The following is a 57,671-nucleotide window of genomic DNA, read 5'->3' on the forward strand; positions in this document are numbered from 1 at the left end:
TTACCTGTCCTGCGGGTGGATAGTGTTGAAGGGTTATTACAAGTTGTTCCTTTTGTGGATTTTGGGGTTGCTTGGAATGATGATGATAATCCAATTGCGACCCCTGCACCAAATACTTTAGTGGGAGTGGGACTCGGTTTGCAATGGCTTATGGGGGATAATTTTACGGCTCGTTTTGATTGGGGAATTCCTGTGACTAATATTGAGACACAGGGTGGACGATCTCCAGATGAGGGGTTTTATTTCACAATAAATTACAGTTTTTTTTAATCCCAGCTTAAGAGAAGATTAGACCCAGTAACAGGTAGTCCAAAAATCACTGAAACTACCTCTACAGAACGGTTTCGTTATTTTTTCCAGAGGGAAGTTCAGTAATATCTTCCATGAAATGCTATCGTACAAATAAATCTTGTAAAAGATATAATTATACTATGAAATCTATTGGTATTCTAGAAGCATCTCGTTTACTCGAAATTAGTCGTCAACGCATACAACAATTAATTTACGCCAATCGCGTCAAAGGAGCTTATAAAACGAAGAAAGGTTGGCAAATACCTCTTTATGGAGATATGCCTCGGATTATCAGGGGCAAAAGGGGATCTCAAGGGAGATGGAGAGTTAAACGTCGCGTTAAACCGACGATTATTCATGTCAATAAACACATCATTGGGGCTAATCACCACAAGGAAGTCAAAGATCCGGTGATTGTTGTCAGGAAAGGCTCAAAAGTGACCTATTGTTCTCAAGTGTATTTTGAAGGAAGATGTCAAATTGTCTATCGACCAGAGAATAAGAATCTTAATGGTGGGGCGAAGGTCTGGATGGAAGTTGATGCGACAACTAAGATTTTTATGGAGTCACCAATATCCCAAAACGGTTGCTCCGGTTAATTATTAGACATCTCCACGCATCCCAGATTTCACCTTGATGATACAAGGGTTTGAGGTTAAGTTCGGTCGATGTCTATTATATCTACTTTTTTCCTCTGTAATTCGCTATATGGACATATATTATGTCTATAATCGACATAATATCAATTTTAGGAGAGCAAGGGATGATCTGGAGAATTGCCCAAGCTAAGCAGAGATTCTCGGAGATGATTAAGGCCGCAACCAAAGAACCCCAACTTATCTACAATCGAGAGCAACTGGTAGTAGCTGTTATCGAAGCTGAAATGTTTCAGGAGTTCCTGGCTTGGCGCGATCGCAAAGAAAAAGCTTCCCTCGCCGATGCTTTTAGGGAACTGCACCAGCTAATGGCTGAGGAAAATTACATCCTGGAAATTCCTTCTCGTCAAGATCGTCCTCACCATTTTGTTGATGTCCTCAATGACCTTTCTGTGTGACACCAACCTCATCAGTGAACTAGCACGACCTCAGCCAAACCCTGGAGTTTTAGTCTGGGCGACAGCAGTTTCCTCGATCTCGTTGAGTGTGGTTACTGTTGAGGAAATTTCCTATGGACTCTCGGCGAAACCTAACTTCAGAATTCAGACCTGGTTTGAAGGATTTATTGAGCAATATTGTCAACTTTTGCCAATTACGCCTGAGATTGCCCTGCGTTCTGGCGAATTGCGGGGGCAACTGCGAGGGAAAGGCAAAACTCACACCCAAGCAGATATGATGATTGCTGCCACTGCTCAAATTCACCAACTTACTTTAGTAACGCGCAATATTCGAAATTTTGATAGCTGCGGGATTCCACTACTCAATCCCTTTACCTGAATAGCAGCAATTCTTACGATCAATTCTGGACTTGTGAGCAATTTTCCAATACAATATTAGAATTTATTTTAAAGAAAAGAAAAATATGACTTCTTTAGCCGATCCTGGTAAGCTTGGAGAATACAAACCTAAGCGAATTATTTATGCTGCTCCTGAGTTAGATTTTTTGAATACGAATGATTTACAAGACCATTGTGTTTTTGATAATCCAATACCAGGATACGAAACCCGTAGAATAGACTTCTGCGAGGTTGTCAATTTTGACTATTCAACTGATTGGAAATTCTCTAAAAAAGAGACACCTATCAACGGAATTTTTTGTTTACCCGAAGGTGATGGACCCTTTCCTTTGGCAGTAATAGTTCATGGAAATTCTAACTATAAATTTAATTCGGCACCAGGATTTCTTTACCTTTGTGACTTACTCGCTTATCACGGTATAATTGCTGCCTCTATTGATGTTAGCTTCATTAGCATAAGAAATAACATAACAATTGGTCAGAATGGTAAAGTTTTGGGTCGAGCAATTACTGTCTTAGAACATCTCAAACAGTTTCGACTATGGAATCAAAAGGATGGACATCCCTTACAAAATAAAGTAGATCTAGAAAGATGTATGATTGTAGGTCATTCTCGTGGTGGAGAAGCGGTTGGACACGCAAGTGTGCTTAATCACCAGCAGTCTCCAATTCAGTTTTATAAAGGAAAGTCCCCTTTAGCTATAGACGGTTCAAACGGAGGATTAGGTCCATACAATTTTGGTATTCAAGCGGTAGTAGCTCTAGCTCCCACTGACCAATCCTACCGTTTCCCAAAATTAGAGACTATACTTTCTGATAATTACCTTGTCATTCAAGGAAGTCGGGATCAAGACGTTAAGCCTTTTGAGGGACAGTTAATCTATGATCGTAGCCATCCTCTTGGTTCTAATGATAGCACTCCTTCTGGAATTAAATCCCTACTTTGGATTCATAAGGCTAACCATAACTATTTCAATTCAGTATGGGAACCAGAGCCTAACAATATTGGAGGAATAATATCTCCAGATGACCAAAGAAAGATCGCAGCAACCTATATATCTGCCTTTGCTCAAGCAACGTTGCTGGAGAAAAAAGAATATCTCCAACTTCTCCAGAATTACCAATATGGAATAATAAATGAGTGGCTGCCAAAAGAAATTACTTATGTATCACAATACCAAAGCCACAAAAGATTAGTGATTCAGGACTTTGAAGAATCTGGTATACAACCGACAATTTCCTGCTCAAATAAAGGCTCAATAATAGCGGAGAAAATTATTGTTCAAGTACAACAATTCTTGCGATTCACATCAGATAAACAAAAAGATCCAAGCTATCATTTATATCAAGATACTAAGGGAATAAGAATAGATTGGACAGAGTTTGGAGGTAAGTATGTTTTGAAATTTGATGATTATTTAGATGCCAAAGAGTACGATTTTCTAGCTTTTCGTGTTGGTCAATCCTTTGAATCAAACAATACTCCCGATCAAAAACAAGACTTCACCTTAATGATACATGATACAACTCAGTCAATTTCCTTGCCTGTTTCTTACCTTCAATCGATTCCCTATCCTGACGTGTTTGAAAATGAAAATAATAATCCCGTGACTGTTTTACAAACTGTTTTTCTTCCTATTAATCAGTTATCTTGGCAAGGAATTAATATTAGTCAAGTAACTTCTTTGGAATTTGTCTTTAACATTACTTCTTCGGGAACAGTATATATTGATGATATTCAATTAACAAATTTGGTGTGACATAAGCTGTTGTGCATTTAAACCGCTTATTTTGAACTTTGGTACAGACGTTAAAACCCCCTCTCCGGCGCTCCCTTTGCTCCGGCGCTCCCATGCAGTCACAACAGGTCAATTAAATGCGTGACAGCTTACTCCCGACGCTGACCAAAGCGTTACAGCGCGGACTTCTTAAAGCCCGATAAGGGTATTTAAGATTTCCTTCCTAAATTTAAAATTAAGCTGTTCAGTCTTAATATTTATTTTTGTAAATCGAGATTGACAATTTGCAAAAAAACAGTCATTATATTTCTTTGTCACAAGATATATCTGGAGATAATCAATGAAGCGTAAACTATTAGCAGTAATTGGGTTGACAATAATTTTCACTCTTGTGTTTAACCTGATGACGGTAAACATTTCTTCAAATAGTGCTTCTGCTGATCAGCTAAATAAAAATCAAATAGAATCTAGCGTCAGCAGTTCTGATATCAATCAGTGGGCTCAACCTTTTTTAAATAAACTAAAACAAGAAGGCTTTAATTTCACCAAAGAAACACAGATAATTCTAAAAAGAGATGGTAAATTTTCTGTTATTTGTGGTGGAAGAACCTGCCCCTCTACCATCAAAAACGAAGCAATAACGATTTGTACCTTAAATCTTAGCCGACCTTGCCTACAAGGAGAATGTCAATACATTTGTCCTGGCTAACAGTAATAATTGATTAGTTTTCAAAATAAACGATGATTAATTCTTCGACAATTCGTTTATGAATAAACTAGGTTACAGAATTTTGATTGGCATCGAGCTTCTTATCTGTCTTCTAGCTAAGCCGAATCTCAGCAAAGCACAGAGTCAGTCTCAGATAGTTGAGGATGGAACATTATCTACCCAGGTTGATTCTCCAAATCAGAAAAACTTTACGATTACTGGCGGGAGACAAGTTGGAGGCAATCTTTTCCATAGTTTTAAGGAATTTTCTGTTCCCATAGAGGGGGAAGCAATTTTTAATAATGCTTCAAATGTCAACAATATTTTCAGTCGGGTAACAGGAAATTCTGTTTCTAGGATTGATGGATTGATTCAAGCCAATGGTATTGCTAACTTCTTCCTAATTAATCCTAATGGCATCATGTTAGGTCCTAATGCAAAGCTAGATATTGGTGGTTCTTTTATTGCTAGTACCGCCGAGGAAATTCAATTTGCTGATGGAACAATATTTAGTGCAACTAACAGTCAAGTAGAACCTCTGCTGAGTATTAGTTTGCCAATAGGGTTACAATTTAGAGGGACAGCAAACAGAATTGAAAATCAAGCATTTGGTAGTGTTGAAAACAGTGTCGCTAACTTTCAAGTAAAGCCTGGTAAGACTTTAGCACTTGTCGGTGGTGACATTTTGTTTACAAACAATGGTTCACTCATTGCAAGAGGGGGGAGGATAGAGTTAGGAAGTGTTGCTCCCGATAGTTTTGTAAGTCTGACTCCGATTTCTACAGGTTGGGTATTAGGCTATGAGACTGTTCAAAATTTTCAAGATATTCAACTAACTGGACAAACCTATATCTCAGTTTCCAATGGTAGTCTAGCACCTAATAGTGGTGATATTCGACTTCAAGGAAGACAAATTGTTATAACAGATCAATCAAACATTATTTCTTTGAACCGAGGGAGCATTCCCAGTGGAAGTATCGAAATCAAAGCTTCTGACTTTGTGGAAGTTAGTAATGGAAGTAATATTTCTACTCAGGTTCTTTCTACTGGGATTGGGGGTGATATCAAAATTCAAACAAATCGGCTAATTATTAATAATAAATCAACCATTGGTACATTAACTACAAATGCTGGAAAAGGAGGCAGTTTAAGCGTAGAAGCCACTGAATCTTTAGAAGTCGATGGCAATGGAGCGTTTAGCCAATTACTGACTCAGAGTCAAAGTAGTGGAGATGCAGGAGATTTGCAGGCAAAAACGGCTAGATTAATTCTCCGTGATGGGGGACAATTATCAAGTAGTGCTTTTAGTTCAGGAAAGGCTGGAACTCTTCATGTTATTGATTCTGAATCCATAGAAGCAAGTGGTAAAGGAATATTTTCTGGGCTAACTTTTCATAGTGGACTATTTTCTTCCACTGCGGGGAAAGGCAATGGAGGGAGCGTAATTGTTAATACCAATCGCTTGATGGTTACTGATGGGGCAAGCATATCTGTTGCTGCTCTTGAAGGAAGTACACGACAAGCAGGACAATTAGATATTAACGCATCTGAATCTGTGTTTCTTAATGGTGCAGATAGTTCTTTGTTGGCAACGAGTGAGAGTCGTAAACCTGCGGGAAATTTAACCATTAATACTCCATTATTGACGCTTCAAGGGGGAGCTAAAATATCCGCTTCAAGTCCCTTAAGTCAAGGCGGAAATATTAATCTGCAAGGCTTAAATTCTTTACAGGTTACTAACGGTAGTGAAATTTCTGCTACTACAGTAGATGGTAAAGCAGGAAACTTAGAAATTAATCTTGGTCAGACTCCGGTTAATAATGTACAACTCAACAATGGTCGTCTCACTGTAGAAGCTACTGGAACAGGAGACTCAGGCAACCTTACTGTTAACGCTAGAACCTTGAATTTGGAAAATAACGCCCAAATTTCGGCTTCTACTATTTCTGGACTTGGAGGAGATGTTAGCCTCCAGAATGTAGAAACATTACAGGTTACTAACGGTAGTGAAATTTCTGCTACCACAGTAGATGGTCAAGCAGGAAACTTAGAAATTAATCTTGGTCAGACTCCGGTTAATAATGTACAACTCAACAATGGTCGTCTCACTGTAGAAGCTACTGGAACAGGAGACTCAGGCAACCTTACTGTTAACGCAAGAACCTTGAATTTGGAAAATAACGCCCAAATTTCGGCTTCTACTATTTCTGGACTTGGAGGAGATGTTAACCTCCAAGGTTTAGACATTCTACAAATCAGCAACAGTAACATTACCACTTCCACCCAAACAGGAAAAGCTGGAAACGTCAGTCTCAATACCAACCAAAAACCAGTAAATTCAGTCCAAATCACAGATAATAGTCGTTTAGCAGCTCAAGCTTCTCAACCAGGGGGCGAAGCTGGAAGTGTTAGTGTCAATGCCAGAGACTTAACCGTTAATAATGGCTCATCCATTTCTGCTTCTAATATTTCAGGAAAAATTGGGGGGGATGTCAACCTCCAGAATGTAGAAACATTGCAGGTAAATGGGGGTGAAATCTCTGCTACTACAGTAAATGGTCAAGCAGGGAACTTAGAAATTAATCTTGGTCAGACTCCGGTTAATAATGTACAACTCAACAATGGTCGTCTCACTGTAGAAGCTACTGGAACCGGAGACTCAGGCAACCTTACTGTTAACGCTAGAACCTTAAATCTGGAAAATAACGCTCAAATTTCCGCTTCTACTATTTCTGGAGTTGGGGGAGATGTTAACCTCCGAGGTTTAGACACTCTACAGGTAAACAATAGTAATATTTCTGCCTCAACTCGGAGTGGACGGGCTGGCAACTTAACCGTTAAAGCCGCCCAATTAGTCCAACTAAGCGGTACTGGTGGTTTATCAGTAGAAGCTACCGAAGGCGGTACAGCCGGAAACTTAACTGTAGAAACGAGACAAATGAGCGTTACCGATGGAGCAAAAGTCAGCGTTAGCAGTCCTCAAGGTCAGGCCGGCAATTTAACTATCAAGGCTAATACCCTATCCCTAAACCGAGGGTTTATCACCGCCGAAACGGGAAAAAGTCAAGGAGAAGGGGGTGCAAATATCAGCCTCAAGATATCAGATTTATTGAGAATAGAGAATGAAAGCCTAATCTCTGCAACAGCTAATGGTTTAGCCAATGGCGGTAATATTGATATTGATACCTCTGACAGTTAGCTGAATGCTTAAATTTTCGCTCTACTGGAGGATAATTAAGGATTATTATCGACAAACGCTTAATTAAATTCTGATAACCTCCTTGGGGTGATTGATTGAGATATCTTTTCTTGAGAATCCCGTAACGATATTTAATCAGTTGAGTTGTTTTCTCCGAAGATAAGCCATTATGATCTTCCTCTGGACGACGCTTCAACCATGTAACGACGCTATGGCTATGGTGTTCTCTGGGATAATTTGGATTCAGGCCAGTTGGGCACAACTGCTCGAACTTGATAGTAAAATTAACCATGATTTCTCTCCCGTCAACTATGTTAGTTTGCTGCTTGATGAATCAATATAAATGGTTCTACCGGACTTACTATGCTAAACTAACAATTAATAAAAGGCTAAAGCCTTATCCTATAAAAACGAAGTCCACCTTCGTGGACTGCCATTATAGGTTGCGTAGGCAACCTTTGTTTGTATAGCTTTATGAACGAGTTAAGGTCTCTTATTTGTAATAATTTAGCATAACTTGTCCGGTAGAACCATATAAATAGATAGTTAACAAACACTTTATTGGAGGAAAAAAGTATTCATCTCTGTTATTCTTCCCTTAAACTCTCAAGCAAACAATGGGAAAAAGTCAGGTATTTTTTTAGTAAAAAATCAGGTTCAAACTTACCTAACATCAAAAAAGTCGGATTTTATCAGGTGAAGGAGCAAAAAACACCTGATTTTTTCCCATTGTACCCTTGATGATTTGCCAGCATGATAGACGGTATAAACAAAGTTTGCTTCAACAATAAGGAGTTTATTTCCCATGACACGCAAACATATAGTGTTGAAATTTAATGATGGTATTACTGATACTACATCGCAAGTAGTTAGCGAAGTAAAAATTCTGCAACAAGTTCTCAAAGATTGGGGAGTTTTAGACCCCAACGAATCAATAGATGGAAAGTTTGGCAACAAAACCCTTGAAGCCGTCAAGCTTTTTCAAGACAAAAAATCTCTACAAAAAGATGGCATCGTTGGTCAAAATACCTGGGCTGCACTCTTGAAAGTATCTCCATCAGAAATAGAGATTATTCCTCGTTCCACATCAAGTGGTTCAGGAAAGCCCACCAATGGAGTCGGTAGTATTAGTTCTACTTTTCGACCGAGTAATCGTCCCAATCATCGCGGAATCGATATTGCTGTACCCTCTGGAACTCCTATTTTTGCAGTTGCTAATGGAACAGTTGTCGGGATCGAAACTCGTTGTAAAGTTGGGGATACCAACTGCGGTGGAGGTCATGGCAATTTTGTTTATATCAAACATTCAGGACAAGATTTTCAGGAAACACGGTCTGCTCATCTGACGAGTGTTTCAGTAAGCCCTGGACAGACGGTTACTAAAGGACAACAAATTGGAACTGCAGGAAATACGGGAAACTCCACAGGGCCTCACTTACATTTTGAAATCCTAGCTAACGGAACTCATGTTAATCCGTTAAATCATATCAATCCAATTGTGTGATTTTTCCAGAATAAGATTGGCTAAGTTTTGAATAGACTAAAGGGGAAAAAGTTTCCTATATTCTGGAACTCAAGTTTGATTTATTCGCTAAAAAAACACCAGAAATTTTCCCTTTGTAATCTTCATCATTTGTCAGCATGATCGATGACATTAAGAAAGTTTTGCTCAACTAACAATAAGGAGTTTATTTCCCATGACACGCAAACATATAGTGTTGAAATTTAATGATGGTATTACTGATACGACACCAGCAGTCGTTAGCGAAGTAAAAATTCTGCAACAAGTTCTCAAAGATTGGGGAGTTTTAGACCCCAACGAATCAATAGATGGGAAGTTTGGCAATAAAACTTTAGAAGCCGTCAAGCTTTTTCAAGACAAAAAATCCCTACAACAAGATGGCATTGTTGGTCAAAATACTTGGGCTGCACTCTTGAAAGTATCTCCATCAGAAATAGAGATTATTCCTCGCTCTAACCCAGTACAAGGAAATTCACCATTTTCAGGAAATAAAAGGCTAATTCACAATGAATTGATAAGTCATGGATTTTCTATTGTACAATGTGCAGCAATTCTGGGTTGTGTACAACAAGAGTCTAGCTTTGATCCAAGCATACAGGAAGGTCCACCACCTAAAGGGTTAGGATTATTTCAATGGAGTTTTGACCGACGAAATAAAGTACCTGCATTGACGAATAATGATGCTACTGATATTCACAATCAAGTCAATCTTTTTGTTCACGAATTAGAGACTACAGAAAAAGAAGCTGGAAAAATTTTACGTTCTGCCACAACCCTGGAGCAAGCAATGAAAGGAATGGACAAGTTTGAACGGCCGGGTGTGGAAGGAAATCGCCGAAAGTTCGCACAACAAATCCTAAACGAACTTACATAGTCATCAGTAAGCGTTGACATCCACCCGCGCCGTAGAACGGGGGGGATTCCCAAACCTCACGATGCGCGGTTTCTGCTTCAATGCACCCGCCTTCACAGATTTTTTCTGTTCGGGTCTTATGGTCGCTCCACAGACAAGTCAGCGCGGTCTTGGGGGTTTCCCCCATGAGCGACTGACGCTGACACCGCAAGCCCTGCGGCCAAAATATTGCGACTGGCGTTGATATCTCGGTCATGGATCATCCCACAATTTCCACAGCGTTTACTACTAGGAAAATAACGGTCAATCTTAATTAATTCTTTCTCGTACCATTGGCATTTATACTCTAATTGCCTAAAAAATTCTCCCCAACTAGCATCACTAATTGAACGAGTTAACTTACGGTTTTTCACCATGTTTCTAACAGCTAAGTCTTCAACAACAATTAAGTCGTTTTCTTGAACTAATTTAGTTGTTAGTTTATGCAAAAAATCGGTACGAGCATCTTTAATAAGAGCATGGATTCTAGCTACTTGAAGACGTGCTTTATTTCGGTTATTTGAGCCGTTGGTTTTCCAACTCAAAGCCTTTTGAGCTTTCTTCAACTTCTAATGTTGTAATAGATCTAGAGATTGCTTCGGGGGTATTTTCCTCTTTGTACTTAGATTAACCCTTCGATTGCCCCCTCGCAATGACAGTTAAAGCACTAATTTAGCTGTGTCAGTCCACTACAAATCATAATCTTTACTTATCAGTATAGGTATGGGAGAGCAATATGAAATCAACATTCCCTTTAACGGCAATTCTTATTATTTTAAGTGTTCCGACTTTTTCCTTCAAGTCAGAATCAGCACCCCCTCCAACTCGTGTAGGACAGTGTAGTAATACTTCAGTTTCTAAAGTTAGGACAAGATTAGAAGATGGAGTGACGGGTAAACCCATTTTGGGTTCAGGAACATCAATCGAATTTACTAATGGCATTTATCTAGTTTCTTATGATACGATTCCTCAAGCTGAATCTTCTAAACCTAGAGATCCAGTAAAATTGTGTTTAGTTTCAATTCCCAAAAATTGCCCTCCTGGTGACAATCGAGGAAAAGTTTATACTGTAACTAACCTCAGAACAAAAAAAACATTTACTCTTCCCGATTCTCAACATAGTTGTGGCGGGGCTTAGTGCAATCTTGATCGATTCCCTGATATAACCAGACTTTTTCTTACATTTTGAATATACAACCTGATTTTTAGAGAAAAAATACCTGACTTTTTCCCATTGTACCCTTAATAATTTGCGAGCATAATGGATTATATAAAGAAAGTTTTACTGAAATATAGGTTCCCTAAAGGGATTGAAAACTTTGTATAATAATGGCTAAATCCATCACTACGAACTTTTCTATTGTGACTTTAATTATGACCACCTACTAACAAGGGAGAGTATTGAGACAGAAAATGCGAAGAAAAAAACAACTTATACTCAAGCCGAGATTGATGAATCTTATCAAAAAACTGTACGGAAGACGATCGCTTATTCTCTTAGTCCTACTATTTCTCATTTCCCTAGTAGTTCCCCTTTTTGTTGCTCAAGTTTCTGTCTCAACTCCTATTGTTCAAACTCAACAAGATGCCTTACAGTTGATACAACAAGGCAGAACATTATATCAAGCTAAACAGTTTGTGGAAGCCGCAACTATTTGGCAACAAGCGGCTGATGTTTTTGCGACGCGAGGTGATAAACTAAATCAGGCAATGGCTTTGAGTAATCTGTCCTTAACTTATCAACAACTGGGACAATGGAATGAGGCAAAAATAGCTATCTCTCAAAGTATTTCTATTTTACAAACCTTGGAAAATACGCCCATACAACAGGGTATATTTGCTGCTATTTTAGATATTAAAGGACAGTTACAATTAGTATTAGGAGAGTCAGCTAATGCCCTAAATATTTGGCAACAAGCGACTAAAACTTATGAAAAAATTGGTAATAATAAGGGAGTAATTCAAAGCAAGATTAACCAAGCTCAAGCTATGCAAAAATTAGGACTTTATCCGAGAGCTTGCAAAACTTTATTAGAAACTTTAGAAATAGATAGTCAAGACTGTCAAATATCAGAAAAAGAACTAGAACAATTCCCAGAAAATATATCTATCTCTTTACAAATACTAGGATTACGCAGCTTAGGTAATGTTTTACGAGTAACGGGACAAACGAAACAATCCCAAATCGTTTTATTAAAAAGTTGGCAATTAGCACAAACTATAGAAGACCCGGAAAACTTAGCAGAGATCGCTCTCAGTTTAGGTAATACAACACGAGTTTTAGGAAATCAAATTATTGCTAGGAATAAAAAACAGTTATCCGTTGATTCCCTACCATCAGCAAATTGTATTACATCAGAAAATTATCAGACAAATAAACAATTTTATCAACAAGCGATCGCCTGCTATCATCAAGCCGAATTAGGAACTTTATCTATTACTAAAATACAAGCACAGCTAAATTTATTGAGTCTTTTTATACAACTGAAAGAATGGAATCAAGTACCGATTTTTGTGAACAAAATTAAATCTGAATTGACTGACTTGCCCTCTAGTCGAATGGCTATTACGGCTCAACTAAAATTAGCACAAAATTTAATGTGTATTCAATCTACACTAAACCCCAATAAAAATCAACTCGTAACCCCCATTTTACAGTCTTGTCCGATTTTTCAAAAAACAACTAAAATCGTCAATTTAAAGGAACTTCAGTCATTACAAATTCCATCTTGGCAAGCTATTAATCAACTAATAGAAACAGCAATAAACCAAGCTCAAAATTTGGGAGATAAACAAGCTCAAGCAAATTCTCTTGGTTATTTGGGCGCAACCTATCAAGAGAGAGGAAACTTTACTAAAGCGCAACAGTTGACAGAACAAGCTTTACAACAAATCTCTGCCTTTAATAATCCCGAACTAACTTATTTGTGGCAATGGCAACTGGGACGATTATATCAACTTCAAGGAAAAACTAAAGAAGCGATCGCCTCTTACACCTTAGCGGTAGATATGCTTGAATCTCTACGACGAGATTTAGTTGTCGCCAATGCAGACATTCAATTTAACTTCCGTGATAGTGTAGAACCTGTCTATCGGGAATTGGTAGATCAACTATTACAACCCTCTCCTAACCAACCAGGAGAAATCAGTCAAGAAAAGCTCAAAAAAGCCCGTGATGTCATTGAATCACTCCAATTAGCCGAACTTAATAACTTCTTTCGGGAAGCTTGTATTGATGCTCAAGCCCAACAAATTGATCAAGTTGATCCTCAAGCAGCAGTTATCTATTCTATTGTGTTACCAAAACGTCTCGCTGTTATCTTATCCCTCCCAGGAAAGCCCTTAAGCTACTATCAAACGACTTTGACAGAAGATACCGTGTTGGTCAATGAGCCGACAAATAATGCTGTATCAGGGGAAGTTGAGCGGATTTTTGATGATATGTTTGCCAACTTAAATCCCTACATTTCTAATATTGATCCTTTGCGTCCCCATCAGCAATTGTACGATTGGTTAATTCGTCCCTTGGAAGCAGAATTAGCACAAAATAAGATCAAAACCCTGGTATTTGTCCTTGATGGTGTGCTGCGGGGTGTCCCAATGGCAGCCTTGCATGATGGTCAACAATATTTAATAGAAAAGTATAATGTTGCCCTGACACCTGGGTTACAATTGCTCACTGCGCGATCGCTTTCTCGACAACAGTTGAAAATTCTAGCGGGTGGTATAGCTGAGGCGCGTCAAGGGTTTTCTGCGTTACCTGGGGTTAAAGAAGAAGTCAAAGAAATTTCTCAATTAGTTTCCACAGAAGTCCTTTTAGATCAAGATTTTACTAGCGATCGCCTTCAAAAAGAAATTGAGACAACTACGTTTCGGGTGGTTCACTTGGCGACCCATGGTCAATTTTCCTCCCAAGTTGAAGATACTTTTTTATTGACTTGGGATGAACGTATTAATGTGAAAAATTTAGACCAATTATTAAAAGAAAGGGAGGGACAAAAACAAAGTCCCATTGAATTGTTGATTTTAAGTGCCTGTCAAACCGCGACGGGGGATAAACGAGCAGTTTTAGGGTTAGCAGGGGTGGCGGTGCGTTCAGGGGCGCGTAGTACCTTGGCCACACTTTGGTCAGTACAAGATCAGTCTACGGTCGATTTAATGTCCCAATTCTATAAAACTTTGAACCAGTCAGGGGTTAGTAAAGCAGAAGCACTACGTCAAGCACAACTTTCTTTATTGCATTCTGCGCAATACCAACATCCTTTTTACTGGGCTTCCTTTGTTTTAGTGGGCAATTGGCTTTGATAGGACTTTGCACCCAACTCAACAAGAATTGTTAAAAATGTAGTTGTCATACAAATTAATGACTTTAAATGCATCGAAAACAATTATGTTAGATAAACCCACCCCTAGACCCACACTACCACCTCTTAACTCACTTAAAAAAGTTTACTTTATTCTAGTTTCAGCAAACTTTTGAACAGCTTTGGGAGCAAAACCAGCAACTAAAAAACTATAGGTTAGTTGAATACCAACTTCTTTTATGTCTGGCTTAAATAGAGTAATTCCACCAAAGGTTATAGCAGAGATTAGAGCAATAAAACTCATCAATCGCATAGAAGAATTATTCCCATTATCTTCTTGCCAAAATCCTACTGAATTATCTTGATTTTTAGTTGCCATAGCAGTATTTTCTGAGGCAGTCGTAGTTACAGATGACATGATTAAAATTCTCCTTTTGGTAAATCTAGTGAAGGTTGAATTGATGAGAAATAGCAAACGATAGCTAGTTGTTGAATCAAATCTTTTAATTCAAGATCTGATTTAATTTTGTGTACCTACTTATAGTGTAGAAACAATACCGATAACAGTATTAACTGCCTTAATAACTTCTGTCACTGTATTCAGTAATTTTCTCAAATTCTGAATATCATTAATTGCTTCATCTAATTTATTAATTGAGGCTTTAATTTCCGCTCCTGGTAGGGTAATTAACTCAAAATTTTTCGTGAGTAATTTAACATTCAATACAGCTAATTCGTTGTCTAACTTTTGTATTTCATTTTGACCTTCAATGTGTGCATTTAGAGTAATTGTTTTGGCACTAAATTCATCATTATTCTTTTTATCAAGCTTTTCTTTTCTATTTTTAAGCTCATTTTTTATCGAAATTAATTCTTTTTTAGTCATTGTTATACTAGCCATTTTTTTCTCCTTAAGATTACTGACAAAAAATATTAAACTATCAATTTTACTTTAATTCCTGTTCCATTTTCTGGAGTAATGGTTCTATCTCCTTGCGATAATTAAGGGCAATTTTTTGCACTTGAGCCAGTTCTTTAAGAGTTAGGGGGGTATCCAAGGAATTTCTTTGATGTACGGAATTAATAGCTGTTGAATTAGACTCTTTTGCTTTCAGATAGATATTGCAGTATTCTTCAGATGGAGGTTCTGAATCACCTAAAAATACATCTTTAAGCTTGGTGTGAGCTTGAGCCGTTTTGTTGATGATAGCGATATAAGATTCAGCAGCATTGCGTCTTTTGACAAAGTTTTGCAGAACTTCACTAGACTCTCTTTCTAACTCCATGAAATCTCTCGAAGTTCCTAGTTGGCGTAATTGAGTGATATAAAAATCATAGTAAGATTTAGCTCTATCTTCCTCATCATTAAGAACACCATTGATATAGCCATCTCTGAAAGCATTCTCTAAACCTTTTGTATAGGTTTGTAGGGGTTTATCTGTGCAGATAATAGCTTCTCTTAGGGTTCCTTTTCTCTCTTGACTCACTACCCAACCAAAGATTAAATTAGCAATTTGAGTTCCTGTATTCACTGCTCCTTGGGGTAAGGTTACGTTGCCATTAGCACTAGGAATTGAGAACTTATTTAATGCATTTTTGATATTATTAAACTCGTCATCAAATTTAACAATATCATCAACAGCTAGCTTGCCGATAGATGTCCCATAGTCTGTCACGATCTTATTGGCATTTTTGGCTTCTCCTACTGCTGGTTTATTCAGTGTTTGACAATTAGCCAGTGCGTTATCTCTTTGTGTGGTTCCTTGACTACTAGCAACGGAAAAATAGGAAAGCTTGCGGATACAAGAATTGTAAATATCTTCCGCTAATTTATCCGTGTTATTTTCAAAATCAGCAGCCATCAAACCAAAACTTTGTGCTGATTGAATGGCTGGATCTGTGCCACAACTACTAATCATTATTGACGAAGTAACTGCTACCCCAAATAATGTATATCTCCTCTTTAGTCTCATTTTATTTATCTCACTATTGATGAAAGATTTTTTATTTTTTCAGCATTTTTGAGTTTTACCATAAACACTCCTCAAACCGTTGCTATTCATTTTGCTCTTAAACTTTGAAGCAGACAAGGGGAAAAAGTCAGGTATTCTTGAGTTAAAAAATCAGGTTTAAGCTTCAGGGAATCAAAAAAAAGTCAGGTTTTATCAGGTAGGAATTGAAAAAAAGTCGGAAAAAATCAGGTCTTTCCGTAATTAGCACTTAAGGGGCAATTACTTAAGTAGAATTTAAGTAAGCTTAAGAACCCATCTATACTTTTGAAAAATAATGACCATGCTAAATAATCAACGGTTACTCAATCTAATCACCGTAGGGATGTTACTTCTAGGCACTGCACCCACCATTGCCCAACCCACGAGAAACCCTTCTAGCACACAGAATAGGATACTTACCAGATTCTTATTCAAACCGCCACCACAAGACCCGAAACCAGAGCAAACAAGGGGCGCAGGATCGCGTCATGATGGGCAATGTGCAGGAGATGCAACCCCAACCAATCTGGCTAAAATTTCATCAGAGAGGTCATATATGGTTCCTCTGGCTCCTACTACTAACACTGGGTTAACCATAGCAGAACGCCCAACCTTTTTTGTCTATTTACCAGAAACCTCTGCTAAGCAAGTGGTGTTAAGTATTAGGGAAGAAGGTATAACCCATCTCTCTCAAACCTTTTTCCCCATAACAGGTGAGTCTGGTATTATTAGTTTTCGGCCTTCTTCTGACTCCCCTCCCCTAGAAGTAGGGAAAACCTATCAGTGGATAGTGGTGTTAGTGTGTGGGCAAAGACCAAGCCCTAATGATCCGGCGATCGCTTCTTGGGTGCGTCGTGTTGCCTTATCTGGCCAGATAAAACAGGGGTCAGCTTTGGAGCAAGCTGCTTGGTATGGGGAGCGGGGTATTTGGTATGATGCGTTGACTTTTCTGGTTCAAGCAAGGCGATCTCGACCCGGTGCGCAACCTAATAATCAAGACTTGACGGATATTTGGATACAGTTTTTGGAGTCAGGAGGACTGAAGGCGATCGCAACGGAGTCCCTTCGATTTTAGAACGATATCTCAAACCCTGATTATGACCTTACAGTGCTTAACTCCTAATATCTTTGTTTTGAGCAAATTTCCAACACTTTACAACTAGGAGAAAATCCCCTTAATATTATTAATATTTTCGTTATTTTTGTTTTCAACAATCATAACCTTGATATTATAGAATCCGGTTTTTTGCTTTCGTTGGCAACTTCTAACCAGCCTAGTATGGCATCTCGAAGGTTATTGATGACTTCATCCATACTGTCTCCTTCCGTTACGCAACCGGGGAGCGCAGAAACTTCCGCCCAGTAACCTCCTTCTTCGGCGGGATGAATAATAGCGTTGATTTTCATTGTTTTCTCGACTTAGCTTGTTTTGTCTGCATCAATTTTAACAGAGTGCGAGCAATTCTCTAACTAATTTTAAATAAATTTTAGTCCGCTAATTTCTGCTCAATAAATGCTTGATTTTCTCGACTTTCTGACTGTTTGAGGTATTCAATAGCAATACGTCCAGTAGTTAGATCTTTTTGATAAGTTTCTAATAGCAAGGATAAAGTAAGTCTAAAATGAAGTCTATCTCTTTGCTTATTAGTGATAACAAATAAGACAACTGTCGCCCCCGAAAGTGCCAAAAATGACGGGACAAAAGGTAGCCACCAACCCAACATAAAAGCTAAATAACATCCTGCCAAAAGTCCACTACTGGCAACCAACAAACTAAACGAGATCGCCCTAATAAATTTAAACTGCCAGCTTATTACTGTCCCGACAAAAGCGATCGCGGTTATCCATAGCCATTCGAGGGGATCAGACCAAACACGAAGTAGAGGTCGTCCATCAATAGCAGAACTAATTATTTGACTGGCAATATTAGCATGGAGGACTATCCCAGGCATTCTCTCAGGAGAACGGAATAGTCTGCTACTGTAAGGCGTATAAAATAAATCATTAATGCTTTCGGCTGTCGTGCCAATGAATACCAGGCGATCGCGTAAACTGTCGGGAGGTATTTTGTTTTCTAACAGTTCCCTCAGAGAAAAAGTCGAAAAATTATCCTGATTGCCCCGAAAATTGAGCAAAATCTGATATCCTCCCGATTGGGTGTGGACATATCCCCCGTCATTACCTGTAAACCGCTTAAAGATAGCTTTTCCCAAGCGCACTCCCTGGACTGGCAGCCCCTCACTGTCAAGGGGTTTTAGGGTGATTCCTTCAGCTTCAAGATAGTGCAGTGCCATTTTTACCGCTAAACTGTAGCGCACCTTATTATCAGAAAGAATAACAGATAACAGGGCCCGACGTACCTTTCCATCCCCGTCTACCACCAGATCAGCAAACCCTACTTGTCCCAGTTTACTTAACACAGGAGAAGCTGCAACTGGGTTCTCTATTACTTTCTCAATGCCAAATAAGTTAGGAGTTGATTGAAGTATTTTTACTAATTCCCTATGTCCAGGGTTTTTGGCTTTAATATTGGTAACGGGTAAATCTCGATAGAGATCCAGTCCAATGGCTTGAGGATTTTGGGCTTTAATGTTGGCAATAGCTTGAGCTAAAATACCATCAGGAATCGGCCACTGTCCTATTTGACTCAAATCTGTCTCGTCGATAGTAACAATAGCTATGCGAGTATCTGGGGTTTCAGGCGATCGCCAACGAAAGAACAGATCAAGCTGGTTCCATTCTAATCCTTGTAATATTCCGCAGAAGCGCAACAGCAGGATAGATGCAGTGACAGCTAAGGCAGTTAGGGGCATCCATCCCCACCAAATTCGCCGTTTTAGGACTTCTTGTGTAGCTTTCAACCTAGCTAAAGCCAGCAGGTGACTAGCTTGTTCAGTAGCTTCGAGTAATTTTTGTGTCTGTTGCTTAGCTAAATCTTGACTAGCGACTAAAAATTGATAGTCCCCATCACTGAGGCTTTTACCTAAGGCCCAAGTTAACGCATCTTGCAACTCTAAACCCTGTAATAAAGAGGACTCATCTTGACCACCTGAAGCCATCCAAGCGGCGATCGCCCGAAAATAGGGGCGCAACTTCTCTAAGTTCCTGTCAACCCATTTTTTATCAAAAACAGTTTTATAAATAGGATTATAAACTTTGATTTGTCCTTGATCTTCTACTACTAACCCTGACAATCGCAATTCCATTTGTTCGGGACTGCCATCGGCGCGAATCTCTCTTTGTTGTAAGATTTTTTGATACAGTCCTAACAGTTGTACTGCCTTTTGTTCATTGCGCAGAATTCTATCTCGAATAGTTCTTAAATGTTCTGGTTCATCTTGGGCTTCCCAATTTTTTACAATACGAGATTGTATTACTTGCTTGATCAATTCTGTATTTTCCTGATTTTCTTTCCCTATATTTTGCTGGTTATTGTTTATATTATGCGGTTGAGTTTCTAGATTATTAAAATTTGGTGTCAGAGGGAGATTTTCAGCCCTAATAATCAACTGACACAGTTTTTGTGTCAGAAAGGGTTGCCCACCTGTCCAGTCTAATATTTCTTTGATAACTGTTTCAGGATGATCAATTTTACCTTCTAATCCATCAATTAATGATTGAACTTCGTCAAATTGAAACCCTTGCAGTTGAATGGCCTTACCAATATTAAATGGAGTTTGGATTTTGTCTTGAATTAAATCTGAAGGCGTTGCTACTCCCAACAAAGCGAAGGTGAGGCGTTTATAGTCAAAATGGGTGTCACGTTGCTCATAAAAATAACGAATTAGTCCAAAAAAATCATCAAGAGAGAAATTATGGCTAAGAACCCGATCAATTTCATCTACGAAAATAACAATATTTTCTTTAATTTCAACTAATAGTATCTCCTCAATAAATAAGCTTAAACATTGTACAGGAGAAAGTAAATCTCGCCGTTCCCGCCACCAAATTCGCCATTTAATTTTTGAGGTAAGTTGACAACTACTAACCAGAGATTGAACAATTCCTGCATACCATTTTTCTGGGGTTACATCCTGTTTTCCCATTCCCGTTAAGTCAATAAAAACGCAGACTGTCCCTTCCGCTTGCAACTTTTGCATGGTTCGCACCCGTAAGCTAGATTTACCCATTTGTCGGGAGTTGAGGACATAACAAAATTGACCAGATTTTAAAGCTTGATAGAAGTCTACATCAGCTTGTCGCGTCACATAGCTAGGCGCGTCACCGTCGAGACTCCCTCCGACTTGATATTGATAGTTTGACTTGGTATTAGTCATGAATACTGGTGTTAATTTTTCACAGATGAGGCACAGCCAGGAACTATTGATAACTAGGTGGACTAAATTAAACAGTTCGCGCTCAAGAACAATAAAATTAAACCGACAAAACACGGCAAAAATACTCACGATACAAATGACAGCGAGGCATTACCTGATTATCATGTTGCCGCACTAATCCCATACTATGCAACTTATAAATCTGCATCGAATCTAATTCTACTGGTTCTGATGACGCGACAACAGTTTGCAACGCTTGAGCTAGTTTCGGTGCTTGTTGCAAAATCTCCAAATGTCGCCGCAGATGGTTACTATAAATTCCGGCTTCTGTTGCTGCATCTCGCAATAGCTGTTCTAGAGTCATTTTCCCAGAACTTACCTCATACAGGGCCAACCGCACTAAATAGGGATGTCCCCCCACCATACCCATTAACGCCTCTATCTGGGACTCATTCCAACTCAGTCCATGAACGTTTGCCAAAGAAAGCACATGCTTTGAATCAAATTCGAGCAACTCTACGGGAACCCCTGCATTAAACGGCGATTGATTCATGTCTAGGGGGATATAACATTCTGTTGAGTGTGCCATTACTAACCGCAGTTGCTTCCATTGTGGAGAAATCTTCCCCTTTTCATGCCAACTTCGTAACATCCCCAAAAAGTCTTCAATAACTTCAGTATGGGGAAAAATCAAATCCACCTCATCTAATGCTAAGACCAAGGGACAATCTATGGCTGGTAATAAATACTCCTCAAAATATACTGTACAATTATCATTACTCCCCAAAATCTCTGTATCCCAATAATCTCCCAGTTTATTTTCTAATTTTAATTGCCGACCCACCATCAAACACAGCCAACGCAGAAATTTATCTAAATTTGTCACAATAGACCGCTCAACACTGCTCAAATTCAAGTACACTGTTCTGTAATTCAGAGACTGGCAATGATTGAGGATCTGAGTTATCAATGAAGTTTTGCCCATCAACTTGGGGGCTTTAATCCGAATCAGAGAACCTAGCTTAACAATTGCATCATAACACAGAGACTCAATCCCATTTCGCTCCACATAGAAGCTCGAATCTGGAGGAACTGACCCCTCTGGAAAAAGAATCTCTTTGACTGACTCCAAATCAGCCTGTAGAAGTTTTTGTCCCGTTGATGCTCTCTTGAGAGGTTCCCGAAGATTTTTTTTACTGACCTTTTCTGCCAATATATCTGACAGCTTTTTCCATAGCTTATTACCCACATCTTTATTGAGGTAGTCAACAGTATAGCCAGCCAGTTGTGCCATTTCCTCGTAAGTTTTTCCCTCCCAAGACCCCTGAAGCACTATCATCTCAACATCGCTCAGGTATTTTCCTGTCTTTTGCAAAGCAAGTCGCTCGGCCAACTGTTTTGCCTCTGTCCAACTGAATTCAGAGTCGAAGTTCATCAGATCCTAGCTTCCTTTGCTTTCTCAGTCGTTTTGTTCACTACCTTATTTATATCAGGCTAACTGCTAGACTATCATAAATAGACAAATAAACGACTAAAGTAGGGTGGGCAATGCCCACCTGATAATATTTAAAGGTTATCAAAATTTTTTATACTTTAGGACTTAGGCAGGATCTGTCAGGATAAAATCCTGAAAATTATGTTTAAAATAATCTAACAGAACTGATTTAACAATCGGGACACTAACTGAATTTCCCAATTGTTTATAAGCAGAATCATCATCAGGATGTAATCTAAAATCATCATTAAAACCTTGTAATCTTGCACATTCTCTAGGAGTAATTTTTCGAGGTTTGTTATTAGTAACAATACCTAAACGATGAGGATCAGAACTTGTTAAAGTAATCGAAATACTGTCTGGGTCTAAAAATTTGAAAACCTCAAAAGACATATTTCCACACACAGGGCCATATTTACCTTTTTCTTCCTTGAGATATCCTTTAGATACTAAACTCAAAATAACTTTTTCTAAATCATTTTTTAAATAAAATGTCTTAATTTGCTCTAAGGTTAAACTTTTTCCATCTTGCTCAATTCCAAAAACTTTTTTACGACGATTGGCAATTAATACATTCATAAAAACGAATCATCCTAAAATATCCTTAATAAAATCACCTAAAATTTCAAACTCGGTTTCTCGATAAGCAATAGTACAGTCACTATATTGACAAATTGTTGAAATAGCAGAACTTCTTTGAAAATTTCCAGCCCCATCAATAATATACGCAATTTTATAACCTTGCTTGTGCATCAAAGATTGACGCTTTATAGCTTGTCCTGCTTTTCTTTCAATGGTACTATTAGTCGTAACCTGAAAGCTAATTTCAACACCGACTATATTTTGGTTTCTCTGAACAACTATATCAAATGGCATTCCTTCTTCTTTTTCATAGTCATTAAGATAAACTTTACCATTACTTTTGATTTGATAAGCTTGTTCTAAATAATTTTCAAGAAATTTAACAACCCTTTTTTGTGCTAAGTAGTCGGACATAAATAAACAATACTATGTTAAGAAATGTAACTAGGTTGTAACCCCTCTCCGGCGCTCCGGCGCTCCGGCGCTCCCCTGCTCACTTCACCGTAACGTTTATTTTTGTCGAGTTACTTAGTTCACCTCCATAATCAGCTAAGACAACCAGATGCTTCAAGAAAAGATTAGCCGGAAATTTTGCTGCTTCAATAATTTCAAATACCTGTTCAGGACTTTGATGACAAAGTTTTAGAATTGAGATAAATTGATCCTGACTCTTTAAAAGAATTGGTATAATACTTTCTCTATCACTTAGTTTTAAAAGTTCATCTGGCCACCAAATAACAGCAACTTCCTGAAGCTGTTTAATATCTCTTTTATACTTACTTAAATCTCTATTATTCATATTGCTAAAGCTTAATTAAAGTAACAGAAATATTCCCAGAAAAACACACATCTACATCTGTTCCTTCTGAACGCTTTCGTTTAGCATATTCTCCTTGATAATAATAAAATTCCCCATCTACTCGATAATCTACAGGTAAAGGATGGGTACTCATCTCACAAAAAATTATCTCAGGTTCAGGACAATTTATCTCTAAATGAGGTAGATTAACATTCCAAAAACTATTAGGAGGAATCGGATAATTCAAAAGACTATCTAATACTTTAGTTGTCCATTTTGTGGCTATTTCCCAATCAATCAATAAGGGACGTTTAATCCAATGAGAAATAGCAATTCCTGGTATTCCGTGCATTGCTGATTCTCTTACTGCTGCTACTGTTCCTGAAATATAAACATCTACTCCTAAATTTCCCCCCGCATTAATTCCTGATAGTACCCATTTAGTTTCTTTGGCAATTTGAGTTAAGGCTAAACGAGTACAATCTGCAGGAGTTCCTGATACACAATATTCGGTTTCTGAGCGTTTTTTTAAGTGAATAGGTTGATGGGTTGTTACTTTATGACCACACCCTGAATGGGGGTCTTTTGGCGCAACAATAATTCCTTTTTTTCCTAAAGCATTGTGTAATGCACGAATACCAGGAGCATCAATTCCATCATCATTAGTGAGAATAAAGGTCATTTGGCGTTACCAGTTATCAGTTATCAGTTACTATTGTTTGAATAAATAAACATCATCTCTTTTATATATTAATTGAAATTTGGAAATTTGTCCAATTTTTTGTTTTAATGTTTCAATTAATTCTGGTGAACTTGCTCGACCTGGATGACGTTTATTTAATAATATATAATTAAATTCTTGTAAATCAAACTTCTCTGCACCATTTTCTGCTAATTTAATGACTGAACGTTGACTAAGGTGGGGAGCAATATAAGTTGAAGTTAATACATTATCTTGACTTGAAATTTGACTAATTGCTTCTTGAGTCGCTTTCCAAGTATCAAGAGATTCTAAATAACGGAAGGTAAAATATCCGAATTTTGCTAAGGCTAAAAATCCAATTAATGACCAAATAATTATATATTTTTCTTGTCTAAACCATGTTTTTTCTGCTGCCATTGTTATAATGACTGAAACCATTAAAAATGGAATAATTGGTAAAGAGTATTGATGTAATAAGTCTTTTTGTAAGGTATCTTGCGATAACAAGTTCATACCTAAAACCGGAATGGCAGCTACTAAAGGAGAAAGATGACGGAAAGATAAACCCCAAATTAATGGAACTAACAGTAAAAGTAAATATTCTAAGTTAGGTAAATTAAATAATCCTTGTAATAATAACCAAGGTTTGAAAATAAAGTTTTGGGCAATTTCTGTAAAGGAATTTCCTAAATAACTAAATCGGGCAATATGCCGTCCAATATTAGCACTATTATCACTAAATAAGGGAATAATTAAACGGGTACTAATAATAAACCAAGTTACACCTAAACCCAAAGCAATACTACCAAATAAACGTTTTTTCTCGAAAAATAATAACCAAATTCCCATAAAGCTAACAGTCAAAGATAATACCCCTTTACAACTTAAAATTATTATAATTGCTAAAATAAATATGTTTAGATTATTAGTATAAGCTGCTAATATAGCCCATAAAATAGCAGGAATGGCAATCACATCAGGATGAAAATCAAATAAATTAATGTTAAAAATTATAGGATAAAGTAAATAAACTAAACTAATAGTTAATGATTGAGACTTTTTTAATCCTTGATATTGGGCTATATACCAAATAGGTAAGACTCCTAAACTTAAACAGAATGCTTGAATAAATAATAACCAATAAACAGTTGGATAAATTTTATAGAATAAGGATAAGGGATAGAAAATCAAAGCAGCATGATCTCCTAATATATGAATATTTAGGAAAGAAGAAATAGGCGATTTACTTTGACTAATTAAATAAACAGCTTGATCAAAAATTGCTAAATCCCAAGCCGTTGATTGAAATAAAATATGTTTAATACTACTAGCAATAAACAAAATTATAGTGCTAATTCCTATAATAATATAAATAGGTTTAATTAGAGATTGAGAAAGTTTCATTCAATTAATGTAACAAAATATATTTTTACTCTCTAAAATATCATAAAAGTGACCATTTTGTCCGCTCAGATAATTTCATTTTTATTAAGATTTTGTTGATCAAACCTTAGATAAACCTTAAAATTTTCAGAACTTCACCTAAATTTAATTAAACAATAAACCGCTCTTATCTTACTCTCAACATACTAAACAGTTGTGAGGAGAATTTAAGTTTAAAAAATCCTCATTTGCACAAATCTGTCCTAACCAGAGAATCATGAAACACTTATTCAAATTGGCGGCTACCATAACGGCGACTGCTGGTGTTATCGCTTTTGGGGCTAATGTGGCACAAGCATTTAACACTCTTTACCCCACTGCTCAAATACAAGGTTTAAACGGTTGGAATACTGAGTCTATCTTTACTGTGGGAGAAACCATTGATGGTTACACACCAACAGGTATTTTAGATGGAATTGGAGCCATTAAAATCAATAATGACACCGTTCGGGTTTTAGTTAATAGTGAAATTCGTGATGGAGCAGGGGCATCCTACACCCTAAATAATGGTGGTTTAACCGTCAATGGTGGTGCGAGAATTCATTATTTTGACATTGATTCTAATACCCGCACCATTAAAGATGCAGGGTTAGCTTTTGACCGCATTTTCGATCGCGCTGGACAACTAATTACAAATACCAATCAATTTTCCTCTGGTGCATCCCTCAACCGTTTTTGTTCTGGTCAAAGCTTTAACGCAGGAACTTATGGTTTCGTTGATAATGTGTACTTTGCTGGGGAAGAAACTAGCGGAGGAACCCAGTATGTCTTAGATGTGGACTCTATTAGTCAAAATCCCTTGGGTGGCGCATTATATGCAGCACCCGCATTAGGACTAGGTGCTTGGGAAAATGTTACCGCATTAGAACCGACAAATAATAATCAAGTTGCCTTACTCTTAGGTGATGACCGTTCAGGTGCGCCTCTTTATCTTTATCTGGGTAATAAAAATGCAGTTGGTGACAATAGTTTCTTAGATCGCAATGGTTTGGCACAAGGAACTCTCCATATTTGGAAAGCAGATAACGGAAATCTTGATGCTAGTACCTTTAACGGAACTGCAAGTTCTCGCACCGGAAGCTGGGTAGCAATAAGTAATACTGGTTCAGGTCCTCAAGGTTATGCTACTCAAGCTGAGTTAGATGCTCAGACTGCTAGTTTAGGCGGTTTCCGTTTCTCTCGTCCTGAAGACCTTTCTACTAACCCCACAAAAGGTTCTCAAGCGGTTTTAGCTTCTACTGGAAGCAGTTTCGCTAACTCTGCCGATGCTTGGGGAACCACTTATATCATTGATAATGATTTAGGAAATTTAACTGGTCAGCTTTCTATCCTTTACGATGGAAATGAGCCACAAAACCGAGATTTTGGTCTACGCAGTCCTGATAACTTAGACTGGGCTGATGATGGTAATATCTACATTCAGGAAGACCGCGCATTCAGTGGATTCTGTCAAACCAGTGGGGAAGAAGCTTCTATCTGGCAAGTTAACCCCAAAACAAGTAAATTAACCCGCATTGCTCAGATGAATCGCAGTGCAGTTGCTCCTGCCGGGGTCACTGATAGTTCTCCGACTGATTGTGGTAACTGGGAAAGTTCAGGGATTTTAGATGTTACTAAGCTCTTTAACACCAAACCTGGAGAAAAACTCTTTATTCTTGATATCCAGGCCCATAGTCTCAGAGATGGAGTTATTGGGTCACAAGGACTCGTAGAAGGAGGTCAACTGATCTTTGCTTCTGAAACAATCCCTGAACCCTTAACCCTTCTGGGTGCAGGTACTGCCATCTTTTTTGGTACTGCTTTCAAGGGTAAATTAGGGAAAGGCAAACGTAACTAATCCAGATTTACCCATAAGACGATCTTAGAGTCTATAGATTGCGTGATGCGTTCTTAACGCATCCTACTACATTTGGGATAACTTGTTGGGGTCAACGGCCGTTGACTCTTACCCTTTATTTGCTAGATTTCGGTAAAATTCGCCCAATGGTGCGATTTTCTTCAGTAAAGGTTTGTTTGGCTACTCTTTGAATATCCGCCGGGGTAACAGCTTCTATGGCCTGTAACTGGTCAAATAAATTGCGCCAACTTCCCGTTTTAACCTGATATTCTACCAAAGCGCGAGCCATTCCTAAATTAGAATCAAGCGATCGCAATAAATCAGCCCGTAGTTGATTTTTTACCCGTTCTAAGTCTTTTTCAGAGACTGGTTCTTTTTTGAGTCTTTCAATTTCTGTCTTTAAGGCAGCAGCTACTTGTTCTACCGTAGCATTAGGAGCAGTTTGGGCATAAAATAAGACCAAATTCGGGTATTTATCCCCAGGAAAGCCGTTAAAACCTTGGGCCACCAGAGCAACCTGTTTATCTTCTACTAAAGACTTGTATAAACGAGAGGTACGCCCTGAACTCAGTAAACTAGCCATGACCTCATAAATAGCATTATCAGGATGGTTTAACGCCGGACGATGATATCCTTCAAGATACCAAGGTTGAGAGGCTAATTCTAGGGTAACTTCACGGGTTTTGGTTTGAGGAGGTTCAACTTTAGTCACTTGAGGAGGTCTGGGTTTAGCCGGATAACGACCAAAATAAACCTTAGCGAATTGTTTTACCTGTTCTGCGTTTACATCTCCCACAATAGCAATAGTTAAATTACTGGGGCCATAATATTGATCAAAAAACTTTTGTACATCCTCACGGGTTAGATTACTAATATCCTTGTTATAACCAATTACTGGCCGTTTATAAGGATGTTCTGTAAACGCTTGATCTAAAAATGCTTCAATCATTTGACCAACAGGACTATTATCAGTTCTAAGGCGACGTTCTTCTAAGATAACCTGTTGTTCCTTATAAAATTCTCGAAATACCGGATCTAAGAATCTTTCTGATTCTAAAGACATCCACAATTCTAATTTATTGGAGGGAAAACTATAAAAATAAACAGTTGCTTCCGAAGAAGTTTGGGCATTAATTCCTACTCCCCCAGACGCTTCAACAATTTTACCAAAAGCATTTTGTTGGACAAATTTTAAGGACTGACTTTGAACTTTATCAAATTCTTGAGCTAATTTTTCTGCTTCTTCTGTTTTTCCCTCCGCTTTAGCCGCTTTCATTTGGGTAAATAATTGATCTAGTTTATCTAAAAGGGGTTTTTCTTCGGCATAATTAGTAGTACCAATTTGTCGCGTTCCTTTAAAAGCCAAATGTTCTAAAAAATGAGCCACTCCTGTTTTGCCATCAGGTTCATCCACTCCCCCTACATCTGCATAGGTGACAAAAGATACTACAGGTGCGTCATGATTTTCCATGACAATGAATTTCATGCCATTATCTAACTGAAATTGAGTAATTCGCTCAATAGCTCGATTAAGATAAGGGGTAATAGAAGAAGAAGGCGCAGCTTTTGAGGGCATAGCCGGAGTAATTACAGGAAAACTGCTCCACAGCAATAAGACAAGGCTTAGAGTCGTAATATAGTAACTCAAAATACGCGATCGCTTGAAAAAATTAATAACCATAGGTTGTCAGGAGTGTCAATTTCGTCTAGTTTAACGTCTTAAGGCAGCCATTGAGGTTTAAAACCCCGATTTAGTTGTTCAGGGGTAATTTTGACGGATTTTTGCTTGGCTTTCAATTCTGGTAGAGGCAGTAACCATAATTGACCATCGGCGATCGCTTGTTGATCAAGAGTCATTAAATCATTATCTGACTGGGAAGGGTTGGTGACAACCTGATCAAATAATAATGCTACTCCATCAGGAGACATACTCAGTTTGACATCTCGATAGTTAGGTAAAGCTAATAACGGCACATCAGTCTTAGTTTTCAGGTTAATAACTGCCAGAAAGGGTTCTTCTCGATATTGTCCGCTTCGGGTTGCAGTTTCTACTAGGTCTATTTTGATACAGTACAGGGTAGCTTCTTCTCTGGGTTCGATCTCACAGTCAATGATGGGATAGAGACTTCGCAGTATTTCTTGGGGTTTCCCAGTGGGATCAAACCAAACTAAAGAACGGGTATAATCTCCATTATCCTTAAGTAAGAGGATTTTTTGACTATTTTGAGAAAATCCCAATATAGTTTGATAATTAGATAAAAATTGTGGTGATCCCGCTTCTGGAGTTAAGGGAATAATGCCAATACCCCCTTGTTGCTTCACCACTAACCTTTGACCATCAGGAGACACCATAAAGTCTCCCCCAGGAACCCCTAAAGGTCTAGCTGGTTCTCCTTGTGGAATGATCCATAAACCAGAGTCTGCAGGATTTTTATAATTTTTGCGTTCAACAATAATCGTTTGACCATTCTTAGATAAATCAAACTTGACATTTTGATAATCTTGTGCGTTGAGAATAATTTCTAATTTTCCGGCCCGTTGAGACTGACTGACCGAAGTATCATTATTAAACCCTGTAGTAACAGTATAAAGTTGTTGTTTGGCTAATGCTTGTCCCCCACTATTAGGCTCAAAAGCACTAAATAATATTTTGTCACTATTAGGATAAATTTTAAAGTCGGTAACAATTAGATCACGGGGGGTTAATATGGTTTTTTTCGGTTGATTAATATCCGTAATATTATAAAGAATTAATCGTCCTTTTTCTTCTCCTTCAATACCAATATAAGCCAAAACTCTGTCACGGGTACTAAATAAACTAACAAAGGGTTCAATCTTTGCTAAATCATAACTCCTTTCAACATTTTCTAATTTAATTTGATAGTTAGTTCCATAAATAGGAGGATCTTGTAAAGTATAAATTAATTCTCTTCCTTGCCAACTCATTTTACCTGGAAGGGGTGGTTCAATAGTCAAATTCTTTTCTACCGTTTCAGAATTAACAGACCGGTTAAATTTTAAGCTAAATACTTTGTCCTGTAAGCCAACTTTTTTATCATTCCAACTAAAGTTATAGACTTTAAATGGACTTTTTTCTCCACTGATTATTATAGCACCTATGAGACTACTTAATAAAATTATTCCCCCTAAACAAATCCAATCAAATGGTTGAAATTTTTGAAGCCAAATGCTTTTTGTCTCTTCAGTCTGTGTCATTATTAATTATCCATTATTCATTAATTTTATAATATCTCAATAATCCCTAATTGGCCATCTAGACGTATTATTTGGCCATCTTTTAATAATTGAGTGGCATGATGAATATTCATCACTGCAGGAATACCATATTCTCGCGCTATAATTGCCCCATGAGATAGAGAACCTCCTACTTCAGCAATGATACCACTAGCGCGGGCTAACCAGGGACCCCATCCTGAATCAGTATAGGGAACCACTAAAATTGTATTAGGTTCAATTTCTCCTAAATATTGTAGATTTTTACAGATTTTGACTATTCCTTCCACTTTTCCTGGACTTGCTCCAATTCCTCGTAATTGTTGTTTAGAATTTAAGGGAGAAGGGGTTAACTTTACAGGAGTTGGGGTAATATTTCCATAGACGACATAGGGAATATTGGTTAATTTTTGATTCTCTTCAAATTCTCTCTGTCTTTGTTCTAATAATTGACTAATATTGTTTTGTAAATCATTTTCTGTTGACTCAATTAATTGTATTATTTCCTCATGTGTTAACAAGAAAATATTATTAATATCTTTAATTAATTCCCTGTGATGAAATAATTCTCCTATAGCTAAAAATGACCAACGTAACTGGGCTAATAATTGAGAATAAATTTCTGTAACTTTTCCTTTTAAATTCAATCTTTTTTGTACCTGAGTAATTTTCCAGTTTCTTATTTTTCTAGAACTCGATAATTTTTGCTCTAAACTATTTTGATTAATAAGTAATTGAGTAAATATTTTTTTAACTGATGCTGAGTTATCTTTCCAACGGGGAATCGAAATATCAGTCGCAATATCACTTAGATAACCATATTCCTCTAAAATATGCTGAAAATTTTCGATAATCATATGACCATCAGGATGATTTTCTAAAGATAAAAATAGTGATTCTTGAGTTTCTATACCATTTATATCTATTAAATAAATTGTCTGAGAAGCTAAATTTTCTAAAGCTTTTATTGAGGCGATTTCTGGTGTATAACGATTATCAAGATCTTGAGCTGATACCTTTAATATTGTTTGTCTTAAGGCTAAACTTAAAGGGGCTAAAATACTATAATAAGTCGCTCTTTTTAAGACTAATAAAATAGTTTCAATTCTATCTAATAATTGTGACTCAGATAAATCATTAAGAGATTGATTGAAAAGACGAGTTAACGTTGGCTCAAATAAGGTTGTATACTCCTGATTAAAATCTTTTTCTAACTTGGATTCTGCTTTAAATAAACGGAGTAAACCAGGAGTATTTTGTAAGGTAGAAATCAAAGGAGGTTTACTGAATTTTTCCCCTCTTAATAAAAATTCTAAACTATCAGCAGGTAATCCCATTCTTTGAAAAATAGAACCTAATAAAGTAGCATTAAAATAAGCTTGTTGATAATGTAAGGTTGCTGTTTCATTAAAATCTAATCCTTGAGTCTTCTTTCCTAAGACTAAAGTAAATAAATCTCCCCAAACTCCACAAGTTAACGGACGATTAATAGACCAAGTTAAGGGATGAATGACCCCTGGAATCACTTCAGAGGCAATTTTTCTTGTCCAAATAGGTTGTAAAGTTGTAATAGATCTTGCTTGTAATAACCATAATTGTTGTCCATCATAAGACCATTCTATATCTTGAGGAATGCCATGATATAAGTCTTCAATATCTCTTGTTAAACTGGCAACCATTTCAATTAGTTGAGGTGGAATATCCCCCGAAACTTGATCTGGTAAACTCTCAATTGTTATTACATCATTATCTTCAAATCGTTGAATCATTACCCGATATTGTTCAGGAGTAAATTGTCCAGAAACCACTCTTTTAGCTTCTCCTGGTAAAGCTTCTACTACCACAATATCATTAACAGGATTCACCGGATCTCGACTAAAAGCAACCCCCGAAAATACGCCTTTAACTTGAATTTGAATTAACACGACCATTCCTTGTTCATCTTGTCCTCTATCTTGTCGATATTGAACAGCATTCCCATTATTATAAGAAGTAAAACAATCAATAATTGCAGCTTTTAATACTTCGGGATTATTAACATTTAAAATAGTTCTATATTGTCCGGCTGCTGAAGCAGTTTCACTATCTTCTCCTATAGCAGAAGAACGAACCACTAAAGGATAATGAATCTGTGGATCAAGATAGTCTAATAAAGGTTGAGGATCATCTCCTGGTAACAAGATCCAACCATCAGGAACCTGATAACCTAAGCGTTTAAGATAAGATAACGTAGCGGCTTTTTGTCCAACTTTTTGTGGTTTTAATAGATTATTTAAAGAGAGAATTGCTTGATCGCCTCGAAAGAATTTAAACATTTTTTTAGAAGAATTAACTCCAGTTTCTGGTAAATCTAAATCATCAGGAATTTTTTGAAAAATCCAAGCTACTAAGCCTACTAAAATCCAAGACATGATGACATAGTTAGAGTCACCAGAATGTCTAACAGTTAAGATAAAAGCAAGTAAAAATAAAGTCACTAAACGACCGATGAATCGATCACGAATAATAGTAAAACTGCCTCCACTTATCAAAGTAGTTAACAGATTTGCTTGCCAATCATGAACCATTATACCCCAAAATAAATTAGTCGTTCCGGCCCCTTTTCCCATCCAATAACGTCCGACAATTAAAGCAATTAAAGATATTAATTCCCAGACAGGTTGTTCAGGAAAAAAATGGCGGGCTAATAAAACAGAAATAATACCTTTACCTGCTTCTGATAAAACACAAAGAATACCGACAAAGGTTCCCCCATGATAAAAAGCAGCAGAAACAGATACATTTTTAGTGCCTAATGTAGAGAGTTTTTGTCCCGTAAAAAAGTGTGTAATCCACTCAATTAAAGGAAGACCACCCAACAGAGGACAAAACAAGAAAATTAAGAGAGAACCCCAAATAGATAACATTGATCTGATTGACAAGATTAGAGGAAGGTTCTTTAATCATAAAGAAATAACTGCTATATTATAAACAATTTAACCTTTGGTGACTTTCTGCCAAGGCTAAAATGGTACAATTAACACTTATAAGTACCGAAGCAAAATTAATTGCACAACTAGGGCGGGTTTTGATATAGTCGTAATGGTTGAGTGACTAAGGTTTTGGCTAAACCCGCCCCTACAAATTTTGTGTAATTAATTTTGTCTACCTACTTATGCCTTTAAAGAAGATTCTGGCTTGATGACCTTGGTCAACTTGATGTTGTAGTAATTGGAAGCTTAATTATGTCTAATCTCTCCCGTTCTCATAATCCTGAAGCACTCGAAAGTGCAGTTAATTCCTTACTTAAACTCGCTCAACAAGAAATCTCTACCCAAGATAATTCAATAATTTCGAGTTCAATAGCGTTAGTTAAAACTTTACTAAAAAAAGTAACTAATCCTCGTTTTGAAATTATTTTAGTTGGCACTTTTAGTGCGGGTAAATCAACTGTTTTGAATGCTTTATTAAATAAAGAATTACTGTATAGTGATGCTCGTCACACCACAGGAACTAAATGCTATATTCAGTATGCGGAAGAAGGGGAAGAAAAAATCCAACAAGTCTTTTTCAATGGACAAGAAATCGGACAAAGAGTTAAAGATTTATGTCAACAATTAGCAATACAAGAATTAAATAATAATTCAGAAAAAAACATTTGGGAAGCTATTACACAAAGTATTGCGATTATTAAACATAAATTCAAGAATACAGAGGAGAAAAATCACAACAAAAAAATTTTAGAAAGTTTACTAACAGCAATAGAAAATAATAAAGATAAAATTGATTTTACTAACCGTAAGTCTTCTAATCCTATCCCATTTAACTCCCAACAATCCCAGGATTTCACCGATAGGGAAAAAACAGCAGGTATTATTGAAAGCTTCAATTATTACTATCATAATACATTGCTTAAAGATGGCAATGTTTTTGTCGATTTACCAGGTATTGATGCACCTATTGAAGCAGATGCTCAAATCGCACTAGATAAGTTAAAGGATGAAAAAACATCCGCTATTATTTTTATTCTGGAAACTGCTAGTAAAGGAGAAATTACGCTGCCAGAAAGAGAGGTAATGGATATAATCAACAATAATTCTAGTATTAGTAGTCGCGTTTTTTGGCTTTTTAATCGAATTGACTCAATTTGGAAAGGTGAGGAATCAGATGAGTATAAAGCTTATAAAAAGGTTCGTGATGAAGAATTTAGTAGTAAAGAAAGATGTTACGAAACCAGTGCTTTATTAGGTTTATACGGGAATCTTTTGCTTTCAGCAGGTGAATTGAATCAATCTAATGAATTTGGATTACAATCTTTAATGAATCAAGCTATTTATAATAAAAATCAACAATTTTTCGAGGCTTTTAAAGCTTATTTAATTTCTCCAAAGCTAAAAGGCAAATATACTGTCAATGTAATGAATGATGAAAAGCCTGAAGATACTTACAAACGAGTTGTAGAAAAACACAGTAAAGCTTTAATTGAACAAATGGTAAAAGACAGTGGTGTAAACGAATTTCGTCAGGGAATTGAAAATTATTTAAACACCGAAAAATGGCCAGCACTCTATCAAGATTTATCGGAACCTTTAAGTGATCTTTCCTTACGTTTACGGGATATTTATATTAACCAAAATGAAAATTTTAAAAGAGAACCTAAGACATTAGCAGATTTTGAATATGTAGAACAAAAGCAAATTTCGGAAAAATTAAAGCAACTTAGTGAAAAAATAGCACAGTCTATTACCCAAAAAGTTGATGAAGTTGTAGCCAAGAAAAATACAGAATTTGAAAACGATTTTAATGTTCTAAAAACTAAGGTAAATCAACGTTTTAATCAACTTATAGACGATTCTTTTATTGACAATATCAAGAATTCAACAACTAATAACAGTAGTAATAGAGGTTATGTAACTTTTCCTCGATTAGCTATTTTGGTGGAAGCATTTTATTTTCTTGCTGATGGATTAAAAGAGGTCATGCTTGAAGAATCTCAAAAGTTAATACAAAGTTTTTTTACTGAACTACACAACACAATAAGGACAGATTGTTCTGAACTTTTCCAATATTTTAAAAATGAGAATGAAGTAATAAAACAGGTAGAAAATTTAGAAAAGGATGTTAAATTCGCTATTCAAACTAATGTTCGAGATCAATGTGTTAGTTATGTTCGAGAAGGAAAAGGTTTTTATTCCAATAACAATAACTTCAATCAAATTCTGGCAGGTGTTTTTCCAGAGTTAAATACTGATCAAAAAGAACAAAAATCAAATCCTGACACAAAAGAACAAATTATCACACTTTTTAAGACTGATTTTGAACCGAAATTGCAAGACACACTTGACAACAAATTATATGAAGGAATCACTCAACCTTTAGTAGATAATCTTCGGAAAAAATGTGATAGCTTAAAGGAAGTGATTCAAAATAACCCTGAAGGAATTAAGTATATTTCCGATGCTCAAATTACAAGGGATGCTCAACAAAAATTAGATCAATATAATTCAGATAAAAATAAAATTGACCAGAATATTAAGGCTTACAATGTCGCTATTAACAATATTAATAACGATCCTGATTGGATAAGCTATAATATTAAAAAACTAATTGATATTCCGATATCAGATAGCAATTCAACTCCTAATTGAGAAACCAATACTAACAATGAGTAAGTAGTAAATCAACAAATTGTATTCATTTGTAGCAAACAGTTAGGGGGAGTTTATATAATCTAAAGCTATGGCGCGGAGTTTTTCAAGAGGTTAGCTAACCTGAGAGACTTCGCGTTATCCTAGCAGATACCCTTTTTTCAACATCAGTCATGCTCAAAAAGCAGGTATTATTTATCAGTAATGGGCATGGAGAAGATCTTAACGCTAGTTTAATTCTCCAAGCGTTAGTCAAGATCTCTCCTAAGTTTAGGGTATCCGCAATGCCTTTAGTCGGGAAAGGAAACCCTTATCGTCGTTTAGGAGTTGATCTCATCACTCAGACACAAACCCTTCCCTCTGGGGGTATTTTTTATATGAACCCCCTTACTTTACTTCAAGATTTAAGTGCCGGGTTAATTAAACTCACAATAGAGCAAATTCGCACGCTTTTAAATTATAGTCCCCAGTGTGATTTAATTGTAGCAGTAGGAGATATTTTCCCCATTACAATGGCTTATATAACGGGTCGTCCTTATGTTGCTTTTATTGTCTCTACTTCTAGCTTTTATGAAGGAAAAATACGCCTTCCTTTAATTACTGAATGGTGTTTGCGATCGCGTCGTTGTTTAGCTGTATTTACTAGAGATAGTTTTACGGCCAAAGATTTACAAAAAAGAGGCATGAAAAAAGCAATTTTTGCTGGTTATCCTATTATGGATGTTCTTACTCCTACTGGACAAGATTTAGGGTTAAAACCTAATTCTCCTGTGATAGCTTTATTGCCAGGAAGTCGTTTACCAGAAGCTCTTGATAATTTAACATTACAACTTAGGGTTTGTCAAATATTGGATCAATTAGAAGAATTTCAATTTCGAGTAGCTTTAGTTCCTAGTATTACAGAAACTCAGTTAGAAGGTTTAGCCAATCAACAGGGATGGGATTATTATTCTCCAGGTAAATTAATAAAAAAAGAAGATAATAAAACAATAATTGTTGACTGTTATTATCATGCTTTTGCTGATATTTTAGATCACTGTGATTTAGCCATAGGAATGGCTGGAACTGCTGTTGAACAAGTAGTAGGGTTAGGTAAACCTGTCATTCAGTTGCCAGGAAAAGGACCTCAATTCACTTATGCGTTTGCTGAAGCACAAATGAGATTATTAGGAACTTCGGTAATAACTATTGGTAAAAATCCTAATAATCCTGCTATATTTAATCAAGCTGCTCACAAAATTCAAGAAGTTTTAAAAGATACTAATTATTTAAAGAACTGTATTAAAAATGGGGATGAACGAGTAGGAAAAAAAGGCGGTTCTGAAGCTATTGCTAAAATAATTGCTCAATTTTTATAAGAAACCTGAGTTCGGTTTTAGGAGTTAGGCGTTCGGAATTAAGAGTTACGCCACCTTTTTCATGGAGAAAGGGACAAACCTGAGTTCGGTGTTAGGAGTTCGGGGTTCGGAGTTCAGATTTTTTCAACGAAAGAATGAGGGTTGCCAGACTTCATTGAAAGGTAAGTTGTGCATAAATTCCCTTCTGTCAAACTCAGGTGACAAAGTTTAACAATCCTGACGGCAAAAGTTAAAGTTCTCTCTTGAATTCTTTGGTTATCCGTCATATATACGTGTTTTTGCGCTTAAATTTTAATTCCTGACACCGAACTCAGGTTACTTGTCATTCCGTAAGGTAATCCCACTAACGAAATTTCATATATTATAGTATAAACAACTCTTGTAAAAGATATATTTATACTATGAAGTCTATTGGTATTTTAGAAGCGTCTCGTTTACTCGAAATCAGTCGTCAACGCATACAACAATTAATTTACGCCAATCGAGTCAAAGGAGCTTATAAAACGAAGAAAGGTTGGCAAATTCCTCTTTATGGAGATATGCCTCGAATTATCAGAGGAAAAAGGGGAGCTAAAGGGACATGGAGAGTTAAAAGTCGCGTTAAACCGACAATTATTCATGTCAATAAACATATCATTGGGGCTAATCACCACAAAGAAGTTAAAGATCCGGTGATTGTTGTCAGGAAAGGCTCAAAAGTAACCTATTGTTCTCAAGTTTATTTTGAAGGAAGATGTCAAATTGTCTATCGGCCGGAGAATAAGAATCTTAACGGTGGGGCGAAGGTCTGGATAGAAGTTGATGCGACGACTAAGATTTTTATGGAGTCGCCGCTCCCCCAAAACAGTTGCCCTAGATAAAAACAAACAAGTTCCCCTAAAAATGCGTTCTTTATTAAGCTGTTGTGCATTTAAACAGGGTATTTAGTTTTTTAGGACAAAGGCTTAAACTCCTTCTCCGGTGCTCCCTTTGCTCCGGTGCTCCCCTGCAATCTCAACTAGCAATTTATATGCTTAACAGCTTAAACTGACCAACCCCAATGAGAAGAACTCATAAATAATAATAAAGAGACATACATTCCCCAAATAAGAACCGCAATGAATTGAGCATTTCGTTGCCAAATTAACATAGCTGTGGTACCAAATGTTAAAGCAACAGCCGCTAAATTAAGACTAACCAACCCTTGATCATGTAAATAACTCCAATCAAAGGGAAAATTTAGTAAAATTGTCAGACAAACTAAGGTAATTAATCCCGATAAAGCCAATAAAATAATAGCCCAAGACTGAGGATAAGAACGAGAACTCGGCCCATTATAAACTTCTGTCAATGCGATGCCTCCAGCTAAAGCTAAAGGAGGACATAAAGGAATTAAACATCTAATTGGTGAACCAGGGATTAATAAAAAGTTTAATAAATAAACAATACCCCAAAGAATAATAAGTTTAGCCCATCCCCACATTAAAGACTTCCTCGCTAACTGCCATCCATAAAAAGCAAAAATTAACCAAGGTAAAGAATATTTGACCATTTCCATGATGTAAAACAAACCATCAGTGGAAAACATTTTCCAGTTATTTTGTAAAGGTTTCAGAAACATTTCTTGACCAAAAGATTGACCATAGTATGCCCATTGAACCCCATACCAACTCATAGCTGGCAGTAACCCTAAACTCATTCCAGCCCAAAAATAGCGACTGCTTAAGAGTCGGGGAATATCCCAAGCCAAAAACAGAAAAATAGTTAATCCTAAGAGTCCCCCAATCGTTCCTTGAGTTAAGAGTAAACCGCTTAAACTTAGACCTACTCCTAAAGACCAACGTAAATTACGACGCGATCGCAAAAGACAAAAAACTGTTAAGATTTCCCAAAAAAGGATGACTCCATCCATCATGCCTAATCTTCCCTGATGAATAACGGGAAACAAAGTCAGATAAATCAAAGCTGATAATAAAGCAGGAAGACGCTTGACAAAAATTTCTCGTCCCACACCATACAAAAGAGGAACAGAAATAGCCCCTAAAAATGCTCCAGGGAAACGAGTCGTCCACTCAGTCATTTGGTCGCATAGATAGGCCAAAGAAATCAAAAACGGCCCTAAAAATGGATATTGATGGTAAGGTTCACCCCCCAGAGTAGGAAACAGCCATCCCCCTGATAGGAGAGGATATTGTCCTATTTCTTGAGCAATCTTAGCGATAATGGTTTCCTCTGGATTTAGTAGCGGTAAATTGCCCAAATTAAAGGTAAATAAGAGGAAAGCAGCTAAAAATAATCCGCCCAAAAAGAATAACTCACGCCAACGTTCTCCTTGGCGTGATGGAGTCTGGGAACTATAGGAAAAAAACGTCAGATTATCCATTTTATGGGTTAATTTAGTGTGAGGAATAAGAACTAAAAAGAATGAGATTGTGAGCTTCTATTAATCTTCTTTAATAATTTCTCTTTGGGGGCCAATGGCATAAAAAGTTTGCATAGAATTATCACTAAAATCATAATCACTATTGTCGCAAGGCCGCCAAGAAATGCCATTATAGCTAGTATATCTATCTTGAGTCACACACAATTGAACTTTTTGAACTCCCTCTTCTTTTAACTGTGGACGTTCAACAACTTCATCTCGATTAACTTGTACATAGGTATACCAATCATCAGGGTGTAACAGACATTCCCCTGGTTCTACCATCCACCATCCTTTAGCCACCCAAACATTATCTTTATTAAGATAAGCAGCAGAAACCTGAAGTAATTGATTTCTATAGTTGCATAATTCTCCAGCTTGGGCCGTTTTAGGAGAGAAGACAGACTCACCCAAAACCATGCCTAGAATAGCCAAAGATAATAACACCCATTGATTTTTCATGGCTTTTTCTCCTCAAAACCCAATATTTTAACTGAACTTTAAGTAAATTTTAGCAAGAAAAAAACGGGGGGTTATCAGGTTTTATCTTTTATTATTCTTAAAATAAGCCTCCATCACCTGTTTTACCATGGGGCCGGCCGTCGAACCACCGCCACCCCCTGTATGTTCCCCAAAAGCCACCACCACAATAGTCGGATTATCAAAAGGTGCAAACCCACCAAACCAAGTATGAGATTCACCAGGGGGGGCTTCGGCTGTGCCACTTTTTCCACCAACAGGGGGCAAATTCGGCACATTTAGGGCTTTACCTGTACCTTCTGCTACTACGGCCCGTAATCCTTCCCGTAGGGTTTTAATCGTGGTCGGTTTAAGATGGAGGGAAGTACGCCACTTATTAGTATCTTGATTATTATCAAAAAAGTGAGGTTTGACTCGATAACCCCCATTAGCCGGAACTGCAAACATTACCGCCACTTGTAGGGGACTTGCTTGAGTAAATCCTTGACCAATGGACATATTCACCGTGTCTCCATCAGTCCATTCCCAATTGTAGTTTTTTCGTTTCCAAGCGTCATCAGCAATTAATCCTGGTGCTTCTTCGTCTAATTCAATACCTGTCGCTTTGCCAAACCCGTATAGACGGGCCCATTTAATTAAGGTAGGCCCTCCCACTCCTCGGCCAATTTGTCCATGAAACGTATTACTACTCCAAGCTAAGGCCCGTACATAACCCATGGGGCCAAATCCGGCCCGGTTCCATTCTCCAAAGGCCGTACCGCCAACATTCAGATAAGCAAAGGTATTTAAGATGGTATTGGGGGGATATTTGCCAGATTCCATCCCGGCCGTTGCTGTGACGAGTTTAAAGGTAGAAGCAGGGGGAAAACCTCGTAAAGCTCGATTAACAAAAGGATTACCTTTACTTTGCACCTGTTTCCAAATTTTAGGGGTAATTTGACTAGAAAAGACATTAGGATCAAAAGAGGGATTACTAACCATAGCTAATACTCCTCCAGTTTGGGGATTAATGGCGACAATTGCCCCTTTACGGTCGCCTAAGGCCGCTTCTGCTGCTCTTTGTGCGTCTAAATCCAGGGTGAGGGTGACATCTTTGCCGGGTTGGCCCACTTTCTGCCCTAAGACTTTCATTACTTTTCCTGCACCATCTACCTCTAATTGAATACCTCCCCATTCTCCCCGTAATTGTTGCTCATAAGCCTTTTCTACCCCCATTTTGCCCACAATATCCCCTAGACGATAGCCTTCGGCCTGACGTTTTTTTAATTCTTCGGCGTTAAGCTCTCCGGTATATCCTAAAACATGGGCCCCCATCGCTTTATTGGGGTAATCTCTGACGGTTTCGATATCGACTTCAAGTCCGTTGAGTTCGGTTTTGAATTCTTCTAGGGCCGTAATTTGGGCTGGGTTAAGACTTCGAGCGATACGGATTAAAGTAGGGGAATTATAGCCAGCTTGTTCAATTCTGCTTTGAATACTTTCTTCGGGGATAGATAACAGTTGAGATAGATATTTTAAGTTTTTGGGCCAATCTGGTTGTTTTACCACAATAGGCCACAAATAAGCTGCATGAGTCAGACGAGTTGAGGCTAAAACCCGTCCTTTGCGATCAAATATATTACCCCGAACTGGAGGTTTAGGAACAATACGAATACGGTTATTTTCTGCTTTATCTCGATAAATATGTCCTTGCCATAGTTGTAGAACAGCTAAACGGGTTCCAATAGCTCCCAACAAAATCAGACTCACTAATAACATAATGTAAAGGGGCTGACGTTTCTGGCCAATGGTTCTATTGGTTTTTTGTTGTCGGACATCATAGAAACCGTAGCTGTCAGTGGATATAGAGGTATGTAGTTTAGAGTGAGAATTTTGGGTAAGCCGCATATCACCTATTGAATGATCATTAAGGTACTAGGATAGCCTTTTTCACATAACCATCGCTTTAATTCTAGAAGACCGATGATTTAAAAAGTTCGGCGTTGCTCAATTAAGGTATGATTTTTATCTCGCGCTCCCGACAAGGCAATCGCTGTAAAAAATTAATAACGGATTTCCAAAGACATAATGGTGATTCAATCAGAGGTGTATGGCTTGTTTCTAAAATTATTAATTTTGCATCTGGAATTGAGGTTACAAGGGACGAAGCAAGTTTTGAATATTTCTGGTCTCTAGAACCAGCAATTACCAAACAGCGCACTTTAAGCTCTGATAATTGATCCCAAACAGAAGGCATTATCCCAGTATTAAAGTATTTTAGACTGCAAGCCAAACCTGATTTTTGAATGGGTAAACGCTTTTGTATTTCTTGAGCAATAAAATCTGTACCTCGTTCAGTAATACCTTGAAAAAGTGGTTGTGATAACCATTGATTTAAAAACTCAATAGGCTCTAAACTGAGAATTTTTTGAGCTAGTTGGTTATCTGCCCTTATTCGCTCTGAGCGAATAGTTTGATCTTCAATCCCAGCCGTTGTAGATACTAGAATTAGAGATTGAATTTGAGCCAGATTTTTGAGGGCAAATTGTAGAGCTAGTCGTCCACCCATTGAATAGCCAAATAAATGAAACTTATTTAGACCTAAAGAAGACAACCATTCTTTTAGTAATTTAACCTGTGCCTCAGTATCAAACGCAGTGGCAGCTTCTAACACTTTTGTTTTTCCGTGTCCAGGCAAGTCAGGAATTAAACATCGGTAGTTATGAAAAATTTCTTCTGGCAAGTTTAAAAAGCTATGACTGCTATGAGTAAAACCATGTAAAAATACAATAGTTTCTTTTTTTTTTGACAAGAATCAAGGTAATAAAAATGACCTAGATTATTTTTATGGCAACAGCCTTGTAAGTCATTATGAATTAAATTATTGATATTATATGTTTCAATTTTCATCAGTTATTGGGGACTTATTTTTGCTAATTTTTGGATAAATTATCCAATTTGAATAGGAGTTTTTATTTTATCAAAATATTTCATTATTTGCAAAAAAGTGCCGATTTTATTTTCGATTTCTTGCCATTCTTCTTGAGGATCAGAACCCTGCACAATGCCTGCGCCTGAAAAGAGAGAAAGTTTATTATTGTTTATTAAGCCAGAACGAATTCCTACGACAAATTCAGATGAGTCGTGTCCTACCCATCCCACGGGACTTGCATACCAACCTCTTTCAAAAGTCTCTATTTGCTCTATGACTTCAAGAGCTTGTACTTTGGGATAGCCACCTACAGCAGGTGTCGGATGTAACTTAGATAAAATTTCTGCATCGGAAACTTCATCAAATAAAATGCCGTTGCAAGGAGTATATAAGTGCTGAATTTTATTCAGTTTTAAAAGCATTGGTTCTCGGTTTAATCCTACACTATGACACATCTGAGCAAGTGCGCCTTGCAAACTATGAACAACAAATTTGTGTTCTCTGAGGTCTTTATCAGAGTTGAGAAGTTCCTCACCGAATTTTTGATCTTCTCGTAAAGATTTTCCTCGGCTACGAGTACCAGCAATTGCTTCAGTTTGTAAGAGTTTTTCTAAGCGAAAATATAAGCGTTCTGGTGAGCCTCCGATAAAAGCGTTTCCCTCACTCGGTTGAAAACAAAAACGAAAAAGTCTAGTATTGGATTTTTTTAGTATTTCAAGCACTGTCAAAGGCTCTACTTGCCCTAAAAATTCAAAAATGGCTTGGCGTGCTAGAACGATTTTAGCGGTTTCACCTCGCTCAAAGCTGGCTAAAGCCATGTTAATATTTTGATCCCAGTCACGTTCATTGGGAATATCTTCTCTCTTAATAAATTCAGGTAATTCTTTGCTTTTGTAAAAAGAATCAAAAACCAGTTCGTCTAATTCATTTAAAAGGTATTCTAACTGTCTGTTATAACTATCTGAATGTTGAAGTTTAAAGTTGCAAACTAGAGAAGTATTCTGATTATCACGATACAATTCAAATCGAGGAACAATAAAGCGATAATTGCCAAATCCTTGCCAACAAGAGGCTAAAATTGGTTTCCCATTGAAATTAATCCCTCCATAGTAACGAAGATTTTTGCAATCAGGAGAAAGGAACTTATGGAAGTGATTAAAACAGGAGGCCAAATCAATTGTTTGCTGACCATGTATAACGTCTGCTTCTCCTACACCAGCCATTTCAAACTTTTGTTCTCGATCTGACCAATAGGTTTTAATATTGTTTTTTTGTTGCTGAAGCCAACTTAGCAAATTGAGAGAATTTAAGGGGACTTCCAGCCGAATAAATTTATCAGTATTTGGTAATAAAAATATGTCATGAATAAAAAAGGCTTTTAGCTTATCGGCTAGAGACAATTTAGCTTGGCTAAAATCAACATTGTTACGAGTTCTCATCATAGTTATCTTCCAAAAAGATCTAACCGATTTAATACTAAAACACTTTCAGACAAGCTAGATTTTGATACAAAAGTTTACAAATTCTAGTCGTCCAAAAGCTTGCCTATTAATGCAAGAACCTCACTCAGTCCTACGGGCGAAAATGAAATCCGCTTGACATCAGGGCTTCAGCTTAAGTTAGGGGCATTCACCTCAGACCACGATTATAGTGACAGACTCCCAACGCTAACCAAGCACGAGTATAGCGCGGGTTTGGTCAATAGTATGGAACAAATTGAATCTCTCCTGACTGATTTTCTGGAAGAGATTAAACTTAATTATGTTCAAAGTTTATCTCAAGAAGATGTAGAGGATATTTTAGAACAGACAAGGGCTTTACGTCAATCAGCAAAAACGACTGAATATTAAAAAGGTTAAGTGATTATAGTGGTAAAGATAATTGCTGTATTTTTTTCTCTAAATTATATTGTGAAGAAACAAAAAAATTAACATCGTCTTTATCGTGTGTATTCAAGTATTCAAGAATACAGTTAGCTACATATTCAGCTAATTTTACAGGAACAGCATTACCTATCATCTGTTCTAAATTTGTTTTTGAACCTTCCCAGATAAAATTATCAGGAAAGGTTTGTAGATAGCTTCTTTCTTGAGTTGTTAAAGGACGAATTTTTGAGGATAATAAAGTCGCATCACCAAGATGTGATTGATAGGTTTTGGGAATAGGTCGGTTAACACCTCGGATAGTTGGACTTGGTTCATCAATACTAAAAATTGCTCGTCTTTTGTAACTTCTAGGATGTCTATAATAATAGTCAATACCAAATTTATCCCCCAAATAATCCCTAATTGTCATGGATTTTTGAGATAAGTTCTTTTTTAAGTATAAATTTAATTCATTATCTTTCCCTTGATAAATACCAATCCAAAAAAATCGCTTTATTTTTTGTGGAACACCACATAAACTGGCATCTAAAATAATTTCTGTTATACCATATTCTGCTTTTTTTAAAATAGCTTTAGCCTGTAAATATTTATGAGTTTGATTGAAACGTTCTACGTTTTCTAAAACAAATATTTTAGGTAAAACTTCGCTTATAATCTTAACAAAGGCAATTGTTAAATCTCCTCGTCCTAAGTTTTCATCTCTTTTTCCCGCACTGGAAAAATCTTGACAAGGTGGGCCCCCTATAATCATATCAGGGTTTAAATTTTTGAAGTGTTCTAGATATAATAGATATTGATTGAGATTCCAGTTATAAATAGGATGATTGAAATTTTGACGATAAACATTAACAGAAGCTTCCCAATTATCATAAGCAGCTAAAATACTATATCCAGCATTTTGAAACCCTAATGATAGTCCACCACATCCCGCAAATAAATCAATCACTTTCATTTTTTACCTTGTATGATATTGATGAGTTCTTGATCCACTTAAAGCAAAAGCTTTGTCATTTTTAGTATTTAATGAAATCTGGTCTATTGTTTCTACATGATTAATTTTATTTATGTTAGCAAAATCAAATAACATTTTAGCTAACCATACAACACATCGTTTATGACGGGTTATTTTATCTGAATTAAGTTCTGATTTTGCTGAATCTATGAATAACCTGGTAAAAGCTAAGTTACTCCACATAAATATATCTAAACATTGTTCATGAAGTTTAGCAGATTTTCCTTCTGTTTTCCAAATAGGTTGCATAATAAGAGGAAATTGATGATTAATACATGAATGAATCGTAAGATCAACAGCTTCAACTAATTCATTCATGACAGAGAGAATACAACTTGGAGATGTCCAATCTTGAACTAGATTGCAAATTGGATTAAGATAATCCTTTAGTATTTGTTGATTGTGTTGATAAGTTTTGGCAATACTAACGGCTAGATATACTATTGTTGGTGGTCTAACAACAATTTCACATCCATATTTATCATCTGATAACTCACAAGTTGTATTATCTGGTAAAGCGGTTAGTTTTATTTCTATTCCGCTTAAACATAAATTGTTTTTCGATTTATCAATTGTTACTAAATCAATTCTTGGGAGATTTCCTATCACGATATCTTGATAAGGTATATAATCTCTTTCAAAAGCAAAAAATAGATCACCAGAAGTATAATCTAAACCTAAAATTGAAGATACAGAAATCTTGCTATGATTGACATTTAGCTGATTATTAATTGTTAAATAAACTGGTTCTAAGTTCCTGTGACTCATATAACAAGCTAAAGCAGCAGGAAAAGAACTATTAAATTGATTTTTGCCCCAACATTCTTGTTTAGTAAAATCTCTATTAGAGTGATTAATTCCAAACAATCTAGGGTTTATATTTTCATTCATTCATATAATCCTTTTATAAATAAAAAAGGTGAGTAATACTCACCCCCATAAACCCAAACTATCCTAAGTACCGAAGCAAAATTAATTGTAAAGTCGGGGCGGGTTTTGATATAGTCGTAATGGTTGAGTAACAAATGTTTTGGCTAAACCCGCCCCTACAAATTTTGTGTAATTAATTTTGTGTACCTACTTAATATTATTCCATCATGTTTGTAAAAAAATCAATGGTATCTTTTAATGCCACAATAAAGGCATCAATTTCTTCACGGGTATTATAAAAGTATAAACTAACTCGACAACTTCCAGAAGCATTAAATAATCGATGTAAGGGTTGAGTACAATGGTGTCCTGAACGAATAGCAAAACCTTCATGATCTAAGAGGGTTGATAAGTCACTGCCATGTATCCCTTCAATATTAAATGCAGCTAATGCTGCCCTTCCTTTGCCATCTTCTGTAGGTTTTGGTCCATAAATTCTCAGATTAGGAATTTCTCCTAATTTCTTAAACAAATAAGCAGTTAATTCTTCTTCGTAAGCATGAATATTATCCATACCTATTCCCATTAAATAATCAACGGCTGCCCCTAAAGCGATCGCTTCTCCAATAGCAGGGGTTCCCGCTTCAAATTTATGGGGTAATTCTCCACAAGTAAAGCCATCAAAAAAGACTTCATTAATCATTTCTCCCCCGCCTAAAAATGGAGGCATTTCTTCTAATATTGCTTTCTTTCCATACAAGAAACCAATACCAGATGGGCCACACATTTTATGACCACTCGCTACTAACCAATCACAGCCCATTGCTTGTACATCAATAAGGGTATGAGGAACACTTTGACAAGCATCAATTAATACTTTTATTCCTGATTTATGGGCTAATTTAATAACCTCATTCACAGGATTAAGACAGCCTAATGTATTAGAAATATGGACAATTGTAACCAACTTCGTTTTGTCAGATAACAAAGATTTGAAGTGTTCTAAATCAAAGGTTTCATCAGCAGTTAATTGAACATATTTAATCACTGCCCCTGTCTTTTTAGCGATGATTTGCCAAGGAACAATATTACTGTGATGTTCCATAACAGAGGTGATAATTTCATCCCCTGGTTTTAGATTATTTAATCCCCAACTATATGCTACTAAATTGATAGCTTCAGTTGCATTTCTGGTAAAGATAATTTCTTGACGAGAAGCTGCATTAATAAGCTTAGCTATCTTATCTCTTGCCCCTTCATAAGCTTCTGTCGCCCTGACACTTAAAGTATGGGCCCCACGATGAACATTTGAATTATCTTGTTCGTAATAATTGCGTAAAGCATCAAGTACCGCAACAGGTTTTTGAGAAGTAGCAGCACTGTCTAAATAAATCAAAGGTTTGCCGTGAATTTTTTGATGTAAAATCGGGAAATCTTTACGGACTTTTACGGCGATGGTTTTTTCTTTAATAGCAGTCATTTGGCGTTACCAGTTATCAGTTATTAGTTACTACCGCAAACAAGTCGGTAGCTTGAACAGTTATCAGTTATCAGTTATCAGTTATCAGTTATCAGTTATTAGTTATCAGTTATTAGTTAAAAGTTTTGATAACTGTTCACTGTTTTACATCCCCTTGCTAATAGGAGGTTTGAAACCCCTTTTTTTGGTCATAATTAACTCAGAAGTTAGAATTTGTAGGGGCGCAAGGCTTACACCCTTGAGCAATTTTTAAGATACTTAATTAAGCATCTAGGGTACGACAAACAACACATTGAGTCAGTCTTTGTCGCAAAGAAGTTAGAGGTATTTTTTCTAATATTTCTGCGGCAAAAGCATCAATTAATAAGTGACGGGAATCAGTTTCATTTAAGCCCCGACTCTGTAAATAAAAGAGTTCATCTGCTTCTAATTGACTAATGGTTGCCCCATGGGAACATTTAACATTATCTGCCGTAATTTGTAATTCTGGTTTGGTATTAATACGGGCTTTGGGTGATAATAACAAATTTCGATTTAATTGGGTAGCATTGGTGACTTGGGCCGGTTTAGGAACGAATATTTTGCCATTAAAAATACCGTGACCATTACCATCTATAATACATTTATGTAACTGATGAGCAGTACCATGAGTATGATTGAGCAAAACAGCACTATGAGTATCCGAAATTTGCTCACCATCAATCATGGTTAACCCGTTAAGATTCGTTTCCGTTTGCTTGCCATTTTGCCATATTTGTAGAGTATGACGAGACAATTTTGCTCCTAAATTCACTTCATTACAAGTATAACGACTGTCTTGATTTTGAGTAATGGCAGTCTTCCCAATATGGAAGCTATCCGCCAATTCTCGTTGAATGCGACTATGGTTAATTTGGGCGTTATCTTCTAAGCAAATTTCTGTCACAGAATTAGTAAAATAAGGCTGATTTTGTATCACTTCAGAACATTGTTCAAGTCGGCCATAATATTCAACTAATGATAAACTAGATCCCTTTTCTGCTACAACTAAAGTACGAGGTTGAATAAGGCTAGGACTATCACTTCCAACAGCAATAAAAAGCAATTCTATGGGGGTTTCAACGATAATATTAGGATTGACCAAAATCACAGCAACATCCCTAATTCCTGCTGTATTCAATGCCGTAAAAGCGTCTCTTTCCCCTTCTTGTTTACCTAAAAACTTGACAACTTTACTTTTTTGTGTATCTGAAAGGTTGCTTAAATTTCCGATATAGATATCTGTTGGTAAAGCAGAAACATTAGATAATTGGGAAACATATTGCCCATTGACAAAAACGAGGCAGCTTTTTTGAGTTTCAGGTAAGATAAAAATATCAGCAATTTGTTGACTAACTGTTGCGGGTTTTGCTGCTGTAAATTCTAGCTCATACAATTGGGAAATATCCGTAAACCGCCATTCTTCATCCCGTTTACTAGGAAAACTTAATTCTTGGACTTCAGAAACAGCATTTTTCCGTAAGGTTTGCAGATAGTCAGCATCAATAACAGGAGGATTGGCTTGACACTGTTGTAATAAGTTGTCTAAGTAGGTTTCTGAACCGGTTTTGTCTAGGGTTGGGTTATTCATGCGGTTAAGGTAAATAATACGCAAGTATGCTTTCTTAGTGTAAGCAGGTTGAGTCTATCTCAAACGTTGATGCCATCTGAGGACTGAACCTGACTCTATAACTATCTTACAATAGTTTAGCAACATTTTTGTTGTTAAAGTAGCTTTTTGGCATCGTAGAGTGTTTGATATTTCTGGGAGAAACAACAGACGTAGGGGCATGGCGTTAATAAGATTTTGGAGACAAGGAAAAGTTTAATGATACCATGCCCCTACAAGTGCAATAGTTAACATGGCCAACACATAATCTACAGTAATCTGGAATACATCGTCTTAATTGATTAAATTTTATTAAAATACTCCTAAATACTTGACATGCCTTCAATTTTCAGTTAACCACTGATTTAAACTATCTAAGTCTGAAAAATCAAATAAAGCTAGGGATAAATTATCTAAATTATTAGACGATAGTTCTTTAACTTTTTGTTCGGTTGATAAAGGAATATTGCCTAATTTTAGATGAAGTTGACGTAAAATTAAAGCTTGTTTTCCTTCCATTTCTCCTTGTTTTTGTCTTTCTTCTCCTTGCCGTTTTATCTGTTCTTCTGGGGTTAAACAACGTTTACCTTGTTGATCATACCAATATAACCATTCCCGTTCAATCCCTTGATAACTTCCCCTCTCTCTCCCTATTCCTATTCCAATTTCTGATAACCAAATGGGTTCACCTTTTAGTAATTCATATTCTCCATTATTTAATTGATAGACTTCTAAACCGAGTTTTCTTTTGCGTAATGGATTATAAATTACATAATATAAAATCCCCATTTGTGCATAAAAATCTTTCTTTTGCGTATATTCTTTACGTCTTTTATGAGAGACAACTTCTAAAGCTAAAATGGGAATTTTTTGTTCTTCCCACAACACATAAGATAAGCGTAAATCTTCATCAATAATACGAGGGACACCTACACTTAAAAATCCATCGGGAACAATGGCAGGTTGATAAGGATCATAATAAATACCCATATCAACCCCAAAATACCAATCTTGTCTTTCTGACCAAATTAATGCCAGAATAGACTGAAGTAAATGGGGAATAAGGTCTTGTAATTCGTTATCCACTGGGGTATCATCAGAATCAGGTAAATCTTCCGCAGAGGGGAGACAATGGTTCGGATTATAGTTTAATAGCATTTTTCAACCTGTTCTCTATATATTCAGGATCTTCAACGAAATTACACACACTTATGACCCATACCCTGCTTATGTCATAACATAAAAATACCCCTTTTGTCAAATTCGGTCAAAATTTGACATTTTGGCTAAAACTGAAATTTATTAAAAATAACTTAGAAAGATATAATTTGTAGGGGCTTAATAATATTAAGCCCTGAAATTTAACCTTGGTCAACAAGTAAGAAGTGATATAGTTATGGGCATATTTTATTTATTGCCCACCCTACTCATAAGTTAAGCTTTGGCTAGTAATTTTTCTTCAATGAAGTCATAACCAGTTGCTTCTAATTCAAGGGCTAATTCTTTACCACCTGTTTTCACAATTTGTCCAGCGTGCATCACATGAACATAATGAGGTTCAATATAATCAAGTAAGCGTTGATAATGGGTAATAACCAATAAAGCATTATCAGGGGTTGCTAACTGATTAACTCCGTTTGCTACAATTCTTAAAGCATCAATATCTAATCCTGAATCAATTTCATCTAAAATAGCTAAACTAGGTTCTAATAAAGCCATTTGTAGGATTTCGTTGCGTTTTTTTTCACCCCCAGAGAATCCCTCATTTAAACTTCTTTCTAAGAAGCTAGGATTCATTTTAACAATTTCTAATTTCTCCCCAACTAAATCTTCAAAATCAAAAGTGTCAATTTCTTCTAACCCTAAATGTTTCTGACGGGCATTATAAGCAACCCGTAAGAAATCTAAGTTACTGACTCCAGGAATTTCTAAAGGATATTGAAAGGCTAAAAAGATGCCATCTAATGCTCTTTCATGGGGTTCTTTATCTAAGATATTTTCTCCCTTATAAAGCACTTCACCCCCAGTTACTTCATAATCAGGATGACCCGTTAAAACTTTTGATAAGGTACTTTTTCCTGAGCCATTTCTGCCCATAATAGCATGAACTTCACCTGCCTTAATTTCTAGGTTAAGCCCTTTTAGAATAGGGGTTCCTTCCACATTAGCAGTCAAATTTTTAACAGATAAGATAACGTTACTCATTGTTTTTGTTGATTGTTAATTGTTGACAAATACCAGTTATCCTCTCTCAAAACTGATCACTGATAACTGGTCACTGATAACTGTTTATCCCACAGTTCCCTCTAATTTGAGACTTAATAACTTATCAGCTTCGGATGCAAATTCCATCGGCAACTCACTCAAGACATCTTTACAGAAACCACTGACTAACATCGAGACAGCATCTTCTTCAGAAATACCCCGTTGAGCAAAATAGAAAAGTTGGTCTTCCCCTATTTTAGAAGTCGAGGCTTCATGTTCAACTTTTGATGTGTTATTATCTACCTGAATGTAAGGAAATGTATTCGCCTCTGCATTATCCCCAATTAACATAGAATCACATTGAGAATAATTTCTCGCCCCCGTTGCTTTCGGGCCGATTTTCACTAAACCGCGATAACTATTCTTAGAATTTCCGGCAGAAATTCCTTTAGAAATAATGGTACTTTTGGTATTTTTGCCAATATGAATCATTTTAGTTCCGGTGTCAGCTTGCTGCTTATGATTCGTTAAAGCAATAGAGTAAAATTCTCCAACAGAATTATCTCCTACCAACACACAACTAGGATACTTCCAAGTAATAGCAGAACCCGTTTCTACCTGAGTCCAAGAAATCTTAGAGTTAACCCCTTTACATAGGCCACGTTTCGTCACAAAGTTGTAAATTCCGCCTTTACCATTTTCATCGCCAGCGTACCAATTTTGCACCGTAGAATATTTAATATCCGCATTATCTAACGCCACTAATTCTACAACTGCCGCATGAAGTTGATTACTATCATACATAGGGGCTGTACAGCCTTCTAAATAGCTAACGGATGCACCTTCTTCGGCCACAATTAAAGTCCGTTCAAACTGTCCCGTATCGCCATTATTAATGCGAAAATAAGTAGACAATTCCATGGGACATTTTACCCCTTTAGGAATAAAGACAAAAGACCCATCAGTAAACACAGCAGCATTGAGAGCAGAGAAGAAATTATCATTAACAGGAACGACGCTACCGAGATATTTTTTGATTAACTCAGGATGTTCTTGTAGTGCTTCAGAAATGGGACAAAAAATAACTCCAGATTCTGCTAATTTCTCTTTAAAAGTTGTGGCCACGGACACACTATCGAAAATAGCATCTACGGCTACATTACTAAGGCGTTTTTGTTCCGATAAAGAAATACCTAACTTTTCAAATGTTTCTAATAAAGTAGGGTCAACTTCATCCAAATTTTTGAGTTTTTCCTTCTTTTGTTTGGGGGCAGAATAGTAGATAATATTTTGATAGTCAATTGTTGGATAAGTGACATGGGGCCAAGTGGGTTCTGTCATTTTCTGCCATTGCTTATAGGCTTTGAGACGAAACTCAAGCATAAACTCTGGTTCATTTTTCTTCGCAGAAATAAGACGGATAACGTCTTCATTTAAACCGCGAGGAATAGTATCAGCTTCAATGTCAGTAACAAAGCCGTATTTATAGGGTTGGTTGACTAGGTTTTTGACCGTTGTTGCACTCATTAGATTTTGTGTTCTCCATTTCCGTGTAACGTCTCTCCCAAACACGGGAGAATCAAATAATTCAAAGATGGCAGGTGACAAGCAGTCAACCCCACAAGGTAGATGTCTCCAGGACAGAGATTAATAAAACAACATTTTTGTTTCTTAATTCTATCCTACAATAGATTAACAAGCTTATTGTTGTCAAAGTGACATTCATCTAAAATCTTAGGGAACTTTTCTCCTAAACCATTAATATTTTCGGAATATGAGTTTAAAAATGACTATTATGCAGCCTCCTTCTACCAAAGAAGATATTTTGCAACATTTACTCAAACAAGGTCAAGCTACCGCTCAAGCATTAGCTGATACTTTCGATATCACTCCTCAAGCAACCCGCCGTCATTTAAAAGATTTGGAGGAGGAAGGCTTAATAGAACATCGGGCCATACAAGGAGGGTTAGGACGACCCCAGTATAAATATTATCTCAGTAAACGGGGACGCGATCGCTTTCCTAACCGCTATGGAGAGTTTGCGGTGTCTTTCTTGCATACCCTGACGGAAACCGTCGGAGAAACCCAGGTTAAAGAGGTGTTACGCAAGCAATGGGAACGAAAAGCGGATGAATATCGCCATCGTATCGGCGAAGGGTCATTAAAAGAAAGGGTGGAGAGGTTGGTTAAACTGCGACAAGAAGAAGGTTATATGGCTGAATTACACCCTGTTAATGGCAAAAATGAGTCAAATGGTCAAAGGGGTGGTTATATCCTGGCTGAACATCATTGTGCTATCTCTGAAGTTGCGGAGTCTTATCCTACGGTTTGCGGTCATGATTTAGAAATGTTTGCCGCAATTTTGCCTGATTGTACCATAGAACGGATTAATTGGATTAATCAAGGAGAACATAATTGTGGGTATTTAATACAAGTTAAAAATAATTAATTATGAATTATGAATTATGAATTATGAATTATGAATTATGAATTATGAATTATGAATTATGAATTATGAATTATGAATTATGAATTATGAATTATGAATTATGATTCATGATTCTAGGCTCTTTTTCCCGTCTTCTTCAAGATACACACTGTTACCCTATCTATAATTTACGCATAGATTAAGATGAATCAACCTCAATCACCTGCTCAATTTCTAACCCTTGAAGAATCTGCTGATGTAGATAAAGCCTTATTAACTGCACCAGAAAAATTCTTAACCCGTTTAACGATTTCTTCTTTGAGACTATTAACTATAATTGCTCAAGATGTAGGAGTTTCTATGGAAGAATTAAGTCATCAACAAGTTATTGAATGGTTTGAGAAAGATGGCAAAATTAGACGAGAACAAGGCGAAGATGCTTCCGTTTTAAAATGGTAATAAGAGGAAAGATGAACCATGATTGATCAACTTAAAAATAGATCAAAATCCGAGATTACTTATCCTGATAGTGACGGTAAACCAATGTCAGATAATACAATTCAATTTCGTTGGATTACAACCATTAAGTATAATTTAGATTGGTTATTTGCCAATGATGGAAATATTTTTATTGCTGGAGATTTGTTATGGTATCCCCTTGAAGGGAATAATAAGTTAAGACAAGCTCCTGATGTTATGATAGTCTTTGGTAGACCGAAAGGTGATCGAGGTTCTTATCAACAGTGGAAAGAAGAAAATATCGCACCTCAAGTGGTTTTTGAGATTCTTTCTCCGGGTAATACTCAAACAGAAATGACTAAAAAATTATTATTTTATGATAGATATGGAGTAGAAGAATATTATATTTATGATCCTCCTAAAAATGATTTGAATGGGTTACAACGCATTGATAATAGATTAGAAAACATTGAAAACATAGATAATTGGATTAGTCCCCGTTTAGGAATTCGGTTTGAAATAGGTTCAGGCGAATTACGATTGTATTATCCTGATGATAAACCTTTTCAATCTTATGTAGAAATAGCTCAACGCTTACAAGAATCTGAATTAGAACTGATTAAAGAACGTTTGAAGGTTCAAGAGGAACATCAACGGGCTGAAAAATTAGCGACAAAATTACGAGAATTAGGAATTAATCCTGATGAAATTTAATAATAAAATATATTATATTTGAGCTTATACAAAATCTTAATCATTAAATAAAATCCTTAAGCTACAATTAAAAGTAAGAAAATAATTGAAAGGAATGCCTTATGACCATTACATTAAAAGTTCCTAGTATTGCCTGTGGTGCTTGTGCTAATACTATCACTAAAGCTATTGAAGGGCAAAAACCAGAAGCCAAAATTTCCATTGATGTTGAGGCAAAAATTGTCACCGTTGAAACAGACGCTTCTGAAGATACAATTAAGGAAATTATTACCGGGGCTGGCCATACAGTTGAAGTATAATTATTCTGAGGGCTTAATGATATTAAGCCCCTACAGAAGATGTATCTATGTCAGTTCTATTTATTATCTATCATCATATTTAATCTATGGTATCCTACGCAATTGATTTTGGTACAAGCAACACAGTAATTACTCGATGGAATGCGGTTACACAACAACCCGAAACCATTAAACTATCAGGAATTTGTCAACAATTGGGAAATAATCCTCCTTTAATTCCTAGTTTACTTTATGTAGAAAATGCTAGTCAAGCTCAAGTATTAGTAGGTCAAAAAGTACGCGATTGCGGCTTAGATTTATCAAATAATCCGCGTTTTTTTCGTAGTTTTAAGCGAGGAATTGGAGCAAAAATTCAAGGATTTTTACCCGAACTTGATCAAACAATTATTACCTTTGAACAAGTGGGCGAATGGTTTTTAAATACCTTAATTCAACAATTACATAATCAAAGTGTTAAACCATTAGAGTCTTTAGTTTTAACGGTTCCTGTCGATAGTTTTGAAAATTATCGTCATTGGTTAAGTCAAGTTTGTCAAGGTTGGGAAATTGAACAAATTAGACTCTTAGATGAACCGACTGCTGCTGCATTAGGTTATGGAACAACTGAAGAAGATTTATTATTAGTTGTGGACTTTGGGGGAGGAACGCTTGATTTATCTTTAGTTCAATTAGACGCTAAAAATAAAGAAGAAAATCAAGGTTTTATTTTAAAATGGGGACAAAAATTATTAGGTGAAAGTGCTAGTCAAAAAGTAAGATTAGCGCGTGTTTTAGCTAAAGCAGGAATGAATTTAGGAGGTTCAGATATTGATGATTGGTTAATTAATTATTTCTCTAAAACACAAAATTTATCTAAATCTTCTTTAACTTTACGGTTAGCAGAAAGACTAAAAATTAAATTATCTTCCCAAACTGAGGCACAAGAAGTACATTTTAATGATGAAACTTTAGATAGTTATGAATTAGTCTTGAATAGAGAACAATTTGAAACGATTTTAAAAGAACAACAATTTTTTGCTCAATTAGATGAGTTAATGTCCCAAGTTTTGCAACAAGCAAGACGAAATGGCATCGAAAAAACGGATATTAATAAAGTTTTATTAGTGGGAGGAACAGTAAAAATACCAGCAGTACAAACCTGGGTTAAACAATATTTTGATGAGTCAAAAATTAAATGTGATCGCCCTTTTGAAGCTATTGCCCAAGGAGCGTTACAATTAGCTCAAGGATTTGAGGTTAAAGACTTCTTATATCATAGTTATGGTATAAGATATTGGAACCGTCGAAAAAACTGTCATGATTGGCATCCTATCATTAAATCAGGACAATCTTATCCTATGAATAAACCCATAGAAATCAAGTTAGGAGCATCCATAGAAAATCAACCCAGTATAGAATTAATTATAGGGGAATTAGGAGCAGAAATAGGAGGAACAGAAGTCTA

48 protein-coding genes and 2 pseudogenes (1 of these 50 running past the window's edge) are annotated in these 57,671 nt (G+C 36.6%); 22 read left to right on the forward strand and 28 right to left on the reverse strand.

From position 1 onward, the window contains the following. The 7 genes and pseudogenes from AsFPU1_RS00005 to AsFPU1_RS00035 all read left to right on the forward strand — a co-directional run. Positions 1 to 270: pseudogene (locus AsFPU1_RS00005) on the forward strand (ShlB/FhaC/HecB family hemolysin secretion/activation protein); the annotation flags it as partial. 161 nt (positions 271 to 431) lie between these two features. Beyond that, positions 432 to 890, forward strand: coding sequence for a hypothetical protein (locus tag AsFPU1_RS00010; RefSeq protein WP_124974060.1), 459 nt, complete (start codon positions 432 to 434; stop codon positions 888 to 890). 122 nt (positions 891 to 1,012) lie between these two features. Next, positions 1,013 to 1,345 carry a type II toxin-antitoxin system Phd/YefM family antitoxin gene (locus AsFPU1_RS00015; protein WP_227873483.1) on the forward strand — a complete coding sequence of 111 codons (333 nt, stop codon included), beginning with the start codon at positions 1,013 to 1,015 and terminating at the stop codon, positions 1,343 to 1,345. Further along, positions 1,329 to 1,724 (forward strand): type II toxin-antitoxin system VapC family toxin, encoded by a 396-nt coding sequence (locus tag AsFPU1_RS00020; protein ID WP_124974058.1) that lies wholly within the window; start codon positions 1,329 to 1,331, stop codon positions 1,722 to 1,724. The genes AsFPU1_RS00015 and AsFPU1_RS00020 overlap by 17 nt, the downstream gene beginning before the upstream one ends. Positions 1,725 to 1,809: 85 nt before the next feature. After that, on the forward strand, positions 1,810 to 3,504 hold the full coding sequence (locus AsFPU1_RS00025) for an alpha/beta hydrolase (protein WP_124974056.1): 1,695 nt from the start codon (positions 1,810 to 1,812) through the stop codon (positions 3,502 to 3,504). 319 nt (positions 3,505 to 3,823) lie between these two features. Next, positions 3,824 to 4,192, forward strand: a complete 369-nt coding sequence (locus AsFPU1_RS00030) for a hypothetical protein (RefSeq protein WP_124974054.1) — start codon at positions 3,824 to 3,826, stop codon at positions 4,190 to 4,192. A gap of 58 nt (positions 4,193 to 4,250) precedes the next feature. Continuing rightward, entirely contained in the window at positions 4,251 to 7,391 is a 3,141-nt protein-coding gene (locus AsFPU1_RS00035) for a two-partner secretion domain-containing protein (protein WP_124974052.1), read from the forward strand. Here AsFPU1_RS00035 and AsFPU1_RS00040 read toward each other — a convergent pair. Next, positions 7,339 to 7,683, reverse strand: a complete 345-nt coding sequence (locus AsFPU1_RS00040; protein WP_124974050.1) for a hypothetical protein — start codon at positions 7,681 to 7,683, stop codon at positions 7,339 to 7,341. The genes AsFPU1_RS00035 and AsFPU1_RS00040 overlap by 53 nt on opposite strands. A 513-nt stretch (positions 7,684 to 8,196) precedes the next feature. Here AsFPU1_RS00040 and AsFPU1_RS22350 point away from each other — a divergent pair. After that, complete coding sequence (locus AsFPU1_RS22350) at positions 8,197 to 8,895, forward strand: peptidoglycan DD-metalloendopeptidase family protein (RefSeq protein ID WP_124974048.1); 699 nt, start codon at positions 8,197 to 8,199, stop codon at positions 8,893 to 8,895. A 193-nt stretch (positions 8,896 to 9,088) separates the two neighbouring features. After that, positions 9,089 to 9,787 (forward strand): phage tail tip lysozyme, encoded by a 699-nt coding sequence (locus AsFPU1_RS00050; RefSeq protein WP_124974047.1) that lies wholly within the window; start codon positions 9,089 to 9,091, stop codon positions 9,785 to 9,787. 3 nt (positions 9,788 to 9,790) lie between these two features. Here AsFPU1_RS00050 and AsFPU1_RS00055 read toward each other — a convergent pair. Beyond that, positions 9,791 to 10,374 (reverse strand): annotated as a pseudogene (locus AsFPU1_RS00055) (RNA-guided endonuclease InsQ/TnpB family protein); the annotation flags it as partial. A gap of 167 nt (positions 10,375 to 10,541) precedes the next feature. On the opposite strand from AsFPU1_RS00055, the gene AsFPU1_RS00060 reads away from it, so the two are divergent. Together AsFPU1_RS00060 and AsFPU1_RS00065 are read left to right on the forward strand one after the other, a co-directional pair. Then, positions 10,542 to 10,943, forward strand: coding sequence for a hypothetical protein (locus tag AsFPU1_RS00060; RefSeq protein ID WP_124974045.1), 402 nt, complete (start codon positions 10,542 to 10,544; stop codon positions 10,941 to 10,943). Positions 10,944 to 11,257: 314 nt separating this feature from the next. Continuing rightward, the gene (locus tag AsFPU1_RS00065; protein WP_227873482.1) at positions 11,258 to 14,110 is read left to right on the forward strand and encodes a CHAT domain-containing protein; all 2,853 of its coding nucleotides are present in this window, start codon (positions 11,258 to 11,260) and stop codon (positions 14,108 to 14,110) included. 144 nt (positions 14,111 to 14,254) lie between these two features. Here AsFPU1_RS00065 and AsFPU1_RS00070 read toward each other — a convergent pair whose 3' ends face one another. The 3 genes from AsFPU1_RS00070 to AsFPU1_RS00080 form a co-directional block, all read right to left on the reverse strand. Then, positions 14,255 to 14,527, reverse strand: coding sequence for a hypothetical protein (locus AsFPU1_RS00070; protein ID WP_124974041.1), 273 nt, complete (start codon positions 14,525 to 14,527; stop codon positions 14,255 to 14,257). A gap of 120 nt (positions 14,528 to 14,647) precedes the next feature. Next, positions 14,648 to 15,010, reverse strand: a complete 363-nt coding sequence (locus AsFPU1_RS00075) for a hypothetical protein (RefSeq protein ID WP_124974039.1) — start codon at positions 15,008 to 15,010, stop codon at positions 14,648 to 14,650. Between the two features lie 46 nt (positions 15,011 to 15,056). After that, positions 15,057 to 16,082 carry a hypothetical protein gene (locus tag AsFPU1_RS00080; RefSeq protein ID WP_124974037.1) on the reverse strand — a complete coding sequence of 342 codons (1,026 nt, stop codon included), beginning with the start codon at positions 16,080 to 16,082 and terminating at the stop codon, positions 15,057 to 15,059. A 313-nt stretch (positions 16,083 to 16,395) separates the two neighbouring features. Here AsFPU1_RS00080 and AsFPU1_RS00085 point away from each other — a divergent pair, with 313 nt between their 5' ends. Next, complete coding sequence (locus AsFPU1_RS00085) at positions 16,396 to 17,175, forward strand: DUF928 domain-containing protein (protein ID WP_227873481.1); 780 nt, start codon at positions 16,396 to 16,398, stop codon at positions 17,173 to 17,175. 140 nt (positions 17,176 to 17,315) lie between these two features. On the opposite strand, the gene AsFPU1_RS00090 is transcribed toward AsFPU1_RS00085, so the two are convergent. The 8 genes from AsFPU1_RS00090 to AsFPU1_RS00125 all read right to left on the reverse strand — a co-directional run bounded on the left by AsFPU1_RS00090 (position 17,316) and on the right by AsFPU1_RS00125 (position 25,360). Continuing rightward, complete coding sequence (locus tag AsFPU1_RS00090) at positions 17,316 to 17,507, reverse strand: type II toxin-antitoxin system HicB family antitoxin (RefSeq protein WP_124974035.1); 192 nt, start codon at positions 17,505 to 17,507, stop codon at positions 17,316 to 17,318. 80 nt (positions 17,508 to 17,587) lie between these two features. Beyond that, positions 17,588 to 20,377, reverse strand: coding sequence for a CHASE2 domain-containing protein (locus AsFPU1_RS00095; protein WP_124974033.1), 2,790 nt, complete (start codon positions 20,375 to 20,377; stop codon positions 17,588 to 17,590). A 97-nt stretch (positions 20,378 to 20,474) separates the two neighbouring features. Further along, a complete protein-coding gene (locus tag AsFPU1_RS00100) occupies positions 20,475 to 21,812 on the reverse strand; it encodes an AAA-like domain-containing protein (protein ID WP_124974031.1) in 1,338 nt (445 codons plus the stop codon). Positions 21,813 to 21,977: 165 nt separating this feature from the next. Next, a complete protein-coding gene (locus AsFPU1_RS00105) occupies positions 21,978 to 22,451 on the reverse strand; it encodes a DNA cytosine methyltransferase (protein WP_124974029.1) in 474 nt (157 codons plus the stop codon). Between the two features lie 9 nt (positions 22,452 to 22,460). Beyond that, positions 22,461 to 22,868, reverse strand: coding sequence for a DpnII family type II restriction endonuclease (locus AsFPU1_RS00110; RefSeq protein WP_227873480.1), 408 nt, complete (start codon positions 22,866 to 22,868; stop codon positions 22,461 to 22,463). Positions 22,869 to 22,947: 79 nt separating this feature from the next. Further along, positions 22,948 to 23,253 carry a hypothetical protein gene (locus tag AsFPU1_RS00115; RefSeq protein ID WP_124974027.1) on the reverse strand — a complete coding sequence of 102 codons (306 nt, stop codon included), beginning with the start codon at positions 23,251 to 23,253 and terminating at the stop codon, positions 22,948 to 22,950. A 4-nt stretch (positions 23,254 to 23,257) separates the two neighbouring features. Then, a complete protein-coding gene (surE, locus tag AsFPU1_RS00120) occupies positions 23,258 to 23,935 on the reverse strand; it encodes a 5'/3'-nucleotidase SurE (RefSeq protein ID WP_124974025.1) in 678 nt (225 codons plus the stop codon). 30 nt (positions 23,936 to 23,965) lie between these two features. Further along, a complete protein-coding gene (locus AsFPU1_RS00125; protein WP_124974023.1) occupies positions 23,966 to 25,360 on the reverse strand; it encodes a DUF2079 domain-containing protein in 1,395 nt (464 codons plus the stop codon). A gap of 256 nt (positions 25,361 to 25,616) precedes the next feature. On the opposite strand from AsFPU1_RS00125, the gene AsFPU1_RS00130 reads away from it, so the two are divergent. Next, on the forward strand, positions 25,617 to 27,236 hold the full coding sequence (locus AsFPU1_RS00130) for a PEP-CTERM sorting domain-containing protein (protein ID WP_124974021.1): 1,620 nt from the start codon (positions 25,617 to 25,619) through the stop codon (positions 27,234 to 27,236). A gap of 115 nt (positions 27,237 to 27,351) precedes the next feature. On the opposite strand, the gene AsFPU1_RS00135 is transcribed toward AsFPU1_RS00130, so the two are convergent. From AsFPU1_RS00135 to AsFPU1_RS00145, 3 genes are all read right to left on the reverse strand, one after another. Beyond that, positions 27,352 to 28,812 carry a M16 family metallopeptidase gene (locus AsFPU1_RS00135; RefSeq protein ID WP_227873487.1) on the reverse strand — a complete coding sequence of 487 codons (1,461 nt, stop codon included), beginning with the start codon at positions 28,810 to 28,812 and terminating at the stop codon, positions 27,352 to 27,354. A gap of 143 nt (positions 28,813 to 28,955) precedes the next feature. Further along, positions 28,956 to 30,452 carry a hypothetical protein gene (locus tag AsFPU1_RS00140; RefSeq protein WP_124974017.1) on the reverse strand — a complete coding sequence of 499 codons (1,497 nt, stop codon included), beginning with the start codon at positions 30,450 to 30,452 and terminating at the stop codon, positions 28,956 to 28,958. Positions 30,453 to 30,478: 26 nt separating this feature from the next. Beyond that, complete coding sequence (locus tag AsFPU1_RS00145; RefSeq protein ID WP_124974015.1) at positions 30,479 to 33,376, reverse strand: glycerol-3-phosphate acyltransferase; 2,898 nt, start codon at positions 33,374 to 33,376, stop codon at positions 30,479 to 30,481. Positions 33,377 to 33,694: 318 nt separating this feature from the next. Between AsFPU1_RS00145 and AsFPU1_RS00150 the strand changes: the two genes are divergently transcribed. The 3 genes from AsFPU1_RS00150 to AsFPU1_RS00165 all read left to right on the forward strand — a co-directional run bounded on the left by AsFPU1_RS00150 (position 33,695) and on the right by AsFPU1_RS00165 (position 38,315). After that, positions 33,695 to 36,097 (forward strand): dynamin family protein, encoded by a 2,403-nt coding sequence (locus AsFPU1_RS00150; protein WP_125061016.1) that lies wholly within the window; start codon positions 33,695 to 33,697, stop codon positions 36,095 to 36,097. A 173-nt stretch (positions 36,098 to 36,270) separates the two neighbouring features. Next, complete coding sequence (locus tag AsFPU1_RS00155; protein ID WP_124974190.1) at positions 36,271 to 37,455, forward strand: lipid-A-disaccharide synthase-related protein; 1,185 nt, start codon at positions 36,271 to 36,273, stop codon at positions 37,453 to 37,455. Between the two features lie 401 nt (positions 37,456 to 37,856). Continuing rightward, entirely contained in the window at positions 37,857 to 38,315 is a 459-nt protein-coding gene (locus tag AsFPU1_RS00165) for a hypothetical protein (protein WP_124974193.1), read from the forward strand. A 161-nt stretch (positions 38,316 to 38,476) separates the two neighbouring features. On the opposite strand, the gene AsFPU1_RS00170 is transcribed toward AsFPU1_RS00165, so the two are convergent. The 5 genes from AsFPU1_RS00170 to AsFPU1_RS00190 form a co-directional block, all read right to left on the reverse strand. Then, positions 38,477 to 39,817 carry an ArnT family glycosyltransferase gene (locus AsFPU1_RS00170; protein ID WP_124974196.1) on the reverse strand — a complete coding sequence of 447 codons (1,341 nt, stop codon included), beginning with the start codon at positions 39,815 to 39,817 and terminating at the stop codon, positions 38,477 to 38,479. Positions 39,818 to 39,877: 60 nt separating this feature from the next. After that, the gene (locus AsFPU1_RS00175; protein WP_124974199.1) at positions 39,878 to 40,318 is read right to left on the reverse strand and encodes a DUF1036 domain-containing protein; all 441 of its coding nucleotides are present in this window, start codon (positions 40,316 to 40,318) and stop codon (positions 39,878 to 39,880) included. A gap of 81 nt (positions 40,319 to 40,399) precedes the next feature. Beyond that, positions 40,400 to 42,223, reverse strand: a complete 1,824-nt coding sequence (gene mrdA, locus AsFPU1_RS00180; RefSeq protein WP_124974203.1) for a penicillin-binding protein 2 — start codon at positions 42,221 to 42,223, stop codon at positions 40,400 to 40,402. A gap of 103 nt (positions 42,224 to 42,326) precedes the next feature. After that, positions 42,327 to 43,127, reverse strand: coding sequence for an alpha/beta fold hydrolase (locus tag AsFPU1_RS00185; protein WP_125061017.1), 801 nt, complete (start codon positions 43,125 to 43,127; stop codon positions 42,327 to 42,329). Between the two features lie 137 nt (positions 43,128 to 43,264). Further along, entirely contained in the window at positions 43,265 to 44,689 is a 1,425-nt protein-coding gene (locus AsFPU1_RS00190) for an isochorismate synthase (RefSeq protein WP_124974209.1), read from the reverse strand. Positions 44,690 to 44,953: 264 nt separating this feature from the next. Here AsFPU1_RS00190 and AsFPU1_RS22355 point away from each other — a divergent pair, with 264 nt between their 5' ends. Beyond that, positions 44,954 to 45,097 (forward strand): hypothetical protein, encoded by a 144-nt coding sequence (locus AsFPU1_RS22355; RefSeq protein ID WP_172957487.1) that lies wholly within the window; start codon positions 44,954 to 44,956, stop codon positions 45,095 to 45,097. Between the two features lie 13 nt (positions 45,098 to 45,110). Here the strand turns inward: AsFPU1_RS22355 and AsFPU1_RS00195 are convergent, their stop codons facing one another. From AsFPU1_RS00195 to sufB, 7 genes are all read right to left on the reverse strand, one after another. Next, the gene (locus AsFPU1_RS00195) at positions 45,111 to 46,085 is read right to left on the reverse strand and encodes a DNA cytosine methyltransferase (protein ID WP_124974212.1); all 975 of its coding nucleotides are present in this window, start codon (positions 46,083 to 46,085) and stop codon (positions 45,111 to 45,113) included. Positions 46,086 to 46,088: 3 nt separating this feature from the next. Beyond that, complete coding sequence (locus AsFPU1_RS00200) at positions 46,089 to 47,036, reverse strand: HindVP family restriction endonuclease (RefSeq protein WP_124974215.1); 948 nt, start codon at positions 47,034 to 47,036, stop codon at positions 46,089 to 46,091. A gap of 196 nt (positions 47,037 to 47,232) precedes the next feature. Next, positions 47,233 to 48,495, reverse strand: a complete 1,263-nt coding sequence (locus AsFPU1_RS00205) for a SufS family cysteine desulfurase (RefSeq protein WP_124974218.1) — start codon at positions 48,493 to 48,495, stop codon at positions 47,233 to 47,235. A 262-nt stretch (positions 48,496 to 48,757) separates the two neighbouring features. Next, complete coding sequence (gene sufD, locus AsFPU1_RS00215) at positions 48,758 to 50,104, reverse strand: Fe-S cluster assembly protein SufD (protein ID WP_124974224.1); 1,347 nt, start codon at positions 50,102 to 50,104, stop codon at positions 48,758 to 48,760. Positions 50,105 to 50,464: 360 nt separating this feature from the next. Further along, positions 50,465 to 51,280, reverse strand: coding sequence for a DUF4351 domain-containing protein (locus AsFPU1_RS00220; RefSeq protein WP_124974227.1), 816 nt, complete (start codon positions 51,278 to 51,280; stop codon positions 50,465 to 50,467). Between the two features lie 276 nt (positions 51,281 to 51,556). Further along, the gene (gene sufC / locus AsFPU1_RS00225) at positions 51,557 to 52,327 is read right to left on the reverse strand and encodes a Fe-S cluster assembly ATPase SufC (protein ID WP_124974230.1); all 771 of its coding nucleotides are present in this window, start codon (positions 52,325 to 52,327) and stop codon (positions 51,557 to 51,559) included. 84 nt (positions 52,328 to 52,411) lie between these two features. After that, on the reverse strand, positions 52,412 to 53,854 hold the full coding sequence (gene sufB / locus AsFPU1_RS00230) for a Fe-S cluster assembly protein SufB (protein ID WP_124974233.1): 1,443 nt from the start codon (positions 53,852 to 53,854) through the stop codon (positions 52,412 to 52,414). Positions 53,855 to 54,113: 259 nt separating this feature from the next. Here sufB and sufR point away from each other — a divergent pair, with 259 nt between their 5' ends. The 5 genes from sufR to AsFPU1_RS00255 all read left to right on the forward strand — a co-directional run. After that, positions 54,114 to 54,776, forward strand: a complete 663-nt coding sequence (sufR, locus tag AsFPU1_RS00235; RefSeq protein WP_124974236.1) for an iron-sulfur cluster biosynthesis transcriptional regulator SufR — start codon at positions 54,114 to 54,116, stop codon at positions 54,774 to 54,776. Between the two features lie 183 nt (positions 54,777 to 54,959). Then, positions 54,960 to 55,214 (forward strand): NDH complex assembly factor CRR9, encoded by a 255-nt coding sequence (locus AsFPU1_RS00240; RefSeq protein WP_124974239.1) that lies wholly within the window; start codon positions 54,960 to 54,962, stop codon positions 55,212 to 55,214. Between the two features lie 18 nt (positions 55,215 to 55,232). Further along, positions 55,233 to 55,928: a Uma2 family endonuclease gene (locus tag AsFPU1_RS00245; protein WP_124974242.1), complete on the forward strand. Its 696-nt coding sequence runs from the start codon at positions 55,233 to 55,235 to the stop codon at positions 55,926 to 55,928. Between the two features lie 101 nt (positions 55,929 to 56,029). Beyond that, positions 56,030 to 56,227: a heavy-metal-associated domain-containing protein gene (locus AsFPU1_RS00250; protein ID WP_124974245.1), complete on the forward strand. Its 198-nt coding sequence runs from the start codon at positions 56,030 to 56,032 to the stop codon at positions 56,225 to 56,227. Between the two features lie 86 nt (positions 56,228 to 56,313). Continuing rightward, positions 56,314 to 57,671: the 5' portion of an Hsp70 family protein gene (locus AsFPU1_RS00255; protein WP_124974247.1), read on the forward strand. Its footprint extends 241 nt past the window's final position; 1,358 of the gene's 1,599 nt are visible here — the first part of the coding sequence; it begins with the start codon at positions 56,314 to 56,316; the stop codon falls past the right edge of the window.

It is taken from the genome of Aphanothece sacrum FPU1, from assembly GCF_003864295.1.
Taxonomy (GTDB): Bacteria; Cyanobacteriota; Cyanobacteriia; order Cyanobacteriales; family Microcystaceae; genus Aphanothece_B; species Aphanothece_B sacrum.

Excerpts from the sequence above, each read along its gene's own strand:
- AsFPU1_RS00035 (WP_124974052.1), top strand. The coding sequence starts at position 4,251 with ATGAATAAACTAGGTTACAGAATTTTGATTGGCATCGAGCTTCTTATC.
- AsFPU1_RS00115 (WP_124974027.1), bottom strand. The coding sequence starts at position 23,253 with ATGAATAATAGAGATTTAAGTAAGTATAAAAGAGATATTAAACAGCTT.
- sufR (WP_124974236.1), top strand. The coding sequence starts at position 54,114 with ATGACTATTATGCAGCCTCCTTCTACCAAAGAAGATATTTTGCAACAT.
- AsFPU1_RS00020 (WP_124974058.1), top strand. The coding sequence starts at position 1,329 with ATGACCTTTCTGTGTGACACCAACCTCATCAGTGAACTAGCACGACCT.
- AsFPU1_RS00015 (WP_227873483.1), top strand. The coding sequence starts at position 1,013 with ATGTCTATAATCGACATAATATCAATTTTAGGAGAGCAAGGGATGATC.
- AsFPU1_RS00145 (WP_124974015.1), bottom strand. The coding sequence starts at position 33,376 with ATGTTATCTATTTGGGGTTCTCTCTTAATTTTCTTGTTTTGTCCTCTG.
- AsFPU1_RS00220 (WP_124974227.1), bottom strand. The coding sequence starts at position 51,280 with ATGCTATTAAACTATAATCCGAACCATTGTCTCCCCTCTGCGGAAGAT.
- AsFPU1_RS00065 (WP_227873482.1), top strand. The coding sequence starts at position 11,258 with ATGAATCTTATCAAAAAACTGTACGGAAGACGATCGCTTATTCTCTTA.
- AsFPU1_RS00070 (WP_124974041.1), bottom strand. The coding sequence starts at position 14,527 with ATGTCATCTGTAACTACGACTGCCTCAGAAAATACTGCTATGGCAACT.
- mrdA (WP_124974203.1), bottom strand. The coding sequence starts at position 42,223 with ATGCGGCTTACCCAAAATTCTCACTCTAAACTACATACCTCTATATCC.
- AsFPU1_RS00140 (WP_124974017.1), bottom strand. The coding sequence starts at position 30,452 with ATGACACAGACTGAAGAGACAAAAAGCATTTGGCTTCAAAAATTTCAA.
- AsFPU1_RS00090 (WP_124974035.1), bottom strand. The coding sequence starts at position 17,507 with ATGAAAATCAACGCTATTATTCATCCCGCCGAAGAAGGAGGTTACTGG.
- AsFPU1_RS00040 (WP_124974050.1), bottom strand. The coding sequence starts at position 7,683 with ATGGTTAATTTTACTATCAAGTTCGAGCAGTTGTGCCCAACTGGCCTG.
- AsFPU1_RS00130 (WP_124974021.1), top strand. The coding sequence starts at position 25,617 with ATGAAACACTTATTCAAATTGGCGGCTACCATAACGGCGACTGCTGGT.
- AsFPU1_RS22355 (WP_172957487.1), top strand. The coding sequence starts at position 44,954 with ATGGAACAAATTGAATCTCTCCTGACTGATTTTCTGGAAGAGATTAAA.
- AsFPU1_RS00155 (WP_124974190.1), top strand. The coding sequence starts at position 36,271 with ATGCTCAAAAAGCAGGTATTATTTATCAGTAATGGGCATGGAGAAGAT.
- AsFPU1_RS00025 (WP_124974056.1), top strand. The coding sequence starts at position 1,810 with ATGACTTCTTTAGCCGATCCTGGTAAGCTTGGAGAATACAAACCTAAG.
- AsFPU1_RS00085 (WP_227873481.1), top strand. The coding sequence starts at position 16,396 with ATGACCATGCTAAATAATCAACGGTTACTCAATCTAATCACCGTAGGG.
- sufD (WP_124974224.1), bottom strand. The coding sequence starts at position 50,104 with ATGAATAACCCAACCCTAGACAAAACCGGTTCAGAAACCTACTTAGAC.
- AsFPU1_RS00245 (WP_124974242.1), top strand. The coding sequence starts at position 55,233 with ATGATTGATCAACTTAAAAATAGATCAAAATCCGAGATTACTTATCCT.
- sufB (WP_124974233.1), bottom strand. The coding sequence starts at position 53,854 with ATGAGTGCAACAACGGTCAAAAACCTAGTCAACCAACCCTATAAATAC.
- AsFPU1_RS00195 (WP_124974212.1), bottom strand. The coding sequence starts at position 46,085 with ATGAAAGTGATTGATTTATTTGCGGGATGTGGTGGACTATCATTAGGG.
- surE (WP_124974025.1), bottom strand. The coding sequence starts at position 23,935 with ATGACCTTTATTCTCACTAATGATGATGGAATTGATGCTCCTGGTATT.
- AsFPU1_RS00175 (WP_124974199.1), bottom strand. The coding sequence starts at position 40,318 with ATGAAAAATCAATGGGTGTTATTATCTTTGGCTATTCTAGGCATGGTT.
- AsFPU1_RS00190 (WP_124974209.1), bottom strand. The coding sequence starts at position 44,689 with ATGATGAGAACTCGTAACAATGTTGATTTTAGCCAAGCTAAATTGTCT.
- AsFPU1_RS00125 (WP_124974023.1), bottom strand. The coding sequence starts at position 25,360 with ATGAAACTTTCTCAATCTCTAATTAAACCTATTTATATTATTATAGGA.
- AsFPU1_RS00150 (WP_125061016.1), top strand. The coding sequence starts at position 33,695 with ATGTCTAATCTCTCCCGTTCTCATAATCCTGAAGCACTCGAAAGTGCA.
- AsFPU1_RS00170 (WP_124974196.1), bottom strand. The coding sequence starts at position 39,817 with ATGGATAATCTGACGTTTTTTTCCTATAGTTCCCAGACTCCATCACGC.
- AsFPU1_RS00200 (WP_124974215.1), bottom strand. The coding sequence starts at position 47,036 with ATGAATGAAAATATAAACCCTAGATTGTTTGGAATTAATCACTCTAAT.
- AsFPU1_RS00050 (WP_124974047.1), top strand. The coding sequence starts at position 9,089 with ATGACACGCAAACATATAGTGTTGAAATTTAATGATGGTATTACTGAT.
- AsFPU1_RS00240 (WP_124974239.1), top strand. The coding sequence starts at position 54,960 with ATGAATCAACCTCAATCACCTGCTCAATTTCTAACCCTTGAAGAATCT.
- AsFPU1_RS00205 (WP_124974218.1), bottom strand. The coding sequence starts at position 48,495 with ATGACTGCTATTAAAGAAAAAACCATCGCCGTAAAAGTCCGTAAAGAT.
- AsFPU1_RS00095 (WP_124974033.1), bottom strand. The coding sequence starts at position 20,377 with ATGACTAATACCAAGTCAAACTATCAATATCAAGTCGGAGGGAGTCTC.
- AsFPU1_RS00165 (WP_124974193.1), top strand. The coding sequence starts at position 37,857 with ATGAAGTCTATTGGTATTTTAGAAGCGTCTCGTTTACTCGAAATCAGT.
- sufC (WP_124974230.1), bottom strand. The coding sequence starts at position 52,327 with ATGAGTAACGTTATCTTATCTGTTAAAAATTTGACTGCTAATGTGGAA.
- AsFPU1_RS00100 (WP_124974031.1), bottom strand. The coding sequence starts at position 21,812 with ATGAACTTCGACTCTGAATTCAGTTGGACAGAGGCAAAACAGTTGGCC.
- AsFPU1_RS00075 (WP_124974039.1), bottom strand. The coding sequence starts at position 15,010 with ATGGCTAGTATAACAATGACTAAAAAAGAATTAATTTCGATAAAAAAT.
- AsFPU1_RS00250 (WP_124974245.1), top strand. The coding sequence starts at position 56,030 with ATGACCATTACATTAAAAGTTCCTAGTATTGCCTGTGGTGCTTGTGCT.
- AsFPU1_RS00135 (WP_227873487.1), bottom strand. The coding sequence starts at position 28,812 with ATGCCCTCAAAAGCTGCGCCTTCTTCTTCTATTACCCCTTATCTTAAT.
- AsFPU1_RS00060 (WP_124974045.1), top strand. The coding sequence starts at position 10,542 with ATGAAATCAACATTCCCTTTAACGGCAATTCTTATTATTTTAAGTGTT.
- AsFPU1_RS00105 (WP_124974029.1), bottom strand. The coding sequence starts at position 22,451 with ATGAATGTATTAATTGCCAATCGTCGTAAAAAAGTTTTTGGAATTGAG.
- AsFPU1_RS00110 (WP_227873480.1), bottom strand. The coding sequence starts at position 22,868 with ATGTCCGACTACTTAGCACAAAAAAGGGTTGTTAAATTTCTTGAAAAT.
- AsFPU1_RS00010 (WP_124974060.1), top strand. The coding sequence starts at position 432 with ATGAAATCTATTGGTATTCTAGAAGCATCTCGTTTACTCGAAATTAGT.
- AsFPU1_RS00080 (WP_124974037.1), bottom strand. The coding sequence starts at position 16,082 with ATGAGACTAAAGAGGAGATATACATTATTTGGGGTAGCAGTTACTTCG.
- AsFPU1_RS00030 (WP_124974054.1), top strand. The coding sequence starts at position 3,824 with ATGAAGCGTAAACTATTAGCAGTAATTGGGTTGACAATAATTTTCACT.
- AsFPU1_RS22350 (WP_124974048.1), top strand. The coding sequence starts at position 8,197 with ATGACACGCAAACATATAGTGTTGAAATTTAATGATGGTATTACTGAT.